The organism is Nocardioides aestuarii (assembly GCF_039527245.1).
GTDB classification, from domain to species: Bacteria; Actinomycetota; Actinomycetes; order Propionibacteriales; family Nocardioidaceae; genus Nocardioides; species Nocardioides aestuarii.
This window is the reverse complement of record NZ_BAAAJT010000002.1, coordinates 677,141-731,962: the sequence shown is the minus strand read 5'-3', so window position 1 is coordinate 731,962 and position 54,822 is coordinate 677,141. Positions and strand designations below refer to the sequence as shown.

Genomic DNA, 54,822 nt, shown 5'->3' with positions numbered 1-54,822 from the left:
GCACCTCGCCGGCCACCGTGATCGTGCTCGGCTGGGACCCCGACGGGCCGCAGGTGTCGTGGGCGATCGCGTGCGGCGCCCACGGCAGGCTGTCGAAGCGGCTGGCCGGTGCCGACCTCGTGCGCGGCCTCGAGCAGATCAACCACGACCGCGACGACCGGGAGCGGTCGCTGCCCCACGACGGCGAGTGCCACCCCGCCCTGCGCACCGTGGGCCTCACGCCCCGCGAGCTCGAGGTCCTGAGCCTGATCACCCAGGGGCTCACCAACCAGGAGATCGCGGACCAGTCCTACATCTCGATCAACTCGGTGAAGACCTACGTCCGGACCGCCTACCGCAAGATCGGCGTGACCCGTCGCTCCCAGGCCGTCAGCTGGGGGCTGCGGGCCGGGTTCGCTAGTGCCGCGCCCACCCGGGAACGCGAGCTCGTCTGACCCCGCCCTCGCGGGTGTGGCTGCTGGTTGGGTCGGCTGCCTAGCGTGGTCGGCATGAGCGACTACCGCTGGAGCCGACTGATGAGCGCCGGGACCGCGGCGTACGGCGCCTACGCGCTCGCGCGACCGGGTCACCTCGCCGACGCGCTCGAGGCGCCGTCGTCGGAGCGCGCCGGTCACGACCGGTTGGCCCGGACCTACGGCGTGCGCGACCTCGCGACGAGCGCTCTCGCGTTCAGCGGCCGCCCCACGCTGGTGCGCACGGCGATGGCACTCCGCATCGCCGGCGACCTGGGCGACTGCGCGGTGCTCACGTCGACCACCACCGACCCGGACGTCCGTCGCAAGGTGGCGGGCGTGACCCTGGGCTGGGCAGCGCTCAACGCGCTGGCCTGGCTCGCCGACGAGAGGAGCTGACGATGGACGAGAAGCAGCAGGGGGCCGAGGAGGCCCGCGAGGCCGCCCAGCACGTCGCCGACTCGGCGGAGTCGTGGGAGCACGGCGCCGAGGAGACCGAGGTCCGCGAGCACCTCGAGGAGGGCTTCGACGAGGCCGGCGTGGAGGTGCCGGACGACGAGACGGACAAGCTCGTCGACCAGGTCCGCGACACCGACGAGATGCCGATCGTCGACAAGGCCACGCCCGAGGACCGCTGAGGGCCTCGCCTACCCCTGGCCGAGGAGCACGGCCCGACCGACGGCGAGCAGCTCTCGCCGGAGGTCGGCGTCGGAGACGTCCGCGAGGTCGGGGTCCATCCCCGCGTGGGCGAGGCCGGACCCCACGACGGAGGCGGCCACGCGGCGCGAGAGGCCGCTACGGGGCCCGACCAGCAGCGCGTGGAGGCGGTCGGTGAGCGCCATCAGGTCCGGGTGCGACTCCAGGATCCGGCCCACCTCGGGATCGAGGATCAGCGCGGCGATCGCCTGCCGGTGGGCGATCATCAGGTCGACGAGGCCCACCAGTGCCCGCTCGGTGGCGGCCCGACCGGTCGGCTCGGCCTCCGCCTCCTCGACGAAGCCGCGGAGGTCCGCGAACGCGTCCTCGACGACGGCGAGGACGATCTCCTCCTTGGAGCGGAACTGGTAGTAGACCGCCGCCTTCGTGACGCCGAGGTGGTCGGCGATGTCCTGCAGCGACGTGCCGCTGACGCCGCGGCGCGCGAAGAGCTCGAGCGCGGCGACGGTGACCCGGGTGCGGCCCTGGCCACGCGGGGTGCTGGGTCGTGCCATGCGCCACAACTTAGCCGATCGGCTTGGCAATTGCCTAGCCGGTCGGCTAACTTCGAGGAGTCTCGTCCCTCGCTGACCTGGAGCTCCCCTCGTGGCCACAGTCCTCTACCGCCTCGGCCGCCTCGCCTTCCGGCGACGCGGCGTCGTCCTGCTCGTCTGGTTGCTGCTCCTCGGGGGCCTCGGGGCCGGGCTGGCCGCAGCCGGAACGGCACCGACCGCCGGCATCACCATCCCCGGCACCGAGTCGCAGCGGGCCCTCACGTCGCTCGCCGAGGAGTTCCCGGAGGCCAGTGGCGCCTCGGGCACGGTCGCGATCCGCGCCCCCGAGGGCGAGGTCCTCACCGATCCCGAGAACCAGCAGGTCGTGCTCGGGCTGGTCCAGGAGGCCAACCAGCTCCCCGGCGTGGTCGGCGCCCAGAGCCCCTACGACACCCAGGCGATCAGCCAGGACGGTCGCTACGCGCTGCTCACGGTGCAGTTCGAGCGGGCCTCTGACCTGCTGACCGAGGGGGAGCGGAGCGCCTACGAGGAGCTCGGCACCGACGCCCCCGCGGGCTGGACGGTCGCCGCCGGCGGTGAGCCGCTGATGACCGAGCCCGAAATCGGCTCGACCGAGGCGATCGGCGTCGCCGTCGCGCTCGTCGTCCTGCTCCTCACGTTCGGCTCGCTCGTCGCCGCGGGCATGACGATGGTCAACGCGCTGGTCGGCGTCGGCACCGGCATGCTCGGAGTGCTGCTGCTCGGCCACGTCTTCGACTTCACCAGCGTGACGCCGGTCCTCGCCCTGATGCTCGGCCTGGCGGTCGGCATCGACTACTCGCTCTTCATCACCTCCCGCTATCGCCACGACCTCGCGATCGGCATGGAGCGCGAGCAAGCCGCGGGCCACGCCGTCGGTACGGCGGGCTCGGCGGTCGTCTTCGCAGGCCTGACCGTGGTCATCGCGCTCGCCGGGCTCTCGGTCGTCGGGATCCCGTTCCTCACCGCGATGGGGCTCGCCGCGGCCGGTACCGTCGCGGTCGCCGTGCTGGTCGCGGTCACGCTGCTGCCGGCCTTCCTCGGGTTCGCGGGCGACCGGGTGCGCTCGCGTGCCCAGCGCGCCCGCACGGCAGCGGGGGAGACGGACGTCGAGGACGACACCTCCAACCGCGGCTTCGCCTGGGGCCGACTGATGGTCCGCGGCCGGGTGCCGGTCATCGCTGCCGCCGTGATCGGGCTCGGCGTCCTCGCCGTCCCGACCACGGACATGCACCTGGCCCTGCCCGACGACGGCACCGCCGCCACAGGGACGAGCAAGCGTGCGGCGTACGACCTCGTGGCGGAGGGGTTCGGCGAGGGCTTCAACGGCCGCCTCGTCCTGGTCGTGCACGGCGACGACCCGCAGGTCGTCCAGCAGGCCACCGAGCAGGTGGTCGGCGCGGCGTCCCAGGTCGACGGCGTGCTGGCGGCCCAGCCCGGCGGCGCGAGTGCGGACGGGCTGACCTCGCTGGTGGCGGTCGTGCCGACGAGCGGGCCCAGCGACGAGGCCACGGCCGACGTCGTGCGCGACGTCCGCGCAGCCGTCGCCGGCACGGCTGAGGCGACCGGCACCGACGTGTCGCTGACCGGGCAGACCGCCGTGGGAGCCGATGTGTCCGACAAGCTCGCCGACGCGCTCCCGGTCTACCTGCTGGTCGTCGTGGGCCTCAGCTTCCTGCTGCTGACGCTCGTCTTCCGCTCGCTGCTCGTGCCGCTGAAGGCCACCCTCGGGTTCCTGCTGACCGTCGGCGCCACGTTCGGGGCGACCGTCGCCGTCTTCCAGTGGGGCTGGCTCTCCGACCTGGTCGGGCTCGACACCGGCGGGCCGCTCGTGAGCTTCCTGCCGATCCTGCTCATCGGCATCCTCTTCGGTCTGGCCATGGACTACGAGGTCTTCCTCGTCTCGCGGATGCGCGAGGACTTCGTGCACGGCGCGTCGGCTCGCGAGGCCGTGGTGTCGGGTGTCGGTCACGGCTCACGGGTGGTCGTCGCCGCCGGACTCATCATGATCTCGGTGTTCGCGGGCTTCGTGCTGGTCGAGGACCCGATCATCAAGTCGATGGGCTTCGCCCTGGCCTTCGGCGTCCTCGTCGACGCCTTCATCGTCCGGCTGTCCCTGGTGCCCGCGGTCATGTCGTTCCTCGGGGACCGTGCCTGGTGGCTGCCGCGCTGGCTCGACCGGGCGCTCCCGAGCGTCGACATCGAGGGCTCGAGGCTCGAGCGCCACTGAGGCCTGGGAGCAGAGGACCCCGCCGGCTCTCGGGTACCGGCGGGGTCCTTGCTCCCGGCGCGTGGTGGACACCACCACCCCTTGCCGGGTCGACCCTGGTGACAGATCACCCGGGTCGGAAGCGTGACTGCTTCTGCCCCCACGGTAGGAGCCGGCGCGCGGGCGGGGCATGGGCCGAATGCACCAATCTGGTGCTGCCGACGATCGGTCGCCCGTGGAGAAAACGGTTACGTCCCGTGGCTGAACTGTCTCGCGGGCGGGACTAGCCTGCTCGACAGGTCGGCAGCTCGGGCGCAGCGGGGACTGGGATGCTGCGGCGTCCGGCCGAATCGGAACGACCGCGCCCGACAACCGGCGGGCGTCGGAGGCTCCGTCGGCGCGGCGCCCCGTGCGGGGCGCCGCGCGCGGACGCGATCCGCGCCCCCGGGAGGAGTCGAACCTCCGACCGTCGGATTAGAAGTTGCTCTTGGCGTGCTGGGCCAAGCTGCCGTCTGTCAGCCGCCAGATCGGCAGTCAGTCATCGCGATGGAAGATGTTGATAGAGGGCATCTGCTCGATGTCCCCGTACCTGCGTTGACCATATACGGCGGAGAGATGTGAGCGAGCCTCCAGTACTGAGACTCAAAGCCGTTCAGGGCCGCGATTCTCGAGGCTGGATCGTGCCCGACTTGCATGCCGACCCGTTCTACGATTTCGGCATCGTGAGCCTTGTAGGGCATGACCGGCTCTTGCTCGATCGTCTCTGACGCGAAGTAGGCGTCCTTGTCTTTAGGATGTACGCGATCCGCCGGGCTCGCGTGCGCGATCGCCGTTGGCCCCGGTAACTTCCAGAGCGTGCGACCGGCTGCCTATGTTGCGACTCTTGCTATGGGCGGGGTCTGCGCCCTGGCGGGCTGTTCCGGCCCAATCGAGGCCCCCACGGAGCAGGAGCGCATGGAGGCTGAGTACATGGAGATGCAGCGCGAGCAATCCGAGTACGAGAGCAAGGTCATGGAACTCTCGAACGAACTGGATAGCGCTGAACTTGCGGTCAGAGCTCCGGGAGCAAGACCTACGCGCGCGGACCGCCTCCGCTTGGACCTCGCGGTGGCGAAGCTCGACTTGTTCTACAAGTACGACTTCGAATCGAATGGATACGACTGCCCGCCAAATCGGCAGATCAAAGGGAACAAGCCGCAGTCTCTCGACGGCGACAAGATCTACCACCTACCGAACTGGCTCTACTACGGACCAACGATTCCGGAGGCGTGCTTCAAGACAGTCGCGCAGGCTCGCGGCGAGGGATACCGGCCATCTCAGGTGCGGGACTAGGCACGATCGTTGCCTTGGAGTGGTGGTGTCAATTGGCGCGACTCCACTCGCCGCATCCCTGTACCGAGATTGAGTAGTCCGACGGCTCGACCGTGAACTGGACCCGAGCGCCATTCGAGAAGTTGTTGTCGATGATCTGGCCGTTGCGATCGGTGCGCTCCCAGTAGCAGCCGCCCGTCGGTTGCGAGACGTACGTGCCGGGGTTGAGGTCCCGGCCGACGAGGTAGGTGCCGTCGTACTGGATGCGGTTCTTGTCGGCCTCAGCCTGATCCAGTGAACGCTTTACGTACGCCTTCACCTGATCCGCATGGGGATGATTCGGACACAGCAGGCTGGCGCCGATCACTTCCTGGGCCGCGGCCGCGCTGTCCGCGTCATTCTTCGAGAGACCGGGCCACCATTGATTGTTTGATCCGCAGACGCCATAGAGGATCTCCACCTCTGAAGCCGTGATCTTCGTGTTCTCGCCGTAGGCCAGCCTGACGGCGGCTGCCTCGCGCTTACTCGGCTCGCCAGTGGCCCTCGTATCGATGCAATTCGGGTGGTATCCCATCCAAGCCGCCTCCATCAGCGTGTAGCGAGCGCCCTCGCACCTGAACTGCACAGACACACCGCCGTTCGGCCTGTCGTCAATGGGCGTGGCCGACTCGGCGGGGCTGCTGGATGCGGAGGGACTTGGCGACTCGGAGGTTGGGGCTGCGCTCGGAGTCGGCTCAGGGCTGGCTTCCTCCCCTGGGTCACCACCACAACCGGTGAGGACAAGGACCGAGAAGGCGAGAGCCACGAGCAGACGCATGGACACGATGATGCAACGCAATACGTCCATCCGACAGGGGAACGCCTCGGAGCACTGAACTTCCTCGTTAGACCTCTGCAGCCTGCACGCACACCGAACCCGAATCGGGGTTCGCGAGCGGCAGGAGCAGCACCATGCAAGTCATCGGATACCTCCGAGTCAGCACCGACGAACAGGCGACGAGCGGACTCGGCTTACAAGCCCAGCGCGCCCGCATCCAAAGCGAGGCAGACCATCGGGGCTGGGACGTCGTCTGGCTCGTTGACGACGGCTACAGCGCTAAGAACCTCCATCGACCGGCGCTGACGGACGCCCTCGCGCTCCTTGCCGCACACGAGGCCGAGGCGCTGATCGTCGCCAAGTTGGACCGCCTCAGCCGGTCGGTCGTGGACTTCTCCAACACGCTCGCCCTCGCCAAGAAGCAGGGCTGGTCACTGGTACTGCTCGACCTTGGTGTGGACACGAGCACTCCGAACGGGAAGCTCGTCGCCGGCCTGATGGCTCAGATCGCCGAGTGGGAGCGCGACATCATCGCGCAACGCACCCGGGAGGCCCTCGCCGCTGCGAAGGCTCGCGGCCAGCGCCTCGGACGGCCCCGCGCTACACCCGACGAGGTCGTGGCCCAGGTCGTTGAGCTCCACCAGCGCGGCCTCAGCCTCCGGGCGATTGCCCAGACCCTCACCGACACCCGCGTCCCCACCACCCGAGGGGCCGCGCAGTGGCGCGCCTCAACTGTGCGGCGCGTCCTCAACTCCCACCGCCTCGACCTCGAATCGGTGGCTTCGCAGACAGGAGAACTCTGATGGCACGACCCGTCACGACCTACAACGCCGTGGAGCGCGGCATCCAGCGGATCACTCGGACTTACGACGATGGCCGCATCGTCACGAGCCATCGCATCCGGTACGCCAACGCGGACGGTCGGATCATCCAGCGCGCCGTCGCCGGCTCAGTCACGAAGGCTCGGGCGGCGCTGGCTACTGCTCGCGCCGATGTCCAGCGGGGCGACCACGTCGTCGTCACCAAGAGCGACAGCCGCACCACGTTCAAGGAGGTTGCCGACCACTGGCACCAGCACTCCACTCACATGAAGGCAAGCACTCGTGAGGGCCACTGGCGGTTGATCTACGGCTCGCGAATGGCTGGCCTGCACGACGTCACGATGCGGGGACTGAGTTACCAGCGGTTGCAGCAGTTCCAAGGCTCGCTGTCCGACCTCGCCCCGGCCACGCAGAAGCAGATCATGTGGGTCGTGAAGGCGATCTGCTCCGACGCGGTGAAGCGTGGGCTGCTGCGGTCGAATCCGGCAGTTGACCTGCCACGGATCAAGGCGCAGCGGGCGCGGGTCAACATGCCGAGCCAGGAACAGGTGGAGGCGTTGATCCGGCATCTCTCCCTCCCCACGCCTGCAAGACTCGACAGTCGCGGACGCCGACTTACAGCGCATGAGGCTGATCCGCGCTGGGCACTCCTTGTGGAGACGGCTGCCTACGCGGGTCTGAGGGCGGGGGAGTTGTGCGGACTCCAGGTCCGCGACCTCAACCGGTTCAACCGCTCCCTGACGGTGACCCGCTCCATCCCCACGAAGGGTCGGCAAGTCGGCGCACCCAAGAGCGGGGCTGGCACGCGAACGGTGGACGATCTCGACCCGGCGCTGAGCAAGCGACTAGCGACGCTCGCGAACGGTCTGCGGCCCACTGACTACCTGTTCGGCTACGTGGACTCTGACGGCGTCAGCCAGCCTTACAACCATCTCAACTTCTACCGACGCCACTTCCAGCCCGCGTGCCGTGAGTTGGGCATCGACTGCCGCTTCCACGACCTCCGACACTTTCACGCCAGCCTGCTGATCGATGCTGGGCTGGACCCGGTGAAGGTGGCCCATCGGCTTGGACACTCGTCGGCCTCCTTCACCCTGAACACCTACGCGCATCTGTTCAGCCAAGAGTCGACCGGGCTGGGGGAGCAGATTGCGGCCAAGCGTGCGGAGGCGCGTGGGGAGAGGCGGGCGAAGAACAAGAGGCCGTTCTGATCGGCGCGAAGGGTGCGATTCGTGAGGTCTGGTCAGCGCTGTGATCTATGGTCGCCGCCATGGACGCCGAGAAGCGGTATCAGGTCTTTGTGAGCTCGACCTATCTCGACCTCAAGGCGGCCCGTGCTGCCGTAGTGACTGCGCTGCTGAACCTCGACGCGATCCCGGCTGGCATGGAGTTGTTCCCAGCCGCGGATGATGACGCGTGGACGCTCATCGAGGACGTCATCGCAGACTCTGACTACTACTTGCTCATCATCGGCGGCAAGTACGGCTCTGTCGATCCCGATCTGGAGATCAGTTTCACGGAGCGTGAGTACGACACGGCCGTTCGACTGAAGAAGCCGGTCATGGCCTTCCTGCACGGCAAGCCCGGAAAGTTGCTAGCCGAGCAAGCCGAGGACTCCGACTCTCGGAGGGAGAAGCTCGCGGCATTCCGCGAGAAGGTCGAGAAGGCCAAGCACGTGAAGTACTGGACCAGTCCCGACGATCTGGCCGGGAACGTTGCGTTGACATGGAACAGTTTCCGCCGCCGCTACCCAGCGACGGGCTGGATCAAGGCTGATCAAGGCACCAGCAAGGAATCGCTCGCAGCGCTCGCGAAGGCTCAGAAGGAAATCGACGACCTCAGGGCGCAACTGGAGTCTGTTCGGACCGAAGCGCCTCCCGGCACCGACAGACTGGCGCAGGGTGAGGGTCGGTTCTCACTCGACGTCTATGCCAAGGGCGAGTGGTGGGATCGCTCCCGTACCTACAAGCGCTACTCAACAGGAAAGTGGACGGGCGTAGAGATGTCTTGGGACCGTGCTTTCGGATTCTTGGGACTTCGCATGATGCAGGAGGCCGACGAGCCGACTTTGGAATCCGATCTCTGTACAGTCCTCGAGCTTGACAACTATGGCGACCTGCGCGCCCTCTTCAAGGCGAAGGTGGAGGAGCGTGCAACGGCGGGCGAAGTAGAGCGGTGGTCTTCATACTTCGAGGGCATCGACGTTACCGACGAGGACTTTCAGACACTCCTGCTTCAGTTCAAGGCGCTCGGTCTCATCCAACACTCGCAACGTAATCGCTCGGTTAAGGACACTGCCAACTACTGGTCCTTGACCCCGTATGGCGAAACACGCCTAGTCCAATTGAGGGCATTGCAGGTGGGTGAAGAGTCGCTGGCGCGGCCAGACGACTTGCTCGCGCATGAGAGCGAGGAGCCCAGCGAGACGACAGTCGAGGCTGCGGACCCTCCGGGCCAAGACTGATCCTCTGCACACTGGTCAGCCCAGGAGCAAAGGAGCCAGCCATGCCAGCCAAGACCCCGATCGTTTCCTACGGCGACTCGTACACCATCGGCCGAGTGGCGGAGATGTGGGACAAGCCCGCGATGTTCGTCCGGCGCATGATCAGCGAGGTCAAGTTGATCGCGAACGAGCGTGGCCTGATCACCAACTCGTCACTGCGTGACTTCTACGCCGAGCACAGTCACGAACTGGACTGAGGCCGAAGCCAACCTTTCGCGTTCGCGCCGTATCGTCCGGGGAATGACCACGTGGGCGGATGTTGGACTTACTCTCGCCGGCGCTCCCATCGGTGCCTTGATCACCGTTGGCGGTGTCTGGCTGACCAATCGTCACAACACGGCCGTACAGCACAACATGCTGGACAGCCAGGAGAGGCAGCAGCGCGCCCAACTCGAGTCGGACCTTCGGATCGATGTACAAAGAACAGCCCTTAGCGAGCGGCTGACGTTGTACGTGCAGGTGCTCGCGGAGTGCGACCTCGTCGAGTCGCTCTCCGCGTGGGCAACGGGGAGCGAGCTACCGGAGCAAGGTCCCCTCACGAACGAGGAGGTCCACCCGCGGTGGCTGGCCGTTCGGAAACTGCGGAGACAAGTGGACGTTCATTGCTCATCCGAGGTGCGCTTCATGATGAGGAAGTTCGCCGATGCGGTCGAAGGCGTTGACGAGACAGCCGAACCTGAGAAGTGGGAGCTGCTCGCAGAGGTCTCGACGAACTTGCGCGCCTGCATCGTGGAGGCTGCGGTCATCGATCGGACCAGCGGTCTAGCGGCAGACGGGCTCGGCGGTGCCTAGCCGCTGACCCGACCAGACCGACGCAATCGGCCTCTAGACCCGCGAGCAGGGTTTGGGTGGCCGGTGGGGCCGACAGGCGATTCTTCGCATGGCAGTGCCGATACTGCACTAAGGAGAGAAGGTGCCTGCCTCTTCGAGGCTGTCGAGCGGCAGCGCCACGGAGGGGCACACGTGCCGATATGCGCCCACGATGAATACCTCGCGGTACTCCACTGCGATGTTGGCTCCATCGAGGACACCGTCCACGGTGTCGGGACCGGACTCGCTCGCGGCGCACACGACTTGCGCCACTCCCATGATCGTGGGAGCGTCGATATTGACTTGGTCGCCCAGTTCCTGCACGAGGTACTCCCGATAGGCGGCGTCGCTGATCTTGGGAGGCTCTTGGGCGATGGGGCTGCGGTCTTCAGCCTGCTCGTTGTTTCCGCATCCGGACAGCACAGCAACGGCTAGCGCCAACCCAAGCATCCCCCGCATGCCCCGAGGCTAATTGAGGAGAGGCCGTCCCGGACGAGGATTTAGCCCCTCGCCTCGCGCGGAACCCCGAAAGGGGCCAGCCCGTAGGCCAGCCCCTCTTGGAGTCGTTCGCGTGAAGTTGTTCAGTCGCCTGCGCCGGTGAGTCGTTCGCGGGCTGCGGCACGGGCCTCGGGTGAAGCCTGCAGTTCGAGCGTGTGCTGGAGGCCTCCCGCTTCGCGCTTGGTGAGGCCGCTTGCCCACATCTTCTCGTCCACCATCACGGCCCACGCGGTCTCGCCCTTGCCGCGCTGCTTGATCCAGATCCGCACGGTCGGGAACCTACGCCTGCGCTTCACGCCTTGGCCTGCTTCGCCACGACCGTGTGGACGATGACCTCCTTGGTGCCGGGCTTCCATTGCTTGTCGAACTTCCCGGCCTCGACGTCGTGGGCGAGGGAGAGCCCGGTCAGGAACCGGCGAGCGGTCGCGGTGGACACCTTCATCTCCTCGGCGATGGCGTCCACGGTCTTGCCGTTGGCCTTGAGCGTCGTCGCGGTCTGAGCCAGCGTCCGGTACCCGCTGCCCTCGGCGTAGTAAGGGAGCGAACGCTTCGTCCCGTTGGCCCGCACCTTCATGAGCACGGTCTGGCCGGTCGTGAGCGCCTCGATCAGCGTCTTCGGCTGCGGCTTGGCCGACTTCGGCTTGGGAGCGGGTTTGGTCTGCTCCTTCGGAGCAACGGTCTTCGGCGCACTATTCGCCTTCGCGGGCTGCGCCCTGGTCGCGGGCTTGCGGGTCGTGGCCTTCTTCGCGGGCTGGGTCTTAGTGGTGGTCATGGCCGCCTCCTGGCTGGGGTGGAGACCCGCTGGTCGGGCCTCGCTGCGAGCCAAGGTGCAGAAGATCGGCGAGGAAGTTCAGAGGCGATTCGGGCAAGGGGTCGGTCATTCCCTGATCTACCTGCGGAGAGGCAATTCAGAATCGGCGGCGATTCTCTGGTCGACCATTCCCGCCCTCTCCTTCCCCACGCAGATCGCTTGTCCCGCCGCGTCGGTAGCCCTGCCGGTGCCCGCCGCGTTCTGGGGCTCGCGCGCCCGCGAGGGTTCGGCCAGGAGGCCGTGGCTCATGCGTGGGGTGCTCACGAGCATGACGGCAGGTTTGGCGGGGCGGGCGGCGTCGAGCTCGCCCGAGCGAACGCCTGCGAACTGGCCCCGCAGTGGCCCCGACGCATCTCGACGTTCCGAGCTCTCGCCCAGCGCAGTTGTGTCTCTGCAGGCCAGAGGCCGAATCACCGTGGCGCCCCCGGGAGGAGTCGAACCTCCGACCGTCGGATTAGAAGGCCGCTGCTCTGTCCACTGAGCTACGGGGGCGGGCGGCCGTCGTCGCGGGCGACCCGGAGGGATTATGCCCTGCCGGCCCTCGCGGGCCCACGCCCCGTCGCGTGCGCGGCGTACGCCGGGCGCGACCGTGGTCAGGCGGCGAGGACGATGCCCTCGGCGGGTGTCGGCGGCTCGGGGTCGGGCAGCGCGACCACCGGGGCGACCCGGCTGCGACGCTCGCGCAGCGTCGCGAGCGCTGACTGGACGGCGATGGCCGTCCACACGACGTTGGCACCCACGCTCGGCCAGGCGCCGTACGCCACGGCGGCGCAGCCGCTGAGGATGCCGGCGACCCCGTTGAGCACGGAGTAGCGCAGGGAGGCGGCGTGCCAGCGGCCACGACTGAGGAACAGATAGGCGCCGAGGCCGCCGATCGTTCCCAGCCATCCCATCGCCAGCGCCAGCATTCCGCGCTCCTCGAGTCTTCCAGTGGGCCGCAGGTCGGCCGGACAGGATCCATGGTGGGCCTCGGATGGGGTTAGCACAATTGCACTTTCGCCGACCCTGGGTTTAGCGTTCGTGAAGTGCAGATCGATCCCGGCCGGCTGCGTTTCCTGCTCGCCGTCGCCCGCTACGGCGGCATCCTCGCCGCGGCCGACGAGCTGGGCGTGACGGCGTCGGCGGTCTCCCAGCAGGTCTCCAGGCTCGAGCGTGAGACAGGTCACGAGCTGTTGCGCCGGGTGCCGACCGGCAGCGTCCTCACACCCGCGGGAATGGCGCTCGCCGAGGCCGCCGAGGACGTCGAGCGTGCCCTGGCCGTCGCGGGTTCGCGGTTGCAGGAGGAGGCGGCCGAGGTCACCGGGTCGGTCCGGATCGGCGGCTTCCAGTCCTTCCTCGCCTCGGTCCTCGCGCCGGCCCTCCCGGACTGGCGGGAGCGCTACCCGGCCCTGGAGTTCGGGACGACCGAGGCCGACGAGCCGGTGCTGATGCGCGACCTGCGGTCCGGCGCGCTCGACGCGATCGCGATCGAGCTCGACGCGGGGGAGCGCTACGCGTCGCCACGCGGGACCACCGACGTGCCGTTGCTGGACGAGCCGTGGAAGCTGGTGGTGCCGTCGGGAGCGCTGCTGTCGGTCGACGTCGTCGACTTCGGGCGGATGGAGCTGCCGTGGATCGGCCTCGACCCGTCCGCCGCCAGTGCGAAGGCCATGCGCCGGGTCCGCCAGGAGCTCGGCGGCGAGGAGTCGCCCCACCACTCCTTCTTCAGCTTCCAGTTCGCGCTCGGCCTCGTCGCCGCGGGGGAGGGCGTGACGCTCGCCCCGGCGCTGGCGCTCGAGACGCTCCCGCTGACGGGGGTCGACGTCCTCGACGTGCCGGGTCTCGGCATGCGCCGGGTCGTGCTGCGTCACCTCAGCCGCAGCCGGACCGAGAGTCGCACCCTGTCCACGGCGATCGACCTCGTCCGCGAGGCCGCGGCCGCGTTCTCCTGGGAGTCGTCGGGCTCGTGAGGCCGTAGGGCAGGATCCTCGGTCATGACGACCTCCCGGGTGCTCGCCCTGCTGGCCGCCGTGCTCGTCCAGTGGCGGGTGGTGGTCTCCAGCATCCGGTCGCTCCTCGGGCCCACCGTGCCCGTGGTGGCCGTGCCCACCCTGGTGCTGCTCGTGGTCGCCGCCGGCTTCGTCGTCATCGCCGGGTGGTACGCCGTCGCGGGGTCCGGCCGGACGTGGCTGGCACGCGGGCTCGCGGCCTACCTCGTGGTGATGGCGGGCTACCTCGTGCTCGGGTTCGCCCTGGGGATGCGCGTCCCGTGGACGGCGTACGCCGTGCTGGTCGCCGTGGCGGCCCTCGGCGGCGGCGCGCTGGCCGCGGACCGACGCGCCGTCTGACGCCTCAGCGGCGCTGGGCCGCCATCCACGCCTCGACGTCGCCGGAGGTGCGGGGGAGCGAGTCGGAGAGGTTCCGGAAGCCGTCGGCGGTGACGAGGATGTCGTCCTCGATCCGGATGCCGATGCCGCGCAGCTCCTCCGGGACGAGCAGGTCGTCCTCCTGGAAGTAGAGGCCCGGCTCGACCGTGAGCACCATGCCCTCGGCCAGGTCGGCGTCGCGGTAGGCGGAGTCGGCGGCCTTGCCGCAGTCGTGGACGTCCATGCCGAGCATGTGGCTGGTGCCGTGGAGCGTCCAGCGGGCGTAGACCTTCGAGTCGGGGTCGAGCGCCTCCTCGGCGGAGACCGGCAGCAGCCCCATGTCGGCGAGACCGTGGGCCAGCACCGACATCGCGGCGTCGTGGGCGGCGAGGAACGCCGCGCCGGGACGGACGGCCTGGATGCCGGCCTCCTGGGCGGCGTAGACGAGGTCGTAGAGGTCGCGCTGGAGCGGCGTGAAGGTGCCGTCGACCGGCAGCGTGCGGGTCACGTCGGCGGTGTAGAGGTTGCGGTTCTCGACGCCCATGTCGAGCAGCACGAGGGAGCCGGGCTCGATCGGGCCGGTGTTGTCGATCCAGTGGAGCGTCGTCGCGTGGCTGCCGCCGCCGACGATCGAGTCGTAGCCGATGTCGTTGCCCATCGCGCGGGCCCGGCGGAAGAAGGTGCCCTCGATCCAGCGCTCGCCGAACTCGAGGACCCGGTCCCACTCCTGGACGGAGTCGGTGAAGCCCAGCGCCGTGATGTCACAGGCCTCCTGGAGCTCGCCGACCTCCCACTCGTCCTTCACCAGCCGCATCTCCGAGGCGACCCGCCCGAGGTCGTCGTCGGTGAACACGTCGCGGGTCTTGCGTTCGTCGTCGAAGGAGGGGAGGTCCTTGACGTGGCGCACCTCGATGCCGAGGGAGTCGCCGATCTCCTTCGCCGACGGCCGGCGACCGGCCCACAGCTCGCCGTACTGGCGATCGCGGAAGAACTCGTCGCTGTCGCGGTCGGAGCGGGGGCGTGCGTAGAGCACGTGCTCGTCGCCGTCGATGACGAGCACGGCGTCGCTGGTCTGGTTGCCCGTGAAGTAGGTGTGGGCGGTGTCGGGCCGGAACCGGTAGTCGGTGTCGTTGGACCGCACCTTGAAGGTGCCGGCGGGGAGCACCAGGCGGTCGCCCGGGAACGCCTCGGCCAGCGCCGTACGCCGCCGCGCGGCGTGGTCGGCGACCGGGTGGCGCGGCAGGTCGAGCTCGCGGTCTCCCCAGCCCTGGCGCATGAACTCGGCCCACGCGGCAGGCACCTTCGGGTCGTGGGACTCGGTCTTGGGTGCGCTGTTCTCGGTCTGGCTCACGGCCGCCACTGTACGCCGCGCGGAGGCGGCCCTGACGGGGAGGACAAGTAGGCTGCGACCGTGCCCGGGACCCTGCGCGAGAACGTCGCCTTCACCGTCGTCGTGACGGTGCTGGTGGCGCTCGGCGCGCTCCCGGTGCTGGTCGTGATCGCCCTGTCGGGCGCACCCTCCTCGATGGTCCTGGCCACCGTGCTGGCCGCCGTCCCGGTGGGTCCGCTGGTGGCCTGCTACCTCTGGCTCGACCGCTACGAGCCCGAGCCGAAGAGGCTGCTCGCGTTCGGCCTGCTGTGGGGCGGTTTCGTCGCCACGGCGGCCGCACTGCTGGTCCAGGGCATCGGTGGTTGGGTCGTCGGCTTCACCGACCGCCAGTCGCTGGCCGTGGTCGCGCCGGTGACGGAGGAGGCGGCCAAGGGCATGTTCCTGGTCTTGCTCCTGTGGTGGCGGCGCCACGAGCTCGACGGCATCCTCGACGGCATCGTCTATGCCGGCATGGTCGGCATCGGCTTCGCCTTCGTCGAGAACATCCTCTACCTCGCCGCCGCCTACAACGGCACCAGCGGCGTCGGGCCCGGCGGCGCCTCGGAGCTGACCGGCGTCTTCGTGCTGCGGTGCCTGGTCAGCCCCTTCGCCCACCCGCTGTTCACGACGTTCATCGGCATCGGGGTCGGCATCGCCGTCGGTTCCCGACGTACGTCGACGCGTGTGCTCGCGCCGCTGGGTGGCTACGTCCTCGCGGTGGTCAGCCATGGCCTGTGGAACGGCTCGACCCTCCACGGCCTCCAAGGGTTCGTCGGCGTCTACCTCGCCGTGATGGCGCCGGCCTTCCTCGGGATGGTGGCGCTCGCGGTCTGGGCGCGGCGCTCGGAGAAGCGGATGCTGACCGCGGCGCTGACCGACGCGGCCCACCGCGGCCTCGTGCCGGCGACCGACATCGGCTGGCTGGTCGACCTCGGCGCTCGGCGCACGAGCCGCCAGCACGCCCGGGTCCACGGCGGTGACCCGGCCCACCGTGCGATGCGCGACTACCAGCAGGCCGCGATCGAGCTCGGCTTCCTCCACCACCGCTACCTCCGCGGCACCCCGCCGCCCGACTTCGCCGCCCGCGGCCAGGCCTACGTCGCCCGGATCGCGGCCGCACGCCCTTACGTCTCCTTCCCCGGACAGGTGGTACCCACCCCATGAGCGACGGTCGCCCGACCGCCCAGCTGGCCAACCAGATGGCACTGGCCCTCACCCAGCTCCACGACTCCCTGCAGGACCTGCGGCTGCCGCTCGCCCTGCCCGGGGTCGAGGAGCACCGCCAGACCCGCGTCGAGATGGTCGACCAGCTCGAGGACTACGTCATCCCGCGGGTCCTCAGCGCCGACGCGCCGCTGCTCGCGGTGGTCGGTGGGTCGACCGGGGCCGGCAAGTCGACCCTGGTCAACTCGCTCGTCGGCACCCGGGTGACGCAGCCCGGGGTGCTCCGCCCCACCACGCGGTCGCCCGTCCTGGTCCACCACCCCGACGACGAGGGGTGGTTCCGTCGCCTCGAGCTGCTGCCCGAGCTCGAGCGCGTCGACCGTGCGACCAACGACCCCGCGGCCCTCCAGCTCGTCGCGAGCGAGGCGGTGCCGGCCGGGCTGGCGATCCTCGACGCCCCCGACATCGACTCCGTGGAGGAGCAGAACCGCACCCTGGCCGGCCAGCTGCTCGCCGCCGCCGACCTGTGGCTCTTCGTCACCTCGGCGGCGCGCTACGCCGACCAGGTCCCGTGGGACTTCCTGCGCAGAGCCGCCGAGCGCTCGGCCTCGGTCGCGATCGTGCTCGACCGCACGCCCGACGACGCGGTGGAGACCGTCGCCAGCCACCTCGCCCGGATGCTGGCCAGTCGCGGGCTCAAGGACTCGCCGCTGTTCACGGTGACGGAGGGTCCCGTCGACGACGAGGGGCTGCTGCCGGCCGAGCACGTCGCGGAGATCCGCTCGTGGCTCCACGCCCTCGCCGCCGACGCCGAGGCGCGCGGGGAGGTGGTGCACCAGACGCTGCAGGGTGCGGTGCGGACCCTGGCGCGGCGTACGCACGGCGTCGCCGACGCCGCGGAGGAGCAGGTCGCGGTCGCGGCCCGGCTGCGCGAGGACGTCGACGCCGCCTACGACGCCGCGGTCGCCGCGGTCCACGAGGCCAGCGCCGACGGCACCCTGCTGCGTGGCGAGGTGCTGGCGCGATGGCAGGAGTTCGTCGGGACGGGGGAGCTGCTCCGCTCGCTCGAGACGCGGGTCGGCTGGTTGCGCGACCGGATCGTCAACGCGGTCAAGGGCAAGCCCCAGCAGGCGGAGCGGGTCACCGTCGCCGTGGAGTCGGGGCTCGAGACGCTGCTGCTCGAGCACGCCGAGGCCGCCGCCGAGCGGGCGGAGGCGTCGTGGCAGACGCTCGCCCCCGGTCAGGAGCTGCTCGCCGACGCCGGAGAGGACCTCGGGCGCGCCTCGCGGCCGTTCCGCCGCCGGGCCGAGCGCACGGTGCGCGACTGGCAGCAGGGCGTGCTCGAGATGGTGCGCGAGGAGGGTGCCTCCAAGCGGGGCACCGCGCGTTTCCTGGCCTACGGAGTCAACGGACTCGGCGTCGCCCTGATGGTCGTGGTCTTCGCCCACACCGGCGGCGCGCTCGTCGGCGCCGAGGCCGGCGTCGCGGGCGGCACCGCGGTGCTGGGCCAGAAGCTGCTCGAGGCGGTCTTCGGCGACCAGGCCGTGCGATCGCTCGCCGAGCGTGCGCGGCGCGATCTCGCGCGCCGTACCGATGAGCTGCTCGCGCTCGAGCGTCGCCGCTACACCGACCTGCTCGACTCATTGCGCGTCGACCCCGGTGCCAGCGACCGGCTGCGCAAGGCTGCACGTCGCGTCGACGACCTCCGGTTCGCCGCCGATCAGGAGTCTTCGACCGCTGCGGAATAGGGTGTGACGGACACCCGCACCGCTGCTGAGGGAGACGATGACAAGCGTGTTGGAGGGGGCCAAGCGGCTCGTCTCGCGAAGCCCTGACGTCGGAGCACGGCTGCAGGGGCTCGACGAGGCGGCGACGGCCGCGCGTGGCCGCCTCGACGACGGGCTGGTCGACGAGGCCGCCGCGGTCGTCGAGCGCGCCGCGACCCGGCTACGGCTCTCGGCCGACCACACCGTCGTCGCGCTCGCGGGCGCGACCGGGTCCGGCAAGTCCACGACCTTCAACGCGCTGGTCGACCTCGACCTGGCGGCGACCGGCGTACGTCGCCCGACGACCTCGTGGGCCACAGCCTGCGTGTGGGGCGCCGACGGAGCCGACGAGCTGCTCGACTGGCTCGGCATCGCCCAGCGCCACCGCACGGTCCGCGACTCGATGCTCGACTCGGGCCGTGAGGACCGCCAGCTCGAGGGCGTCGTGCTCCTCGACCTCCCCGACCACGACTCGACCGAGGTGTCCCACCACCTCGAGGTCGACCGGTTGGTCCGCCTCGCCGATCTCCTGGTGTGGGTCCTCGACCCCCAGAAGTACGCCGACGCCGCCATCCACGAGCGCTACCTCGCGCCGCTCGCGACCCACCAGGAGGTCATGGTGGTGGTGCTCAACCACCTCGACCGGATCCCGGAGGCCGAGCGCGAGCCCATGCTGGCCGACGTCCGGCGGCTGCTCGACGCCGACGGGCTCACCGAGGTGCCGGTCTTCGGAGTCAGCGCGCGCGACCACATCGGCATCACCGAGCTGAAGGCCGAGGTCGCCGACCGCGTCTCGGCGAAGAAGACCACGCGCACCCGGATGGTGGCCGACCTCAAGGTCGCCGCCCAGCGGCTCGACGCGGCGACCGGCCGCGCGACCGTCCGCAGCCTTCCCGAGGAGCGGGTCGCCACCCTCGAGGACGCCGTCGCCGAGGCCGCGGGTGTGCCCACCGTCGTCCGGGCCGTGGAGGACTCGACCCGGGCCCGGGCCCGACGCGCCACCGGCTGGCCCGTGACGGCCTGGTTCAGCCGGCTGAAGCCCGACCCGCTCAAGCGGCTCCACCTCGACCTGGGAGCCGAGGGCAAGCAGCTCACCGGCACGGCGCGCACCTCGGTGCCGGCGGCCACCTCCGTCCAGCAGGCGCGGGTCGACACCGAGGTGCGGTCGTTGGTGGACGAGGTCACCGAGGGACTCGGGACGCCGTGGGCGGCCGCCGTGCGCCGCGCCTCGACGTCGCGGCTCGACGACCTCCACGACGGCCTCGACAAGGCGCTCGGCGCGACCGACCTCGGTGCCACCCGGATCCCGGTCTGGGCCGGTGCCGTGCGGGTGCTCCAGTGGGTGCTGCTGCTGGCAGCGCTCGCGGGCGCGGTGTGGCTCGGCTCGCTGGTCGTCATGGGCTGGGCAGGGTCCGACGCACCCGACACCCCGGCCGCCGTCGGCGTCCCGGTGCCGGTGCTCCTCCTGGTGGGCGGCGTGGGCCTGGGGATCCTCTTCGCGCTGTTCTGCCGGCTGCTCGTCGGGCTGACCGCACGCTCACGGGCCCGGCGCGCCGACCAGCGGCTGCGCGGCGCGATCAACGAGGTCGTCGCGGAGCTCGTGACCGGTCCCGTGCAGGGTGAGCTCGACGCGCACCGCACGGTGCGCGACGGTCTCGACAAGGCGCTGAAGTAGCCCTCGCGGGCCACGTCGCGTCCACAGCCGGACCTCCGGCCTGCGCCTCCACAGCCTGCGTGCCAGGTCGCGGATCCTGTCCTCGTCGACGGCGACCGTGGTCGGTGCGCGGCCGCCCGGGTCGCGCTCCGACAGGAGGCATCAGATGCACGACTCGACCGTGACCTTCCAGGGCTGGCTCGGCGGTGAGGTCCGGCTCCGCTCGGCCGCCGGCGTCCCGGCGGCGTCCTTCCGGGTGGCGAGCACGCCGCGCCGGTTCCACCGCGCCACCAACACGTGGTCCGACGGGCCGACCCAGTGGTTCACCGTCACCGCCTGGCGGGCGCTCGCCCAGCACTGCGCCGACTCGCTCACGACCGGCGACCCCGTGGTCGTCCACGGACGGCTGAGCCAGTCCACGTGGGTCGGCGGTGACAACGTCGAGCGCTCGACGCTGGAGGTCGAGGCGGCCCTGGTCGGTCACGACCTCAACCGGGGCCGGAGCCGCTTCGCCAAGACCGAGCGTGGGGCCGGTGAACCCCGGGACGACCAGCCGGAGCCGGGCGGCGCGGAGGCCGGGCCCGCGGGGGAGGATGCTGCCTGACGCCGTGGTTCGGCGGGTCCGGCCGGCGCCGGTAGGCTCACCGATCATGGCTGAATACGTCTTCACGCTGCGCAACGTGCGCAAGGCCCACGGCGACAAGGTCGTCCTCGACAACGTCACCCTCTCGTTCCTCCACGGCGCCAAGATCGGCGTCGTCGGACCCAACGGCACCGGCAAGTCGTCGCTGCTGAAGATCATGGCCGGGCTCGACAACCCCAACAACGGCGACGCGATCCTCGACCCCGAGGCCACGGTCGGCATGCTCCAGCAGGAGCCGCCGCTGACCGAGGGCAGGACGGTCCAGGAGAACGTCGAGGAGGCGGTCGCCGAGATCAAGGGCAAGATGGCCCGGCTCGACGAGCTCTACATGATGATGGGCGACCCCGACGCCGACCAGGACAAGGTCGCGACCGAGGCCGGCGACCTCCAGAGCGAGCTCGACGCCGCCAACGTCTGGGACCTCGACAGCCGGCTCGAGCAGGCGATGGACGCGCTGCGCTGCCCGCCGCCCGACGCGATCGTCGACAACCTCTCCGGTGGTGAGCGCCGCCGTGTCGCGCTGTGCAAGCTGCTGCTGCAGCAGCCCGATCTGCTGCTGCTCGACGAGCCCACCAACCACCTCGACGCCGAGTCGGTGCAGTGGCTGGAGGGCCACCTCGCCTCCTACCCCGGCGCCGTCCTGGCCATCACCCACGACCGCTACTTCCTCGACAACGTCGCCGAGTGGATCCTCGAGCTCGACCGGGGCCAGACCCACCCCTACGAGGGCAACTACTCCACCTACCTGGAGACGAAGAAGGAGCGCCTCAAGATCGAGGGGCAGAAGGACGCCAAGCGCGCCAAGATGCTGGAGAAGGAGCTGGAGTGGGTCCGCTCCAACGCCAAGGCCCGGCAGACCAAGAGCCGCTCCCGTCTCGCCCGCTACGAGGAGATGGCGGCCGAGGCCGACCGGATGCGCAAGATCGACACCTCCGAGATCAACATCCCGGCGGGTCCGCGCCTCGGTGACGTCGTCCTCGAGGCGACCGACCTGACCAAGGGCTTCGAGGGCCGCACCCTCATGCACGACCTGTCGTTCTCGCTTCCCCGCGCGGGCATCGTCGGCGTCATCGGTCCCAACGGCGTCGGCAAGACGACGCTGTTCCGGATGATCACCGGCGGTGAGCAGCCCGACAGCGGCACGCTCAACGTCGGCCAGACGGTCAAGATCTCCTACGTCGACCAGAGCCGTGGCGGCATCGACCCGAACAAGAACGTCTGGGAGGTCGTCTCCGACGGTCTCGACTTCATCAAGGTCGCCAACTTCGAGATGAACTCGCGCGCCTACGTCGCGTCGTTCGGCTTCAAGGGCCCCGACCAGCAGAAGAAGGCCGGCGTCCTCTCCGGTGGAGAGCGCAACCGCCTCAACCTGGCACTGACGCTGAAGATGGGCGGCAACCTGCTGCTGCTCGACGAGCCGACCAACGACCTCGACGTCGAGACCCTCTCCTCGCTGGAGGACGCGATCCTCGACTTCCCCGGGTGCGCCGTGGTCACCTCCCACGACCGGTGGTTCCTCGACCGTGTCGCCACCCACATCCTCGCCTGGGAGGGCGACGACGAGGACGGCGGCAAGTGGTTCTGGTTCGAGGGCAACTTCGCCTCCTACGAGGAGAACAAGATCGAGCGCCTCGGCCTCGAGGCCGCGCGGCCCCACCGGGTCACCCACCGGCGGCTCACCCGGGACTGATCGCATCCGCGTCAGCGGATGCGATCGCTGGTGGTCGAGCAGCGACCGTCGCCGAGCGTGCGAGGCGACGACGGAGCGCGTCGTGACCCGGTGAGGCGAGGCACCCGACGGTGATCTGCTCGGATCACCGCCCTGGCTTCGCTCACCGGGTCTCGACCCGCGAGCCGTCGCAGGCTCGGTCGCGCGCTTGCTCGACCCGCGAGCCGTCGCGACTTCGCAGGCTCAGTCGCGGGCTAGCGGATCTCCATCTCGGGGTGGGCGGCGACGAGGTGGTCGGCCACCGCGTTCATGACGCGACCCATGGCCTCGAGGTCCTCGGGCTCGACAAGGTCGACGAGGTTCTCGCGCACACCCATGACGTGGGTCGGGGCGACGTTCTGGAGCAGCAGCCAGCCGCGGTCGGTCATCGCGCAGACGATGCCGCGGCCGTCCTCGGGTGACTTGAACCGCTCGACCAGCCCGGACTTCTCCAGCCGGCCGACCGTGTGGGTGACCCGGCTGCGGCTGTGGGCGAGCGAGTCCGCGAGCTGCGCCATCCGCATCCGACGACCGTCGGTCTCCGAGAGCCGCACCAGGATCTCGTACTCGGTCAGCGAGACGCCGTGGCGTCGGCTGAGGTCCTCGTCGAGCCGGTCGAAGAGCAACGTCGTGCCCATGATCAGTGCGCGCCAGTCGCGCTGCTGGTCCGGGTCGAGCCAACGGACCGCTCCGTCGTTCGGCCAGCGAGCCCCCGCGTCGTTCATGGCCGAATGCTAGCGATTCACCACCGCTCGAGGATCAACGCCATGCCCTGACCGCCGCCGACGCACATCGTGATCAGGCCGGTGGTCTTGTCGTGCCAGTCGAGGCTGTTGAGCATCGTGTTCTGCAGCCGGGCCCCCGTCATGCCGAACGGGTGGCCGACGGCGATCGAGCCACCGTTGACGTTGAGCCGGTCGAGGTCGATGCCGAGGTCCTGGTAGGACGGCACGACCTGGGCCGCGAAGGCCTCGTTGATCTCGACGAGGTCGATGTCGCCGATGCTCATGCCCGCGTGGGCGAGGGCGCGCTTCGTGGCCTCGACCGGGCCGAGCCCCATGATCTCGGGGGAGAGGCCGCTGACGCCGGTGGACACGATGCGGGCCAGGGGGGTGAGCCCGAGCTCGGCCGCCTTGGTGTCCGACATGATCACGACGGCAGCGGCGCCGTCGTTGAGCGGGCAGCAGTTGGCCGCCGTCACGACGCCGTCGGGACGGAACACCGGCTTCAGGTCGGCGGCCGCCTCCATCGTCACACCGGCGCGGGGGCCGTCGTCGGCGGTGACCTCGGTGCCGTCGGGCGTGGTGACCGGCGTGATCTCGCGCACCCAGAAGCCGTCGGCGATGGCCTTCTCCGCGAGGTTCTGGGAGCGGACGCCGAACTCGTCGAGCTCTTCGCGGGAGAGACCGCGCTGCTTGGCGAGGTTCTCGGCGGTCTGGCCCATGGCGATGTAGATGTCGGGGATGGCGCCGTCCTCGCGCGGGTCGTGCCAACCCTCGCCACCCTGCGCCTGCCGGTCGGTCCGCGCCACCGCGTCGGCGAACCGCGGGTTCTGGGTGTCGGGCCAGTGGTCGGAGGTGCCCTTCGCGAAGCGGGAGACCGTCTCGACGCCGGCGGAGATGAAGACGTCGCCCTCGCCGGCCTTGATGGCGTGGAACGCCATCCGGGTGGTCTGCACCGAGGAGGCGCAGTAGCGCGTGATCGTCGCGCCGGGCACGTCGTCCATGCCGTTGATGACGTTGACGACGCGACCCATGTTGAACCCGGACTCCCCGCCGGGGAGCCCGCATCCGAGGTAGAGGTCGTCGACCGTGTGGGGGTCGAGCGCCGGCACCTTGTCGAGCGCCGTCCGCACGATGGTCGCCGCCAGCTCGTCGGGTCGCAGGTCCTTCAGCGAGCCCTTGTTGGCCCGGCCGATGGGGGAGCGGGCGGCGGACACGATCACGGCTTCGGGCATGACGACTCCTCGCGAACGGGGTGGTGGGTTACTGCCCGGTCACCCTAGCCCCGCGGGGCAGGCGGCTGAGTACGGCGGCGGGTGATCCGGGCCACCTCGCGGGAGGATGGTGATGACATGGACTCCCGCTTCGAGGCCTTCGGCACCAGTCACGTCGTGATGCTGGTGCTGTTCGTCGTCGCGATCCCGGTGGTCGTGTGGTGGGGTCGGCGGGTGCGGGGCACCGGTGGCGAGGAGCGCTCGCGCCGGATCGTCGCCGTCGGCATCGTCGCCACCGCCCTGCCCCTGCAGGTCCTCCAGCTCCTCCCGTCCGACTGGGACTTCGCGACCTCGCTCCCGCTCCAGCTCTGCGACCTCGCCTGGATGGTGGCCGTCGTCGGGCTCTGGACGCGGGCACCGTGGGCTGCAGCGCTGACCTACTACTGGGGCCTCACCCTCACCACCCAGGCGATGCTCACCCCGGCGTTGGTCCAGGACTTCCCGCACCCGCGCTACATCGGCTTCTGGGTGATGCACCTGCTCGTCGTCTGGGCCGCGATCTACCTGACAGTCGGCCTCGGGATCCGCCCGACCTGGCGCCTGTACGCCCTGACCGTGGGCCTCACGTCGGTGTGGGTCACGGTCGTGATGACGTTCAACACCGTCGTCGACACCAACTACGGCTACCTCAACGCCAAGCCAGGCACCGGCTCCGCCCTGGACCTGCTCGGCCCCTGGCCGTGGTACGTCGTCATCGAGGTCGTCGTCGTCGCCGCGGTCTGGGCCCTCATCACCCTCCCGTGGACACGCACCGGCGTCGGCCATCTCGATCTGCCACGGGGCGCCGAGGATCCGTCTAGCCTTCGCCGGTGACCTCTCCACCGGCCGGCTGGTACCCGGACCCCCAGGGACTCGGACAGCGCTTCTGGGACGGCACCGGCTGGACCGACCAGGTGCGTCCCGGCGGGTCGCGGCCCCCGGAGGAGCCCGTGCTCCGCGAACCGGTGGTGGCGTGGTCGCTCACCGCTGGTGCGATCACCTACGTGGCGCTGCTGGTCCTGCTCGGTCCGCTCCTCGAGGGCGGTGGCGCCTACCTGGCCGGCCGGCTCTCCGTCCCCGCTGCGGTGGGCGTGGGCGTGATGGTCCTGGTCGGTAGGACGAGCAGTCGCCCCCTGGGCTGGTGGGTCTACGCGCTCGGGGTCCCTGCCAGCGCGTTCGCGCTGGCGGTGGCGATCTCGTCGTCGGAGCTCGTCGAGGCGGCGCGGGTCTCGGCCGGCACCGACGGGAGCTCGTCCTCGTCGCTGCCCGAGCTGACCCTCCCCACGGACGGTGGTGGGTGGACGGTCCTGGACTCACGGCGCGCGCGCACGCAGGCACGCCGGATCACCGACGCGATGGAGGCGGAGTTCGCCGGCCGTGGCGTCGGCCCCATCGTCGGGTCGTTCTACGCCCACGCGGACGCCGCGACCACCTCGGTGCTCTTCGTGGGGGTCAACGGAGACATCGACCCGGGCATCTCGCCGGAGCAGAACCTCACCAACTTCCTGGCCGGCGCCAAGGTCGAGGAGCCCGAGCGCTTCGACCCCGGTGACGTGGGTGGGGTCCTGGGGTGCGGTGAGGGGTCCGGGCAGGGTCTGGAGTGGGTCAGCTGTGCCTGGGCCACCGACTCCCGGATCGTCGCGCTCCGCTGGGACGACCGGTCCGTCACCGTCGACGCGGCGGCCGAGCTCACCCGCGACCTGCGGGACCGCGCCCTGGCGGGCCGCACGTCCGGGTAAAGGACTGCCGGTTCGACGTCCACGGCGCGTCCGAGGCGGCACCATGGCGGGGTGTCGAGGCTCGCCGTGATCGGATCTGCCGCCGCCGTGGGTGGGATCGTGGTGGCAGCCGCCCTCGTGGTGGCCGGGTCCGGTGGCGATGCCGACGAGGCGCAGGCTGCCGCGGTCGCGGCAGCGCAGCCGGTGCCCTTCGTGCTCGATGCCTCCGTCGACGGCATGTGGGTCGGTGTCCGGCAGCGCTACGAGGAGGACCGGGTGCTGACAGGAGGACACGCCGTCATCGGGGGCCGGACCGATGCGGGCCTGATCTTCTGGTCCCGCCGATTCGAGGGCCGCGACCCGGATCCCTTCCCGGTCGCCGCGGGGTCCGAGGCCCTCATCCTCAAGGACGTCCGGCCCGACTGCAGCGCTCCGCAGGACGTCCCGGTGCTCGTCGTCACGTCCCGCGCTGCCGACGGTGAGGAGCACCGTGACTCCTACCGGCCGGCCGACGCGGACGCCTGGGAGGAGACGCTCGGTGCCTACTGCAGGCTCGAGCCCCAGGTGAGGGTGACCGGGTCGAGCCAACGGGCGGACGGATCCTTCAGCGTGACGCTCGAGATCCGCAATCCGACCGAGGAGGCGGTCGACGTGGTCTCGGAGGGGTTCACGGAGGGGTCGACCACGTGGGAGCCGGCGTCGACCACCGTGCCTCCCCGGGGCAAGGGGGAGCTCGTGGTGTCCGGCGAGGGGCAGGGGTGTTCCGCCACCAACCCCTGGACCACGGGGCGGCTGACGCTCGACGGGGTCGCGCCGGACATGGACGAGGCCTCCTCGGAGCAGTGCTGAGGAGCGACAGCCCGACTCAGCCGTGATCGCGGTGGTGCACGGCGAGCCCGGCGGCGATCCGCTCGACCAGGTCGTAGGGCACGCCGTCGCGGTAGAAGAAGCGCACCGTGTCCTTGGCCGCGCGGTGGGGAGCGACCTCGGTCTCGAGCCCCGGGTCGAGCGTGGCCACGGGGTAGAGCCCGACGTGCTTCTTCCACCCGGCGAAGTGGAGGCCGTAGCTCCTTCCGGGGAACATGAAGGCCGGCATGCCGTAGCGGATCCGCTCCTCAGCCCCGGGCAGCGCACGGCGGATCGCCGCGGCCACCTCGGCGAGCACGGGGCGGATGTCGTCCGGGAAGCCTGCGAGGTAGTCGTCCACCGTCTCGGGCGTCGGGCTCATGGGGACGAGTCTCTGGCAGAGTCGGCGCCGTGCGCCACGTCTACGAGTGCCCGATGCGCTGGGCCGACCTCGACCTGCTCGGCCACGTCAACAACGTGACCTACGTCGACTACCTCCAGGAGGCGCGCGTCGACCTGCTGCGCCACCACGGACCGGCGGCCACGGCACAGACCGGGCTGGTCGAGGGCGTGGTCGTCGTCCGCCACGAGGTGCGCTACGTCGCCCCGCTGCTCTTCGAGGCCGAGACGGTGTCGATCGAGGTCTGGGTGACCGAGGTCCGCGCCGCGAGCTTCACCCTCGCCTACGAGGTCTTCCACGAGGGTGACGACGGCGAGCGTCGGGTCTACCTGCGTGCGAGCACGCTGCTGACGCCGTACGTGTTCGCGACCGAGCGGCCCCGACGGCTGGCCCCCGAGGAGCGGGCGGCGCTCGAGCCCTACCTCGAGCCGGCCGAGGCCGTGCGCACGCGCCGGGTCGAGCCGGTGCGCGACGAGCTCGGCCACTACCCGGTCCACGTACGGTTCTCCGACGTCGACGTCTACGGCCACACCAACAACGTGAAGTACTTCGAATACTTCCAGGAGGCCCGGATCCGGCTCTTCGAGCGGCTCTGGAGCGATCTCGGGAGCTTTGGCGAGCGTCCCCCGGTGGTGGTCGCCCAGACCGACGTCGACTACGCCGTCCCGATCCTGTTGCGCCCCGAGCCCTACGACGCGTGGTCGTGGATCTCCCACGTCGGTACGACGTCGATGACGATCGAGGGCGAGATCTGCGACGGCGACACCGTGCTCTCCAGAGCGCGGGTGGTGGTCGTCTTCCTCGACCCCGCCACCGGCCGGCCCGCCGCACCCCCGGAGGACTACGCCGAGCGGCTCAGGGCTGCGGCGGAGCAGGCGACTCGAACGAGTTGACCATGAACTGCGCGGCGTGGGTGACGTAGTCCCAGAACCGCGCGTCCTGCTCCGCGGTCAGCTCGACGGCGTCGAGCCCCTCCCGGAAGTGCACGAGCCAGCGGTCCTTGGCCTCGGGCGTCACCGCGAACGGCGCGTGGCGCATCCGCAGCCGGGGGTGGCCGCGGGTGTCCGAGTAGGTCGTCGGCCCGCCCCAGTACTGGACCAGGAACAGCAGGAACCGCTCCTCGGCCGGTCCGAGGTCCTCCTCGGGATAGAGCGGCCGCAGCACGTCGTCGGTCGCCACGCCCTCGTAGAAGCGGTGGACGATGCGCCGGAAGGTCTCGAACCCGCCGATCTCGTCGTAGAACGTCGTCGTCACGCGCGGGTGTCCTCGGTCTCGTCGGAGCGGTCGGGCGCGGGCTCGGTCGCCGTGACGTTGTCGGGGGCGTCACGGTGCCAGACCACGCGCTGCTGGTAGGGGATCTCGATGCCCTCGTGGTCGAAGCGGGCCTTGATGCGGGCGCGCATCTCCCGGGCGATCGCCCACTGCTCCAGGGGCGCCGTCTTGAGCGCGACGCGCACCACCACCCCGTCCATGCCGAGGTCCTGCACACCCCAGACCGAGGGCTCCTCGATCACGCGGCCCTTGAAGTCCTCGTCCTCCCAGACGTCGTGGGCGACGTCCTCGAGCACGCGACGGACGTGGTTGAGGTCCTCGTGGTAGGCCACCGAGATGTCGAGGACCGTGCGCGCCCAGTTCTGGCTCATGTTGCCGACGCGCATGATGTTGCCGTTGCGGACGTACCAGACGGTGCCGTTGATGTCGCGCACGCGCGTCACCCGCAGGCTCACGGCCTCCACGGTCCCGATCGCGTCGCCGAGGTCGACCTCGTCGCCCACGCCGTACTGGTCCTCCACGATCATGAAGACACCGGACAGGAAGTCGCTCACCAGGCTCTGGGCACCGAAGCCGAGGGCGAGGCCGAGGATGCCGGCGGAGGCGATGATCGGACCGATGTTGACCCCGATCTCGCTGAGCATCATGGTCGCGACGATCGCCGCGACGATGCCGGTGACGATGCTCTTGAGCAGCGAGCCCATCGTCTTGGCGCGCTGGACGCGGCGGGTCGCCGTGGCCATCTCCTGCGGCGAGCGCATCTTCCCGGGTCCGAGCGAGCCGAGGGAGAGCCGCTGCACCCGGGACGGCAGCATCCCCGTCTCGGCGCGCTTCACGATCCGGTCGACGAGCCGGTGGAGGACCCACCGGATCACCAGGCCGAGGATGAGCAGGCCGAGGAGGGTCAGGGGGAGCCCGATGAAGAAGTTCGCGATCCCCGCGGTCGTGGTGCTCTGGGTCTGGTCGAAGACCCACTCGCAGACCGCTTCGCCCTCGGCACAGGTCGACTCAGCGAAATGGAACATGGCCCCCAGTATGTCGGTCGCCCAAGCCCGCCACGGACGGGGTTCGGCGACCGGCGCCGGGCTTCGATACGCTGCTCCCGTGACCTCGCCGCTGATCCGCCGTACCGCACTGCTGCTCGTCGCCGCCACCGTCCCGGTGCTGGTCGCGAGCCCCGCCGGCGCCGAGGTCCCGGAGGGGTGGAGCAACCCCGACGACGTCAGCTTCCTCCACCTGCTCCTGACGGTCGCCGGCATCCCGCTGGTGCTCGCGGTGCTGATCGCGCTCGCGGTCTACCTGCCGGCGCTGGCCCGCGGCGAGAAGGTCGCCCCCGGCGCCACGACCCAGGACGAGTGGTTCGGCGGCCCGAACCGTCAGCCGGCCGAGATCGAGGCCGGAGAGGCCCGGACGACCGGTGGCGGCAGTGGCAGCTGGTGAGCTGAGCCACGGCGACCGGATCGAGGTCGACCGCGCGATCCGCGCGGCCGAGCAGTCCTGCCGCTTCGAGTTCTCCGTCTTCGTGGGCCGCTCCCAGGGCGACTCGCGAGCCTTCGCCGAGCGGCTCCACGGGGCGACCGTCGCACCCGACCGGTCGGTCCTGCTGCTCGTCGACCCCGCGGCGCGCCGGCTCGAGGTCGTCACCGGTGAGGTCGTCCGCCGCCGGCTGACCGACAACGAGGTCGACCTCGCCGTGCTCCAGATGCAGTCGGCCTTCGCCGAGGGCAGCCTCGTCGACGGGCTGACCCGCGGCATCGCCCAGCTCGCCGAGCACGCGCGGGACTGACGCCGGCTCACGACGCACTCCACCACGCACGAGGGGCCGGCACCGCAGCTGCGGTGCCGGCCCCTCGGCCGTGCGGAGCGGCCTCAGCCGCGGGCGTCGTGGTCCTGCGCCGCCAGCGCGCGGGCGACGTCGGCGCGTCCCTCGACCACGTAGCGGCGGGCGCCCGGGTGGGCGCTGCTCGTGGCCAGCCACTCGTCGACCCGCTCGAGCAGGGCGGGGGAGCCGAGGGGCTTGGGGAAGATGTACTCGAGGACGACCGCGGCCTTGTGGGTGCCGATCTCGTCGTAGAGCGTCTCGGCGGCGGTGAGGTAGCGCTCGAGGTAGGGCTCGAGCACGTCCTCCTGGAACGGCCGCATGAAGGAGAGCACGACCGAGCGCGAGGTCTCGTTCGGGGTCTTCGGGTCGAGCACCAGCGCCCACGCGGCCGCCTTGGCCTCGGCGGTCGGCTGGGCGGCGCGGGCCGCGGCGGCGTCCTCCTGGCCGGAGATGGTGCCGTCACGCTCCTCCTCGGCGGCGATCTCGGCCTCGCCGGCACGTCCGGCCCGGGCGAGCCCGGTCAGCAGCACCCAGCGCAGGTCCTGGTCGACCGCGAGGCCCGCCGGCACCGCGGTGCCGTCGAGCATCGCCTGGACCTCGTCGAGCGCCTCGGGGGAGTGGGCCGCAGCGGCGAGCTGGCGCACGAACGTCAGCTGGTGGTCGCTGCCCGGGGCCGCGTCGTGGGCCAGGGCGCGCAGGCCCTGCTCCCACGTGGCGCGCAGCTCGTCGCGCGTCGCCGGGGCGGCGTACGACGCCACGGCGAGCGCCGCGAAGCGGGGGAGCGCGGTGATGCCCCACGGGTCGGTCTCGGTCGCGATGTTGTCGAGGACCAGCCGCACGAAGTCGGTCGCGCGCATCTCGGCATCACGGGTCATGTCCCACGCCGCTCCCCAGCACAGGGCGCGCGCCAGGGAGTCGTCGAGCCGGCCGAGGCCGCCGACGACGGTCGCGAGCGAGCGCTCGTCGAGCCGGATCTTGGCGTAGGTGAGGTCGTCGTCGTTGAGCAGCAGCAGGTCGGGCTGGGCCTTGCCGACGAGCTCGGGGATCTCCGAGAGCTGGTCGCGCACGTCGACCTCGACCCGCTCGCGACGCACCAGCGCCCCGTCGACCTCGTCGTAGAGGCCGATCGCGATCCGGTGGCGACGCAGGGTCGGCCAGTCGGGGTGGGCGGTCTGCCGCACGCCGAAGGAGGCGTAGGTGCCGTCCTCGGCGAGCTCGAACTCCGGCGCGAGGGTGTTGACCCCGGCGGTCTGCAGCCACTCCTGGGCCCAGGAGTCGAGCTCACGACCCGAGGCCTTCTCGAGCGCGGTCAGCAGGTCGGCGAACTCGCTGTTGGAGAAGGCGAAGTCGTGGAAGTAGTTGCGCAGGCCGGCGAGGAACGGGTCGAGCCCGACCCAGGCCACCAGCTGCTTGAGCACCGCCGCACCCTTGGCGTAGGTGATCATGTCGAAGTTGACCTCGACCGCGTGGAGGTCGGGGTTGTCTGCCGCGATCGGGTGGGTGCTCGGCAGCTGGTCCTGGCGGTAGCCGGTCTGCTTGCGCGCGTTGGTGAAGCCGGTCCAGGCCTCGGTGAACTCGGTCGCCTCGACCTCGGCGTGGTAGCAGGCCCACTCGGCGAAGGACTCGTTGAGCCAGAGGTCGTCCCACCACTTCATGGTGACGAGGTCGCCGAACCACATGTGGGCCATCTCGTGGAGGATCACCGAGCCGCGGAACTCGTAGAACGAGGCGTCCTGGCGGCTGCGGGGGAGGTACTCGTCGCGCAGCGTCACGCAGCCGGCGTTCTCCATCGCGCCCATGTTGTACTCCGGCACGTAGAGCTGGTCGTACTTCTCGAACGGGTAGGGGTAGCCGAAGATCCGCTCGAAGAACTCGAAGCCCTGGCGCGTGATCTTCACCAGCTCGTCGACGTCGAGGTGCTCGACGAGCGACTGGCGGCAGTAGTGGCCCAGCGGGATGGTGCCGTGCTCGCCCTCGTAGGTGTCGAACACGCCGTGGTACTCACCAGCCACGATGGCGGTGATGTAGGTCGACATCGGCTTGGTCGGCGGGAAGTGCCAGACCGCGACGCCGTCACCGGCGGCGACCGGCTCGGGGGTGGGCGCGTTGGAGACGACCACCCAGTGCGACGGCGCGGTCACGTTGAAGGTGAACCGGCTCTTGAGGTCGGGCTGCTCGAAGGTGGCGTAGACGCGGCGCGCGTCGGGCACCTCGAACTGGCTGTAGAGGTAGACCCGGTCGTCGACGGGGTCGACGAAGCGGTGGAGGCCCTCGCCGCTGCGGCTGTAGGTGCAGTCGGCGACCACGACGAGCTCGTTGTCCTCGGCGAGGTCGGTCAGCGCGATCCGGCTGTCGGCGTACGCCGCGGCAGGGTCGATCGAGCGCCCGTTGAGCGTGATCGAGTGGACCGTCGCGTCGACGAGGTCGAGGAAGGTGTCGCTGCCCGGCTGCCGGCAGGTGAAGCGCAGCGTGGTGGTCGAGCCGAAGGTCGTCTCTCCGGTGGTCAGGTCGAGGTCGACCGTGTAGGAGGTGACGTCGAGCAGTGCGGCGCGGCGGGCGGCCTCGTCGCGCGTGAGGTTGGTTCCGGGCATGACCGGCATCATCACAGAGCGCCTCACAGCGGCCCAATCGTTGGTGCGGACGCGCTACGGGGCCCGCGGGGCTGGTGAACGCCGGTGGGGCGGATGAGAAAAATGTGACGAAAGTAGTGCGCGCCTCCTTGACATGAGGTTGACTTCACTCCCGTGACCCCCGCCCCCCGGACGTCCCGTCGTCGCGCCGTGCTCTCCGCCGCCGCGCTCGTGCTCGCGTTCGTGGGGCTGCTCGGAGCCAGCGTCCTGACGCCCCTCCCCCCGGCCCAGGCGAAGCCCACCGAACGCACCGAGAGCGCACGCACCAGCTCCTACCTCTGCACCGGTTACACCGGCTGCGCCCAGGCGGGCTACTCCCACTTCGGCTACAAGCAGGCGAGCGGGGAGATGTACTGGCGGATGTACTCGGGTCACAACTGCACCAACTACGTCGCCTACCGGATGATCAAGAACGGCATGTCGACCGAACGTCCCTGGGACGGCACCGGCATGGCCTACAACTGGGGCAAGGCCAACCGCTCCATCACCGACGACACCCCGATGGTCGGGGCCGTCGCCTGGTGGGACGCCTACGACGGCGTCGGGTCCAGCGGCCACGTCGCCTACGTCCAGGAGGTCGTGAGCAACCGGAAGATCATCATCTCCGAGGACAGCTGGAGCGGAGACTTCCACTGGCGCACCATCACCAAGGACGGTGGCGGGTGGCCCACGGGCTTCGTCCACTTCGCCGACCGGAGCGTGGCGATGACCGAGGCGCCCTCGGTGACGGGGACGCCGCGCATCGGCCAGACCCTGACCGCCGACACGGGCACCTGGCGCTCCGCCACGACCTACGCCGTGCAGTGGCTCTCGGCCGGCACGCCGATCACCGGGGCGACCGGCACCACGCTCGAGGTGACCAAGGCGCTGCACGGGACCCGGATCTCGGTCCGGGTCACGGCGACCGCGTCGGGCTACGCCGACGGCACCGCCACCAGCGCGCGCACCCCGCAGGTGCGCCGCGGGCTGATGGAGACCGCCTCCGCGCCGACGATCACCGGCACGCCCCGGGTCGACGAGCAGCTCGTGCTCGACCGCGGCAGCGCCGCGCCGACGGCCGACAGCTCCACCGTCGAGTGGTACGCCGACGGCGTGCTGCTCGAGGGCGCCACCCGCAACCGGCTGGTCCTGGGCCAGGAGCAGATCGGTGCGCAGATCACGGCGCGCGTCGTCCACCGCAAGGACGGCTACCGGGCCCTCGCGTCCGTCTCCGAGCCGACGCCGGTCGTCGAGGCCGGCCTGTTCGAGGTCACCGAGGACTTCCGCCTGACCGGCAAGCTCCGGGTCGGCCACACCCTCACGGTCACGCCGGGCACCTTCGCGCCGGCCGGGGCCACGGTGAGCTACACGTGGCTGCGCGGTGACGAGGTGATCGCGGGCGAGGACGGACCGGAGCACGTCCTGACCGGGGACGACCTCGGCCAGCAGCTCTCGGTGCGGGTCGGGCTGACGCACCCCGGCTACCAGGACCACACGGCCGTGCTCCCCGCGCGCCGCGTCGTCACGACGCGGCCCACGCTCGAGGTCGACGCGCTCGGCATGGTCCGCAAGGCCGTCGTCAAGCTGCGGCTCGCCGCGCCCGGCGTCGAGCACCTGTCCGGCCCCGCGAGCGTCCGGATCGACGGCCGGACCGTCACCGGCGTCGTCGAGGACGGTCGGCTCCGCCTCGTCGTACGCCGCCTCGAGCCCGGTCGCCACGCGGTGCGTGTGCGCTACGACGGGACCGACGTCGTCGAGGGGGTCCGTGCCCGCGACGCGGTGCGCGTCACCCGCGGCTGACCGTGTGACGGAATGTTGCCGCCGTGCTCGCGGTTGTGACAGGCATGACACAGGTCCAGACCACCACCAACGCCGACTTCTGGTTCGACCCCGCCTGCCCGTTCGCCTGGATCACCTCGCGGTGGATCCTCGAGGTGGAGCAGGTGCGTGACATCTCCGTCACCTGGCACATCATGAGCCTCGCCTTCCTCAACGAGGACAAGGACATCCCCGACTCCTACCGCGAGATGCTGTCGACCGCGTGGCAGCCCGTGCGGGTGTGCATGGCGGCGAAGAACGCCCACGGCCAGGAGGCGCTGCTGCCGCTCTACACGGCGCTCGGCACGCGCCGGCACAACGAGGGCAAGGAGCTCACGCGCGAGGTCATCGAGGAGGCGCTCGCCGAGGCCGGTCTGCCGACCGAGCTCGCCGACGCGATGGACGACGACTCCTACGACGAGGACATCCGCAAGTCCCACCGCCGCGGCATGGAGCAGGTCGGCGACGAGGTCGGCACGCCGACGATCGCCTTCGAGGGCGCGGCCTTCTTCGGCCCGGTGCTCAGCAAGATCCCGCGGGGTGAGGAGGCCGGGCTCCTGTGGGACGGCTGCGTCGCCGTCGCCCAGGTGCCCTACTTCTACGAGCTCAAGCGCAGCCGGACCGGCGAGCTCGACTTCAGCTGACGTCCCGCGACCCGACGGGCGGTTCGACGCCCGTCGGGTCCTCGCGCATGATGGAGGGGTCATGCGCCTGTTCCCCCCGACCGTCCTGACAGCCCTCCTCGTCGTCCCGCTGCTCGCCGCGCCGGCGGCCGCCGCTCCGCCCGACCCGCGGGTCCGGCTCGCCGACGTCGGTGCCGTGCGCGAGGCCGACGTCGCGCTGGCACCCGGCACCACCAGCCTCGAGACCGACCCCTACGCAATGGTCGCGGCCACCTGGGCCGACGGCGACCCGGTCGTCGAGGTCCGGACGTCGCCCGGCGGTGACTGGGAGGTCCTGCCCGGTCTGGCCGACGGTCCCACCCCCGGCGAGGGGGAGGGGCGAGCGGGCCTCACGGCCACCGAGCTGGTCTGGGTCGGCCGCACGCAGGACCTCGACGTGCGGGTGACCGGGGAGGCGCAGGACCTCGAGCTGGTCCTGATCGACCCCGGGTCCGACGGGCCTGCTGCGGCCGCGCCGGCGTCGCGGCGTACGGCCCGGACGGCGGAGGCGGAGGCGGACGCGGCTCCCCGGCCGACGCTGAGGACGCGCAAGGACTGGGGCGCCGACCCCCGCTGGCGCAACGGTCGCCCGCACTACAACAAGCGGCTCAAGCAGGTCCACGTCCACCACACGGCGACCGGCAACGGCTATCGGCGCAGCGACGTCCCGGGGATCATCCGCGGGATGTACCGCTACCACACCCACGACCTCGGCTGGTTCGACATCGGCTACAACTTCCTCGTCGACCGCTTCGGGCGTGCGTGGGTCGGCCGCTCGGGTGGACCGAGCCGCCTGGTGCGCGGCGCCCACACCCTGGGCTTCAACAAGACCTCCGTGGGCATCGCCGTCATCGGCACCTTCGAGGAGCGGACGCCACGCAAGGACGCGCGCCGCACGGTGGCGCGGCTGGCGGCGTGGAAGCTCGACAAGCACGGGCGCGACGCGACCGGCAGGGTGTGGGTGCGCTCGACCGGCAGCGACAAGTATGCCGACGGCGAGCGCGTCCGGTTGCCGGTCGTCGACGGGCACCGCGACACCAACGACACCGCCTGCCCGGGCCAGAAGCTCTACGACCGGCTGCCCGGCATCCGTCGTGTCGCCCAGGCCCGGATCGACCGCTTCGGGGCCTAGCCGGAGGTCCGCGCCTACGACCCCGAGGACGCGGTGGCGGCCGTGGTGGCCGCGGCGACGGCTGCGGTCATGGCGGCCTGCGAGGCCTGGACCGCGTCGCGGACGGCGTCGGCTGCCCAGGCACCCTCCGAGATCGCCTTCGCCCGACGGCGTACGTCGCCGGCCGGGACGCCCGGTGCGCCGACCTGCTTGTGGACCTGCCCGACGGCATGGAGGAGGGCGACGAGCGATGCCGACCGGGGGTCGGGCTCGAGCCCGGTGACGAGGATGTCGTGGAGCCGCTGGCGCACCTGCCGCTCGTGGGCGACGTCGGCCGCGGGCCAGGTGGTGTGGGGGAAGAGTCCGAGGAACCGGCCCTCGCGCTGCTCGAGGATGCCGCGGGCGACGAGCCGGCCGAGCAGCCGCTCCCGTGCGCCCTTGCCGATCCGGTTGACCAGGTCCTGGGCGTTGCGCTGCTTCGCTGCGACGACCCGTACCGCGGCCCGCAGCTCGGGGTCGCTCGGCTCGACTCCCGCGGTGGCGTGCACGGGGGTGGTCCGCCACAGCCGGTGCTTCTCGCCGACCTCGACCAGTCCGTCCAGCGCGAGCTCGATCAGGAGGGCACCGCCGAGCAGGGGCTGGTGCTGGGTGGCGGCGGGCATGGTGCCCTTCTCGTCGTCGAGCAGGAGGAGGAGCAGGTCCTCCGCGATCAGCAGGTCGGTTCCGGATCCGTCCACGGCTCCACGCTACGTCCGACGCCGCAAACCCGGTACGGACGCCGATGGCCGCGCACCTAGGATTGCGCGCATGAGCCATGTCCTGTCCGCCGTCGCCTGGCCCTACGCCAACGGCCCGCGCCACATCGGCCACGTCGCCGGTTTCGGCGTGCCCTCCGACGTCTTCAGCCGCTACATGCGGATGGCGGGTCACGACGTGCTGATGGTGTCCGGCACCGACGAGCACGGCACCCCGATCCTGGTCACCGCCGACAAGGAGGGGAAGACGGCACGGGAGCTCGCCGACGAGAGCAACCGGGTCATCGTCGAGGACCTCCAGGGCCTCGGGCTCTCCTACGACCTGTTCACCCGCACGACCACCGGCAACCACTACGCGGTGGTGCAGGAGATGTTCCGCACCTGCCAGGCCAACGGCTACATGGTGGAGCAGACGACGCAGTCGGCCATCAGCCCGAGCACCGGCCGCACCCTCCCCGACCGCTACATCGAGGGCACCTGCCCGATCTGCGGGTACGCCGAGGCGCGCGGCGACCAGTGCGACAACTGCGGCAACCAGCTCGACCCCACCGACCTGATCGACCCGCGCTCGAAGATCAACGGCGAGACCCCGCAGTTCATCGAGACCCAGCACTGGTTCCTCGACCTGCCCGCCGTGGCGGACGCCCTGGGCGAGTGGCTCGACGGCCGCGAGGCGTCAGGCACCTGGCGCCCCAACGTCATCAAGTTCTCCCAGAACATCCTCGAGGAGATCCGTCCCCGCGCCATGACGCGCGACATCGACTGGGGCATCCCCGTCCCGGGCTGGGAGGACCAGCCCACCAAGCGGCTCTACGTCTGGTTCGACGCCGTCATCGGCTACCTGTCCGCCTCGATCGAGTGGGCCCGCCGCCTGGGCGACCCGGAGCGCTGGCGCGAGTGGTGGAACGATCCCGAGGCACTGTCCTACTACTTCATGGGCAAGGACAACATCGTCTTCCACTCCCAGATCTGGCCGGCCGAGCTGCTCGCCCACAACGGCGCCGGCTCCCGCGGCGGGGAGCCCGGTTCCTACGGCGTGCTCAACCTGCCCACCGAGGTCGTCTCCTCGGAGTTCCTCACCTTCGGCGACGCCCAGTTCTCCACCAGCCGCGGCCACGTGATCTACGTGCGCGACATGCTCGAGCGCTACGGACCCGACCCGCTGCGCTACTTCATCTGCGCCGCCGGCCCCGAGACCTCCGACGCGGCCTTCACCTGGGCCGAGTTCGTCACCCGCAACAACTCCGAGCTGGTCGCCGGCTGGGGCAACCTGGTCAACCGCACCGCGACGATGATCGCCAAGAACTTCGGCGAGATCCCGCCCTGCGGCGACCTCGAGCCGGTCGACGAGGCTGTGCTCGCCACGGTCCGGGAGGGGTTCGAGAAGGTCGGTGGTTTGGTGGGCCACCACCGCCTGCGCGCCGGCATCGCCGAGGCGATGCGCGTGGTCGGCGAGGTGAACAAGTACCTCACCGTCACCGAGCCCTACAAGATGAAGGACGAGTCGCAGCGCGACCGCCTCGCGACGGTGCTCCACGTCGCCGCCCAGTGCGTGAGCGACTGCAACACGCTGCTCGCGCCCTTCCTGCCCCATGCGGCCAACCAGGTGCACCGGGTGCTGGGCGGCGAGGGCGAGTTCATGCCGATGCCCGTCATCGAGCAGGTCGAGGAGCTCGAGCCCGACAACGGAGCCGGCCTCGACACCTACCCCGTGATCACCGGTGACTACGCCGCCACCCCGGCGTGGGAGTCGCGCCCGGTCAAGGTCGGGGCCGCGGTCGGCAAGCCGACCCCGGTCTTCACCAAGCTCGACCCGAGCGTCGTCGAGGAGGAGCTGGCCCGGCTGGGCTGACCCGCCATGGCCGACTTCACCGACGACGAGCTGGCCGGCATCCTGGCCGACCGCGCAAGCGGTCGCGCCGAGGGCGCGGCGGAGGCCACGGTCGACGTGGCGCGCGTCGAGGACGTGGCGGCCGGCGGCGTCCCGTCCCGGCTCTACGTGCCCGAGGGCGCGCGTGACGCGATCCTCTACCTCCACGGTGGCGGCTTCGTGCTCGGCGACCTCGTCAGCCACGACGGGTTCGCCCGGCGGCTCGCGGCGGCCACCGGCTGGGCGGTGCTGATGCCGGCCTACCGGTTGGCGCCCGAGCACCCCTGGCCGGCCGCGGCCCACGACGCCCGGTCCGCGTCCGACTGGCTGGAGCAGCAGTCGTTCGACCGGCTCGTCGTCGCCGGCGACTCCGCAGGCTCCGCGCTCGCGATCGGTGAGGCGCTCCGGGTGCCGGAGCGCTGGGTCGGCCAGGTGCAGGTCTATCCGTTCGTTGATCCCGGGGGCGCGACGTACGACCGTGAGCTCACCGGCATCGACCTGACCGTCGAGCGCTGCGACCTGTTCTGGCGGATGTACCTCCAGGGCGGGGACGGCGACGAGGCGCTCCACGTGCTCGCGGGCAGTGACCTGGCCGGCCAGCCGCCGGCCCTGGTCCACCTGGCCGAGATCGACGTGCTGACCCCCACCGGCCACGCCTACGCCGCGCGGCTGCGGGAGGCCGGTGTGCCGGTCGACGTCTCGGTCTTCCCGGGGGTGCTCCACGGCTTCTGGCGCAAGACCGACAACGACCAGGCCGCCCCCGCCCTCGACGACCTCAGCGCGTGGCTCGACCGCCGCTAGCGCCTCAGAGGTCGCCGAAGGCCGCTCGGGGGCCGAGGTCGAGCCGTACGCCGGCCAGCACCGGCAGCAGCTCGCGCTCCTCGTAGCGGAAGTGCGACTCCACGATCGCCCCGATCCCGTCGAGGTGACCGAGCAGGCGGTCCGGCGGGAGCCGGCGGTCGAGGGCGTCGCGCAGGTCGTGCAGGAGGCGGCTGATCGCCTCGTGGTCCTGCGTCAGCCGTTCGATGACCGGCGCCAGCTCCGGCTGCTGCTGCCGCAGGGCCGGGAGGAGCATGCCGTCCTCTGCCTCGTGGTGGCCGCCGAGGGCGGCGCAGAAGCCGTGGCAGAAGAGGAGCAGCTCGCGCTCGGGGGCGGGCACGTCCTCGCCCGCCTCGGCGGCGGTCCGCACGACCGACAGGGCGTCTCGCAACCGGGAGTGCGCGCGCCGCATCTCGTCGGCCCACGCCACCAGCCGTGTCCCGTCGCCCGTCATCGCGCACCTACCCTAGTCGCGTGCGTGTCACCCTCCAGCTGCAGCCGAACTGGCCGCACCTCGGCGGGACGGTGATCGAGGCCCTCGCCCGCGACGGCCGCTACCGCTCGCAGTTCGAGACCGGCACCTCCAACGGCGGGCTCACGGCCCACCCCGGCGGGAGCCGCTGGCGCTGGGAGTCGCGCCTCTTCGACGGGAGGTACGACGCCGCCGACCCTGCGACCCGGCCGGTCTACGGCGCACTCGACCGGCACGAGGACCCCTACGGCGGGTCGATCCGGTTCGGCTCGGCCTACCTGGTGATGGCCGAGCACACCCTCGAGCGCACCACGTTCTGCTATCCCGACTCGGTCTTCGAGCCGCAGCACGTCGGGGGTCCCGAACGCAGGGTCGAGCTCGCCGGGCTGGCCGACGCGGACGTCGCGTCCGGAGCGCGGGACGACCACCTCGACGACTACGTCGAGGCCCACGTCCACGGTGGCGTCGACCTCGCCGTCGACGTCGAGGAGCTGGTCATCGACCCGTGCTTCCGCGGCACGCCGGTGGGCGCTGCTGCCCTCACCCTGCCCTGCGAGGTGCGCTTCCATCCCGGCTTCTCGGTGGCCACCGCCGACCTGACCGCGGACTACCGGGGCGACGCGCCGCTGGCCCTCGCCCGCTCCCTGGGAGAGGTGCTCACCCCCGACGTCGTCGGCGACGCCGCCCGGTCGGGCGCGCACGACCGCCAGACGGTCAAGCAGGTGTGGCACCTGCTCGCCCGGTTCGGCCGGCGCTGAGTCAGAAGCCGATCGCGGTCGCCGGCGGCAGGTCGGTGCGAAACGCCCGCCACAGCTCGCCGACGGCAGGGGCGTCGGGCAGCAGCCCTGCCCGCTGGTGGGCCAGCAGGTTGCCGCCGCCGAGGTAGGCGGCGCCGAGCGCCCACACGGGCAGCTCGACGTCGGCCGCAGCGTCGGTCCGCTCGGCGCGTCCCTCGCCCGCGTCGACGACGACCCGCCACCGTCCGGCGTGCCACGGCGCGTAGGGATCGACCAGGTCGACCACCACGTCACAGTCGGCGGCGTAGGACCGCAGGGGCAGCGCGGCCGGGAGGTCGACCAGCCGCACCCACAGGTTGTCGGCCGGCAGGACGTCGCTGGCGGCCCGCGGTCCCAGCCACGACCACAGCGGGTCGTCGAGGGCGGTCTCCGGGAGCTTCACCGTCGCCATCAGGTCGAAGTCGACCAGACGGCGCAGCAGGGCCAGGCGGGTGGCAGGGTCGCCGAAGAGCGCGTGCACCTCGAGCGTCCCCTGGGGCCGGTGCTGCTCCCACTTGTGGGTGCGGCGGAACGCGGCCAGCCCCACGTCGACGCCGTCGCGGACAGCGAACAGCATCCGGCGTGGCTCCTTGTCGCGCAGCCGCTCGGGCGACTCGCGCAGCACCGCGCGGTAGTAGCCCTCGTCGCCGACCACCGAGCCGGGCTGGTGCTCGCCGACGCGCTGCTCGCACTCGATGGTGCGGCGCACGAGGTCGTCGCCGGTCTCGGTGGCCAGCCGGGTGGTGGTCGCCGCGGCGGTCTCGTCGAGGCCCGGGGCCGTGAAGGTCGTGCCACGGCCGAGGGACAGCGTCGTCGACTGCGAGGCCAGGCCCCAGCCGTGCCGGCCGTAGATCGCGGCCTCGCTGGCGTGGAGCCCGGAGACGGCGACGCCCTCCCGGTGGGTCTGCTCCACGTGGTGGCGCAGCATCTCGGTCAGGACGCCGCGTCGCCGGTGGTCGGGGTGGACGCCGACCCAGGTGAGCCCGGCCATCGGCACCCACCGTCCGCCGCCGGCGTACGGCACGGAGAGCTGCATCGGCCGCACGCCGTAGATGCCGGGGTAGGTCGCGGGGTCGTGGGCACCGTCCTCGACGCGGGCGGCGAACCGCTGGTCGGGCGGCACGCCTTCGAGTTGGGTGGCGGTGGGTGCGGACTCGGGCTCGTCGAACCAGACGAGGAGGTCGGTGGCGAGGAAGCGTTCGTCGTCGTCCGCCCGGTCGACGACCACGGTCTGGGATGCCATGCCGACAGCCTGTCGCTGGTGGGACCCGGCCCGCCACCCGTTTACGCTCCGCCCATGACCGCCGAGATGTACCTGCCGCGCTTCTACGTCCAGCAGAAGTTCGCGATGACCACCAACCGCTACGCGCTCTACGCCGTGAACCCGGACGGCAGCTCCGGACAGCTGATGGGTCTGGCCCAGCAGAAGCGGATGGCGTTCAAGGAGGAGGTCACCTTCTACACCGACGAGTCGAAGACCCGGGCCGTGTTCTCGTTCAAGGCCCGCAAGAAGCTCGACCTCAGCTCCGGCTACGACATCCGTGACGAGGCCGGCCAGCAGATCGGTTTCTTCCGCAAGGACTTCGGTGCCAGCCTGCTGCGCTCCACCTTCCACGTCGAGGGCCCGGGCTACCACGGCGTGGGCCAGGAGCGCAGCCAGGCGGTCGCCATCGTGCGGCGGTTCGTCGACATCCCGTTCCTGCCGATCCACTTCGACTACGTCGAGGCGTCCGGGACGCCGCTGCTCAGCGTCGAGCGACAGGCCAGCGTGCGCGACAAGTACACCGTCACCGTCCCCGACGAGCGGGTCGACTTCCGGGTCGCGGCCGCGGTGGCGGTGGCGATGGACGCGCTCATGGCCCGCTGAGGCGCGCCGGCGCCCGGACTGGGACACTTCCGCCATGCGCGTGCACCTCGGCTCCGACCATGCCGGCCTCGACCTGAAGGCCCACCTGGTGGCCGCCCTGACCGACGGGGGCCACGAGATCGTCGACCACGGCCCGTTCGTCCACGACCCCCTCGACGACTACCCCGTCTTCTGCCTGCGTGCGGCCGAGGGCGTCGCCGCCGAGCGTGCCGAGGGGCGTGACGACGTGTTCGGCGTCGTCATCGGAGGCTCCGGCAACGGCGAGCAGATGGCGGCCAACAAGGTCATCGGCGTCCGCTGCGCCCTGGTGTGGTCGGAGGAGACCGCAGTCCTCGGTCGTGAGCACAACGACGCCAACGTCGTCTCCGTCGGCGGTCGGCTCCACTCCCTGGAGGACATGACCCGCTTCGTCGAGGTCTTCCTCGCGACCCCGTTCAGCGGCGACGAGCGCCACGTCCGGCGCATCGGCCAGCTGTCGTCCTACGAGACGACGCGCGAGCTGCCGCCGCTGCCGGAGTCGGCGCTCGGCCACGGTTCCTGACCCGTGCCCGAGGGCCACACCCTCTTCCGGCTGGCGCGCGACCTCACCGGGGCGTTCGCCGGCCACCGGGTCCGGGTGTCGAGCCCGCAGGGTCGCTTCGCCGCCGACGCGGCCCTGGTCGACGGATCGCTGCTGCTCGGCGCCGAGTCCGCGGGCAAGCACCTGTTCGTCGAGCTCGAGCACGAGCGGCTCATCCACGTCCACCTCGGGCTGATCGGCCACTTCGACGTCACCACCGGGGCCGAGTCGGTGCCGGAGCCGGTCGGGCAGGTGCGGCTGCGGCTGGTCGCGGCCACGCCGTCGGGTGCGGCGTACGCCGACCTGCGGGGCGCGACCCGCTGCGACCTGGTCGGGCCGGCCCGGCGCGACGAGGTCCTGGCCCAGCTCGGGCCCGACCCGCTGCGGGCGGACGCCGAGCCCGACCGCGCGTGGCAGCGGGTCCGGCGCAGCCCACGCCCCCTCGGCGACCTGCTGCTCGACCAGGCGGTCGTGGCGGGGGTCGGCAACGTCTACCGCGCCGAGGTGCTCTTCCGGCAGCGCCTCCACCCCCTGCGCCCCGGCAACACGCTGCGCGTCGGCCAGTGGCGGGCGATCTGGGACGACCTGGTCCCGCTGATGCAGGAGGGCGTGCGCCTCGGCCGGATCGACACGGTCCGGCCCGAGCACACCCCCGAGGCGATGGGCCGTGAGGCCCGCGAGGACGACCACGGCGGCGAGGTCTACGTCTACCGCCGGACGGGGCAGCCGTGCCTCGTGTGCGGCCGTCCCGTACGGACCGAGGTGCTGGCGGGACGCAACCTCTTCTGGTGTGCGCGATGTCAGCCACGCTTCCGCTCGCGGGCCGTACAGTGACCGCGATGGCGCAGCAGAGACGACCCGGCAGGGCCGCCACCTCCCTCCGCCGCAGCACGACGCCGGAGGAGCGGATGCTGTGGCTGCTGACCGCTGCCTCGGTCGTGATCGTGGTCGGCATCGGGGCCTTCCCGCAGAACGTGCCGCTGGTGACGCTGCTGCTGCCGATGCTTCTCGGGAGCCTCAACCTGAGCCCGCGCCACCTGCCCTGGTTCGTCGTGTCGCTGCTGGTCGCGCTGGTCGGCCTGCTCGCCCAGCAGAGCGCCGAGGAGCGGCTCACCGAGCGCGTGGTCGGCGGTGTTGCCGTCATCTTCGTGGCCGCGTTCATCATCCTCGTCACCTCCTTCCGCCGCACCCGCCTCGGCGTCGCCGGGATGCAGGGGGAGTCGATGCTGATCGACCTCCGCGACCGCATCCAGCGCCAGAGCGTCCTGCCCGCGCTGCCGGCGACCTACGGCGCCGAGACGGCGCTGCGCTCGGCGGGCGGCACCCCCTTTGCGGGCGACTTCATCCTCGGAGCCCGCCCGGCCGGCACCGACCGGTTCGAGGTCGTCGTGGTCGACGTCTCCGGCAAGGGCGAGGGAGCCGGCACCCGCGCGCTGCTGCTCGCCGGTGCGCTCGGCGGCCTGCTGGGCGCCGTACCCCCGGAGCAGCTGCTGCCGGCCGCCAACACCTTCCTCGTCCGCCAGGACTGGGAGGAGGGGTTCGCGACCGCCATCCACCTCTCCCTCGACCTCGGGTCGGGCCGCTACGCGGTGCGCAACGCCGGCCACCCGCCGGCCGCCCACCGGGCGGCGGGCAGCGGGAAGTGGGACCTCAGGTCCGAGCCCGGCCCGGCCCTCGGGCTCCTCGACGGCGTCGACTTCCCCTCGGTGGAGGGCGAGCTGCGCCCGGGTGACGCGCTGCTGCTCTACACCGACGGCATGGTCGAGAGCCGCGACCGCGAGATCGGTCTCGGCATCGACCGGCTGGTCGGGAAGACCGACCAGCTCCTGCGCGGCGACTTCGAGGGCGGCGCGGAGCGGCTCGTCGACTCGCTCGGGTCGCGCAACGACGACCGCGCGCTGGTCCTGCTCCACCGCCGCTGACGCGGCCGCTCGGGTGGCCGCTCCGACGGCCCTGGTTTCACGCGCCGCGTGACCGCTGTGGCACCATGACCCCTGCTCGACCGGCCGCCGCAGGCGGTGTCCGGGAGCGTCGCGGATGTAGCTCAATGGTAGAGCCCCAGTCTTCCAAACTGGCTACGCGGGTTCGATTCCCGTCATCCGCTCCGAGGGGGTCTCCCCGGTGCCCGTGAGGGCGTCGGCGGCCCGTTCGGCGGGGCGTAGCGTAGTGGCTAGCGCGCCTGCTTTGGGAGCAGGAGACCGCAGGTTCGAGTCCTGTCGCCCCGACCCACCACCCCGGCGCGGCAACCCCCCGGCCCGGGACGATTTCGGCGCTACGCCGCCGGGTCGGTAGTCTGGCAGGCGGCCTGGGTCGCGGCCTCCCCCGTGCGTCCCGCACGTGTCCTGCCGCAGCCGGCCCGCCCGTCGCCCGACGGGCCCCTGACATCGAAACACCTGAGGAGACAAGCCTGTGAAGAGCGCCGTCGAGACCTTGAGCCCGACCCGGGCCAAGCTGACCGTCGAGGTGCCCTTCGAGGAGCTCAAGCCGAGCCTCGACGCGGCCTACCAGCAGATCGCGAAGCAGATCAACGTCCCCGGCTTCCGCCGCGGCAAGGTCCCGCCGCAGGTCATCGACCGCCAGGTCGGCCGCGGCGCGGTCCTCGACCAGGCGATCAACGACGCGCTGCCGAAGATGTACGTCGAGGCGCTGCAGGAGAACTCGCTCGAGCCGATCGCCCAGCCCGAGATCGAGGTGACCAAGCTCGAGGACAACGACACTCTCGAGTTCACCGCCGAGGTCGACGTCAAGCCGGAGATCACCGTCCCCGACTACGACGGTGTGGAGGCGCAGGTCGACGACGTCGAGCTGACCGACGCCGACGTCGAGGAGCAGGTCCAGGCGCTGCGTGAGCGGTTCGCCACCCTGCTCGACGTCGACCGCCCGGCCGCCGACGGCGACATGGTCGTCATCGACCTCAAGGCCACCCAGGACGGCGAGGTCGTCGAGGGTGCCGAGGTCGCCGGCATGTCCTACCAGGTCGGGCGCGGCGGCATGCTCGACGGCCTCGACGAGGCCCTCACCGGCATGAGCAAGGGCGAGGAGAAGACCTTCTCCAGCCAGCTCGTCGGCGGCGACCTGGTCGGCCAGGACGTCGAGGTCGCGGTCGCGGTCCAGCAGGTGCAGCAGCAGGAGCTGCCCGAGCTCGACGACGAGTTCGCCCAGCTCGCCTCGGAGTTCGACACCGCCGAGGAGCTCCAGGCCGACGTGCGCGAGCGCCTCGGTCGTGGCAAGCGCCTCGAGCAGGCCGCCGCCGCGCGCGACGCCGTCCTCGAGGCCCTGCTCGAGAAGATGGAGGTGCCGCTCCCCGAGGCCATGCTGGCCGAGGAGCTCACCGCCCGCCGTCAGAACATCGAGCAGCAGCTCGCCATGGCCGGCATCACCATGGACTCCTACCTCGAGGACGAGAAGCAGACCCTCGAGGAGTTCGAGGCCGACCTCGACCGCCGGACCCGTGACGCCATCACCGCCCAGTTCCTCCTCGACGAGATCGCGAAGAAGGAGGAGTTCGGCGTCGACCAGCAGGAGCTCTCCTCCCACCTCGTGCGGCGTGCCCAGCAGTCCGGCCAGGACCCGCAGGAGTTCGCCAACCACATGTTCGAGCACAACCACATCCCCGAGCTGGTGCAGGAGATCCTGCGGGGCAAGGCGCTGGCGACGATCGTGGAGGCCGCGACCGTCACCGACGCCTCCGGCAACCCCGTGGAGCTGAAGAACCTGCAGCCCGACGGCACCATCGGCGAGCCCGAGGCGGCTGCCGACGAGGCTGAGGAGACCACCGAGGACAACGCCGAGGACAACGCCGAGGACAACGAGGCCCCGGCCCAGGCCTGATCCCCGCACTCCTGACGAGGGCCCCGCACCGACCGGTGCGGGGCCCTCGTGCATGGTCTCGTGCGTGGACTCCCGCGTCGGTGAACGCCTGTTCACCGAACTGCTAGCCTCGGGCCATGGCACGCACCGGCCCGGGCGTCCTCGACGCGCTCTCGCTGCTCGCGCAGGTCTCCGACGAGCTCGTCGTCGGCACGGTCCGCGACACCCACACCGCCTGGCTCGACCGGTTCCGGGGAGGTCCCCTCCACCGGGGCGTCGCCGGTGGCGTCTACGCCGGCCTCGGGGCCGGGCTGCGGGCGACCTCGCGCGGGTTCGAGGCGCTCGCCGAGCGACACCCCGGTCCCGCGCTCGACGCGGACCCCCGCGGCCGCTTCCTGACGGCGGCGGTCAACGGGCTGATCGGCGACCGGCTGGCGCGGGAGCGGCCCCGGATGGCGCTCTCCCTGTCGGTGCGCGTGGACGGTCGCGACGTCGAGCCCGACGAGGCCGGGCTCGCCGCCGGCTTCCCTGACGCCACGGGCCGGGTCGTCGTCTTCCTCCACGGCCTCTGCGAGAGCGAGACGGCGTGGGACCTGCGGCGCGAGCGCCGTGGCACGACGTACGCCGCCTCGCTGGCGGCCGGGGGCTGGAGCCCGGTGATGTTGCGGGCCAACAGCGGGCTGCCGCTGCGCGAGAACGGCGTGGCGCTGGCCTCGCTGCTGGAGCGGGTGGTCGCGTCCTGGCCGGTGCCGGTCACGCGGCTGGCGCTCGTCGGCCACTCGATGGGCGGACTCGTCATGCGCGCCGCGGCCGCGGTGGTGGGGGAGCAGCAGGAGCCGCCGGCGTGGACGCGGCTCGTGTCCGACGTGGTCACCCTCGGCACGCCCCACCTCGGCGCACCGCTCGCCGCGCAGGTCGCGACCGGGAGCGTGGCGCTCGGACGCCTGCCGGAGTCGGCGGCGTTCGGGCGCATCCTCGACTGGAGGTCCGAGGGGGTGCGCGACCTCGTCCTCGGCCTGGCCGAGGACGTCCCGGCCCTGCCGCACGCGCGCTACCGGCTCGTGTCCGCCACCCTGACCCGGTCGCCGCGCCATCCTGTCGGCGCCGCAGTCGGTGACCTGCTGGTGCGACCGCCGTCGGCCCACGGCCGGGCGCGCGGCGGGCGCACGCTCTTCCCCGACGCGGAGGTCCTCCACGTCGGGCGGGCCGACCACTTCGCACTCCTCAACCATCCCCGCGTCGACCGGGCGTTGCAGGACTGGCTGTCGTGACTGCCTAGGCTCACGCAGGTGGGTGACTCCTTCCGACGCGGGCTGCGCCTCGGCGTCCCCTATGCCGCGGTGGCCACGGTCCTGTCGATGTCCTTCGGCGTGCTGGCCGTCCAGGTCGGCTTCACCCCGCTCCAGGCGATCGCCACCTCGGCCCTGGTCTTCGGCGGCTCCGCGCAGTTCGCCTCGCTCGCGATCGTCGGCGCCGGCGGTGGCATCCCGGCCGCCCTCGGCGCCGCGACGTTGATGCACTCGCGCTTCCTCGCGATGGGCATCGCCATGGCGTCCTCGCTCAAGGGCGGCCCGCTCCGCCGCGCCCTCGAGGGCCAGGCGACGGTCGACTCCTCGTGGGCCACGGGCAGCCGCGGCGACGGGACGTTCGACCGCGGGCTCGTCTTCGGCATGACCGCGCCCCAGTACGTCGGCTGGGTGCTCGGCACGGCCGCCGGTGCCTACGGCGGCGGACTCGTCGGCGACCCCGAGGCGCTCGGCCTCGACGCCCTCTTCCCGACGTTCTTCATCGGCATCCTCATCGCCGACCTGCGGCGCCCCCGTGCCCGGGTCGCGGCCGTGCTGGGCGGTGCGGTGGCGCTGGCGCTGGTCCCGTTCACCCCTCCCGGGGTCCCGGTGCTCGCCGCCAGCCTCGGCGCGCTCGTCGGGCTCGCGCGGCCCGGCGCCCGGCCGGCGGGGGAGGAGGCGGCATGACGCTCTCGGAGACCCAGGTCTGGGTGCTGATCGGCGCCCTGACCCTCATGGGCCTGCTCGTCAAGGGCATCGGCCCGGCCCTGGTCGGGGGCCGTGCGCTGCCCCGGTGGGCCAGCGGGGTGATCGCAGTGATGGCACCCGCGCTCCTGACCGCCCTCGTCCTCACCGCCGTGCTGACCGACGGCCGGCGGCTGGCCGCGGGCGCCGACACCGTCGGGGTCGCCGTGGCCGCCCTGCTCCTGCTCCGACGCGCACCGTTGCTCGTGGCCTGCCTGGCCGCCGTGGTCGTGACCGCGGGCCTGCGGCTGCTGGCCGGCTGAGGGTCAGGCCAAATCCGCTGTCGGCGAACAGCCCCCCTGCGCCCGTGGATCCGTCCGACCGAGCGGCTAGGGTCGGCGACGTGAACCTGAACTCCAGCCCCTCGATCTCCCCGGAGGCCAACGGCGGCGGCTCCTACGGGCTCGACGACCACATCTACCAGCGCCTGCTGCGCGAGCGGATCGTCTTCCTCGGGTCCGAGGTCCGCGACCAGAACGCCAACGCGATCTGCGCCCAGCTGTTGCTGCTGTCCGCGGAGGACCCCGAGGCCGACATCTTCCTCCACATCAACAGCCCCGGCGGCTCCGTCGACGCCGGCATGGCGATCTACGACACCATGAACTACATTCCCAACGACGTGGCGACGGTCGGCATGGGCCTGGCCGCGTCGATGGGTCAGTTCCTCCTCTGCGCCGGGACGAAGGGCAAGCGCTACGCCCTGCCCCACGCGCGGATCATGATGCACCAGCCCTCCTCGGGCATGGGCGGCTCCGCCTCCGACATCAAGATCCAGGCCCAGCAGTCGCTCCACATCAAGCAGGTCCTCCTCGAGCTGATCGCCCAGCACACTGGCCAGGACCTCGAGCAGGTCGTGACCGACGCCGATCGCGACCGCTGGTTCACCGCCGACCAGGCGCGCGAGTACGGCCTGGTCGACCAGGTCATCAAGAGCGCCCGCGAGGCCGCCGACCAGGGCCGTCCGGCCCGCACTGACAACTAACGCGAGGACGCGACATGAACTACTACATCCCCCAGTGGGAGGAGCGGACCTCCTACGGCTTCCGCCGCATCGACCCCTACGCCAAGCTGTTCGAGGACCGCATCATCTACCTCGGCACGCCGATCTCCGACGACGTCGCCAATGCGGTCATCGCCCAGCTGATGTGCCTGGAGTCGATGAACCCCGACCAGGACGTCCAGATCTACATCAACAGCCCCGGTGGCTCGTTCACCGCGCTGACGGCGATCTACGACACGATGCGGTTCATCAAGCCCGACGTGCAGACCGTCTGCATCGGCCAGGCGGCCTCCGCCGCCGCGATCCTGCTCGCCGCCGGCTCGCCCGGCAAGCGCACGGCGCTCCCCAACAGCCGGATCCTGATCCACCAGCCCTACACCGAGGGCACCTTCGGCCAGACCTCCGACATCGAGATCCAGGCCAACGAGATCCTGCGCATGCGCGAGCTGCTCGAGACGATGATCGCCGAGCACAGCGGCCGCGACCGCGACCAGGTCAGCCAGGACATCGAGCGCGACAAGATCCTCACCGCGGACCAGGCGGTCGACTACGGCCTCATCGACGCCGTGATCCAGCCGCGCAAGGGCAGCCCGGCCCTCGCATGACCCGAATCGGCGAGTTCCTCGTGTCACCGGCGCGTCAGCCGGTGGCACGGGGTACCGTCGTCTGGCTGTCCCCGGGGGACGGCATGCTTGACGCACCATCCGGAGCCGACCGTGGCGCCGGACCGACCGGAGGTTGATGGCGAGTGGCACGCATCGGTGACGGTGGCGACCTGCTGAAGTGTTCCTTCTGCGGGAAGAGCCAGAAGCAGGTCAAGAAGCTCATCGCCGGACCCGGCGTCTACATCTGTGACGAGTGCATCGACCTGTGCAACGAGATCATCGAGGAGGAGCTCAACGAGGGCGCCGAGGTCGGTCTCGAGGAGCTGCCGAAGCCGAAGGAGATCTTCGACTTCCTCAACTCCTACGTCATCGGCCAGGAGCAGGCGAAGAAGTCGCTCGCCGTCGCGGTCTACAACCACTACAAGCGGGTCCAGGCCGGCCTCCAGCCGACCGTCGGCAAGCACTCCAAGGAGGAGTCGGTCGAGGTCGCGAAGTCCAACATCCTCGTCATCGGTCCGACCGGCTGTGGCAAGACCTACCTCGCCCAGACGCTCGCGCGCATGCTCAACGTGCCGTTCGCGATCGCCGACGCCACGGCCCTCACCGAGGCCGGCTACGTCGGTGAGGACGTCGAGAACATCCTGCTCAAGCTGATCCAGGCCGCCGACTACGACGTCAAGAAGGCCGAGACCGGCATCATCTACATCGACGAGATCGACAAGGTGGCCCGCAAGGCGGAGAACCCCTCGATCACGCGCGACGTCTCCGGTGAGGGCGTCCAGCAGGCCCTGCTGAAGATCATCGAGGGCACCACCGCCTCGGTGCCGCCGCAGGGTGGACGCAAGCACCCCCACCAGGAGTTCATCCAGATCGACACCACGAACATCCTGTTCGTGGTGGGCGGCGCCTTTGCCGGCCTCGAGCAGATCATCGAGAGCCGCGTCGGCAAGAAGACGCTCGGCTTCACCGCGGAGGTCCGCGGCAAGGAGGAGCGCGACGCCGACGACCTGCTCGCCCAGGTGCGCCCCGAGGACCTCACGAAGTTCGGCCTGATCCCCGAGTTCATCGGTCGCCTGCCGCTGATCGCAAGCGTGAACAAGCTCGACCAGGAGGCGCTGGTCCAGATCCTCACCGAGCCGCGCAACGCGCTGGTCAAGCAGTACCAGAAGCTCTTCGAGATCGACGGCGTCGAGCTCGAGTTCACCGACGACGCCGTGAAGGCCATCGCCGACCAGGCGATGGAGCGAGGCACCGGCGCCCGCGGCCTGCGCGCCATCATCGAGGAGGTCCTCCTCCACGTGATGTACGACGTGCCCTCCCGCGGCGACATCGGCAAGGTCGTCGTCACCGGCGAGGTCGTGACCGACGAGGTCGCGCCGACCCTGGTGCCCCGGGCCGACACCAAGAAGCGCAAGAGCGCCTGAGGCGCGTCCGACGGGACCACCCGGTCGGACTAGCGGGCATAGTCACTTCGGGCCATTTGGGCTACGTCTCCTTGGTGGAGGCGCGGCGCCCCGTCACACTGGGGTGACATCTCGGAAGGACCCCCCAGCCTGATGAACGACTCCCACCGGCGCCCCCTGTTCGCCTACGTCCTGGTCACCGTGGCCGGGGCGGTCATCGTCGCGCAGGGAATGGCCGTCACTGGCTTCCTTCCCTACTTCCCGGGTGTGCCGCTCGAGCGGGCTGGCCAGGATGTCGTCAGCCGGGGTCAGCTTCTCGACGAGTCCGCCGTGGAGCCACGCGAGGGATCCGGCGTTGCAGGAGAGGCCGGATCCGGTCTCCGCCTGGTGATCGACAGCAACACCTTCGCCGCCCCGGCGGCCCCGGCCGCGCCGGAGGCTCCGGCGTCCGCGGCCCCCGTGCCGGAGCCCTCCGGCGCGATCCGCTCCGACCTCGTGGGCTCGACCGCGGCCGGTCCGGCGGGCGGCGGCGACCAGACCGGCGGCAAGCAGGGCGGAGCAGGAGGGATCGCGGGTGACGGCCCGGCCTTCGGCGGTCCGCCGCAGGCGGCACCCGGCGCCGACGACGACGGGACGACCGGCGCTGGCGACGGCCCCCAGTCGTCGGACGGGCCCGAGCCCCACGACGTCGACCACGGTGCCGGCGGCCAGGGGAACCACCACGGCGCGGCCCAGCCGCCGCGGGGTCCGGGGAACAACAACGGTCATGGCCACGGCGCCGACCAGGACGACCCGGGCCGGGCCACGGGTCACGACAAGCCCGCCAAGGACAAGCCGGGCAAGGACAAGCCGGGCAAGGACAAGCCGGGCAAGGACAAGCCGGGCAAGGACAAGCCGGGCAAGGACAAGAAGAACGGCTGAATCACGACATCCTCCGAACGGACCACGGCGCGTAGTCATTTCGGGTCATTTGTCCTCGTTCGTCGGGAGTAGTGCCGATGGGTGTTCACACTGGTGACACATCTCGGAAGGGCAAGCACGATGAACGCTTCACAACGCGGGCCACTGGCCGCCTACGTCCTGGTCACGGTGGCCGGGTCGGTCGTCGTTGCCCAAGGCCTCTTCAACGGGGCGGTGTTCGGGCCTGACACCCTGCTCGGCCGCCTCTTCGGCGCGCCCGAGAGCCAGACCATGGTCCTGTCCGAGCGGTTCGACCCGGTGCCGGTGCCGGCGCCCGCGGCCCCGACACCTGCCCCAGGGTCCGCTTCCTCCACGCCCGCGGGGTCTGACGCCCTCGCGCCGCAGCTCGCCTTCCTCGACTCCATCGGCGTCACCCCGGCGTCGGAGACAGAGCCTGACGTCGGCGCCGCGTCGCCGACCGCTCCGGCTCCGGCCCCGGTGCCGAACCCGCAGGGCGTCAGCTCGACCATCGTGGTCGACGGTGCTCCGTCGGGGCCCGGTGGCGGGAACCCGAACCCCGGTCCCGGCGACGACTCCGGCACGGACGTCGAACCCGGCCCAGGCGGTCTTCCCGTCCTGGCCCCCGTCGACGACGAGCCGACCGAGCCACCCGTGCCGACCGAGCCGGTCGAGCCGCTGCCGAACCCCGTCGACCCGCCTCCGACCACCGAGGAGCCTCCGACCGAGGAACCGCCGGGTGAGGAGCCTGTCGACGACCCCGGCATCCCGCCGGTCGTGCCCGACGAGCCCACCGAGGAGCCCGAGGAGCCGGCGGAGCCGCCCGTGGAGGAGCCGGTCGAGCCGCAGGAGCCGCCCGCGGAGGAGCCGGTCGAGCCGCCGGCCGAGGAGCCGGCGGCCGAGGAGCCGGTCGCGCCGCCTGCGCCCGAGGAGACCGTCGAGCCCGAGTGCGAGGCTCCTGCGGAGGAGCAGCCGCCCGCGACCGACGAGCAGGAACCGCAGCAGGACGACGAGCCCGCACCTGCCGAGGACAAGGCCGGCGACGTCGCCGCCCGTCGCGACTGATCCGGCTCAGCCCTCGGCGAGCTCGGCGCTGACCGTGATCTCGGTCGTCGCGTCGTCGACGGTGAACACCAGGTCCCCGGTGATCCTGCCCGACGCCTTGAGGTCCTCGGCCGCCAGCTCGACCCGGGAGACGAGCTCGGCCGGACCGGTCACCTCGACCCGCGAGAGCGGGGCCTTCATCGAGACCTTGGCCTGCGACTTCGCACCGCGGATGCCGATCAGCGCGGTCGCGACCGCGTCGATGAGGGCGGGCGAGGCCGCGGCCGCGGAGCCCAGGTCGGCGCTCTCGGGCCAGCGGGCGTGGTGGATGGAGCCTTCCCGCCACCACGACCAGACCTCCTCGGTCACGTAGGGCAGGAACGGCGCCAGGAGCCGCAGCTGGACCTCCAGCGCGATCGCCAGCGTCGCGCGGGCCGAGGCGGTCCCGGGCGAGACCGACGCGGTGTCGCCGTCCTCGGTCGGGGTGTTGCCGTAGGCACGCTCCTTGACCAGCTCGAGGTAGTCGTCGCAGAACTCCCAGAAGAACTTCT

At 71.2% G+C, this 54,822-nt stretch carries 59 protein-coding genes and 3 tRNA genes (2 of these 62 only partly in view); 44 read left to right on the top strand and 18 right to left on the bottom strand.

The window, feature by feature from the left end; genetic code table 11:
• The 3 genes in view from ABD091_RS03665 to ABD091_RS03655 are tightly spaced (at most 54 nt apart) and all read left to right on the top strand, a layout consistent with a single transcriptional unit that may run on beyond the window.
• A protein-coding gene (locus tag ABD091_RS03665) for a response regulator transcription factor (RefSeq protein WP_343915789.1) crosses the window boundary here: on the top strand, window positions 1-434 show its 3' portion. Its footprint begins 187 nt before the window's first position; only the last 434 of its 621 coding nucleotides appear in the window; the start codon falls outside the window, past its left edge; it ends in the stop codon at window positions 432-434.
• A gap of 54 nt (window positions 435-488) precedes the next feature.
• On the top strand, window positions 489-851 hold the full coding sequence (locus ABD091_RS03660) for a hypothetical protein (protein WP_343915788.1): 363 nt from the start codon (window positions 489-491) through the stop codon (window positions 849-851).
• A 2-nt stretch (window positions 852-853) separates the two neighbouring features.
• The gene (locus tag ABD091_RS03655; RefSeq protein ID WP_343915787.1) at window positions 854-1,090 is read left to right on the top strand and encodes a hypothetical protein; all 237 of its coding nucleotides are present in this window, start codon (window positions 854-856) and stop codon (window positions 1,088-1,090) included.
• Window positions 1,091-1,099: 9 nt separating this feature from the next.
• On the opposite strand, the gene ABD091_RS03650 is transcribed toward ABD091_RS03655, so the two are convergent.
• On the bottom strand, window positions 1,100-1,663 hold the full coding sequence (locus ABD091_RS03650; RefSeq protein WP_343915786.1) for a TetR/AcrR family transcriptional regulator: 564 nt from the start codon (window positions 1,661-1,663) through the stop codon (window positions 1,100-1,102).
• Window positions 1,664-1,754: 91 nt separating this feature from the next.
• Between ABD091_RS03650 and ABD091_RS03645 the strand changes: the two genes are divergently transcribed.
• Window positions 1,755-3,911 (top strand): MMPL family transporter, encoded by a 2,157-nt coding sequence (locus tag ABD091_RS03645; protein WP_343915785.1) that lies wholly within the window; start codon window positions 1,755-1,757, stop codon window positions 3,909-3,911.
• A 933-nt stretch (window positions 3,912-4,844) separates the two neighbouring features.
• The gene (locus tag ABD091_RS03640; RefSeq protein ID WP_343915784.1) at window positions 4,845-5,222 is read left to right on the top strand and encodes a sunset domain-containing protein; all 378 of its coding nucleotides are present in this window, start codon (window positions 4,845-4,847) and stop codon (window positions 5,220-5,222) included.
• A 28-nt stretch (window positions 5,223-5,250) separates the two neighbouring features.
• Here the strand turns inward: ABD091_RS03640 and ABD091_RS03635 are convergent, their stop codons facing one another.
• Entirely contained in the window at window positions 5,251-5,775 is a 525-nt protein-coding gene (locus ABD091_RS03635) for an Rv1352/Rv1906c domain-containing protein (RefSeq protein WP_343915783.1), read from the bottom strand.
• Between the two features lie 377 nt (window positions 5,776-6,152).
• On the opposite strand from ABD091_RS03635, the gene ABD091_RS03630 reads away from it, so the two are divergent.
• From ABD091_RS03630 to ABD091_RS03610, 5 genes are read left to right on the top strand one after another with little or no spacing between them, the layout of a single operon-like run.
• Window positions 6,153-6,821, top strand: coding sequence for a recombinase family protein (locus ABD091_RS03630; protein ID WP_343915782.1), 669 nt, complete (start codon window positions 6,153-6,155; stop codon window positions 6,819-6,821).
• Window positions 6,821-8,050 (top strand): tyrosine-type recombinase/integrase, encoded by a 1,230-nt coding sequence (locus ABD091_RS03625; RefSeq protein WP_343915781.1) that lies wholly within the window; start codon window positions 6,821-6,823, stop codon window positions 8,048-8,050. Before ABD091_RS03630 ends, ABD091_RS03625 begins: the two co-directional genes overlap by 1 nt.
• A gap of 59 nt (window positions 8,051-8,109) precedes the next feature.
• The gene (locus ABD091_RS03620; RefSeq protein ID WP_343915780.1) at window positions 8,110-9,303 is read left to right on the top strand and encodes a DUF4062 domain-containing protein; all 1,194 of its coding nucleotides are present in this window, start codon (window positions 8,110-8,112) and stop codon (window positions 9,301-9,303) included.
• 41 nt (window positions 9,304-9,344) lie between these two features.
• A complete protein-coding gene (locus ABD091_RS03615; protein ID WP_343915779.1) occupies window positions 9,345-9,539 on the top strand; it encodes a hypothetical protein in 195 nt (64 codons plus the stop codon).
• Window positions 9,540-9,582: 43 nt separating this feature from the next.
• The gene (locus ABD091_RS03610) at window positions 9,583-10,134 is read left to right on the top strand and encodes a hypothetical protein (protein ID WP_343915778.1); all 552 of its coding nucleotides are present in this window, start codon (window positions 9,583-9,585) and stop codon (window positions 10,132-10,134) included.
• Window positions 10,135-10,242: 108 nt separating this feature from the next.
• On the opposite strand, the gene ABD091_RS03605 is transcribed toward ABD091_RS03610, so the two are convergent.
• The 5 genes from ABD091_RS03605 to ABD091_RS03585 all read right to left on the bottom strand — a co-directional run bounded on the left by ABD091_RS03605 (window position 10,243) and on the right by ABD091_RS03585 (window position 12,369).
• On the bottom strand, window positions 10,243-10,611 hold the full coding sequence (locus ABD091_RS03605) for a hypothetical protein (protein ID WP_343915777.1): 369 nt from the start codon (window positions 10,609-10,611) through the stop codon (window positions 10,243-10,245).
• Window positions 10,612-10,733: 122 nt separating this feature from the next.
• Window positions 10,734-10,919: a hypothetical protein gene (locus tag ABD091_RS03600; protein ID WP_343915776.1), complete on the bottom strand. Its 186-nt coding sequence runs from the start codon at window positions 10,917-10,919 to the stop codon at window positions 10,734-10,736.
• 23 nt (window positions 10,920-10,942) lie between these two features.
• On the bottom strand, window positions 10,943-11,422 hold the full coding sequence (locus tag ABD091_RS03595) for a hypothetical protein (RefSeq protein ID WP_343915775.1): 480 nt from the start codon (window positions 11,420-11,422) through the stop codon (window positions 10,943-10,945).
• A gap of 455 nt (window positions 11,423-11,877) precedes the next feature.
• Window positions 11,878-11,953 (bottom strand) — tRNA-Arg (locus ABD091_RS03590).
• Between the two features lie 101 nt (window positions 11,954-12,054).
• Window positions 12,055-12,369, bottom strand: coding sequence for a CBU_0592 family membrane protein (locus ABD091_RS03585; RefSeq protein WP_343915774.1), 315 nt, complete (start codon window positions 12,367-12,369; stop codon window positions 12,055-12,057).
• 117 nt (window positions 12,370-12,486) lie between these two features.
• On the opposite strand from ABD091_RS03585, the gene ABD091_RS03580 reads away from it, so the two are divergent.
• Window positions 12,487-13,410, top strand: coding sequence for a LysR family transcriptional regulator (locus ABD091_RS03580; protein WP_343915773.1), 924 nt, complete (start codon window positions 12,487-12,489; stop codon window positions 13,408-13,410).
• Between the two features lie 24 nt (window positions 13,411-13,434).
• Window positions 13,435-13,788 (top strand): hypothetical protein, encoded by a 354-nt coding sequence (locus tag ABD091_RS03575; RefSeq protein WP_343915772.1) that lies wholly within the window; start codon window positions 13,435-13,437, stop codon window positions 13,786-13,788.
• Window positions 13,789-13,792: 4 nt separating this feature from the next.
• Here the strand turns inward: ABD091_RS03575 and ABD091_RS03570 are convergent, their stop codons facing one another.
• On the bottom strand, window positions 13,793-15,157 hold the full coding sequence (locus ABD091_RS03570) for an aminopeptidase P family protein (protein ID WP_343915771.1): 1,365 nt from the start codon (window positions 15,155-15,157) through the stop codon (window positions 13,793-13,795).
• A gap of 60 nt (window positions 15,158-15,217) precedes the next feature.
• Here ABD091_RS03570 and ABD091_RS03565 point away from each other — a divergent pair, with 60 nt between their 5' ends.
• The 5 genes from ABD091_RS03565 to ettA all read left to right on the top strand — a co-directional run bounded on the left by ABD091_RS03565 (window position 15,218) and on the right by ettA (window position 22,092).
• Window positions 15,218-16,339 (top strand): PrsW family intramembrane metalloprotease, encoded by a 1,122-nt coding sequence (locus tag ABD091_RS03565; protein WP_343915770.1) that lies wholly within the window; start codon window positions 15,218-15,220, stop codon window positions 16,337-16,339.
• Window positions 16,336-18,087: a dynamin family protein gene (locus ABD091_RS03560; RefSeq protein ID WP_343915769.1), complete on the top strand. Its 1,752-nt coding sequence runs from the start codon at window positions 16,336-16,338 to the stop codon at window positions 18,085-18,087. Before ABD091_RS03565 ends, ABD091_RS03560 begins: the two co-directional genes overlap by 4 nt.
• 37 nt (window positions 18,088-18,124) lie before the next feature.
• Complete coding sequence (locus ABD091_RS03555) at window positions 18,125-19,780, top strand: GTPase (protein WP_343915768.1); 1,656 nt, start codon at window positions 18,125-18,127, stop codon at window positions 19,778-19,780.
• Window positions 19,781-19,925: 145 nt separating this feature from the next.
• Window positions 19,926-20,363, top strand: coding sequence for a single-stranded DNA-binding protein (locus tag ABD091_RS03550; RefSeq protein WP_343915767.1), 438 nt, complete (start codon window positions 19,926-19,928; stop codon window positions 20,361-20,363).
• 46 nt (window positions 20,364-20,409) lie between these two features.
• Window positions 20,410-22,092 carry an energy-dependent translational throttle protein EttA gene (gene ettA / locus ABD091_RS03545; RefSeq protein WP_343915766.1) on the top strand — a complete coding sequence of 561 codons (1,683 nt, stop codon included), beginning with the start codon at window positions 20,410-20,412 and terminating at the stop codon, window positions 22,090-22,092.
• Between the two features lie 233 nt (window positions 22,093-22,325).
• Here the strand turns inward: ettA and ABD091_RS03540 are convergent, their stop codons facing one another.
• Entirely contained in the window at window positions 22,326-22,835 is a 510-nt protein-coding gene (locus tag ABD091_RS03540; RefSeq protein ID WP_343915765.1) for a MarR family winged helix-turn-helix transcriptional regulator, read from the bottom strand.
• 17 nt (window positions 22,836-22,852) lie between these two features.
• Entirely contained in the window at window positions 22,853-24,067 is a 1,215-nt protein-coding gene (locus ABD091_RS03535) for an acetyl-CoA C-acetyltransferase (protein ID WP_343915764.1), read from the bottom strand.
• 117 nt (window positions 24,068-24,184) lie between these two features.
• Here ABD091_RS03535 and ABD091_RS03530 point away from each other — a divergent pair, with 117 nt between their 5' ends.
• The 3 genes from ABD091_RS03530 to ABD091_RS03520 all read left to right on the top strand — a co-directional run bounded on the left by ABD091_RS03530 (window position 24,185) and on the right by ABD091_RS03520 (window position 26,652).
• Window positions 24,185-24,919, top strand: a complete 735-nt coding sequence (locus tag ABD091_RS03530) for a YwaF family protein (RefSeq protein WP_343915763.1) — start codon at window positions 24,185-24,187, stop codon at window positions 24,917-24,919.
• The gene (locus tag ABD091_RS03525; RefSeq protein ID WP_343915762.1) at window positions 24,916-25,824 is read left to right on the top strand and encodes a DUF2510 domain-containing protein; all 909 of its coding nucleotides are present in this window, start codon (window positions 24,916-24,918) and stop codon (window positions 25,822-25,824) included. The genes ABD091_RS03530 and ABD091_RS03525 overlap by 4 nt, the downstream gene beginning before the upstream one ends.
• A gap of 66 nt (window positions 25,825-25,890) precedes the next feature.
• Window positions 25,891-26,652: a hypothetical protein gene (locus ABD091_RS03520; RefSeq protein ID WP_343915761.1), complete on the top strand. Its 762-nt coding sequence runs from the start codon at window positions 25,891-25,893 to the stop codon at window positions 26,650-26,652.
• A gap of 16 nt (window positions 26,653-26,668) precedes the next feature.
• Here the strand turns inward: ABD091_RS03520 and ABD091_RS03515 are convergent, their stop codons facing one another.
• Window positions 26,669-27,031 (bottom strand): iron chaperone, encoded by a 363-nt coding sequence (locus ABD091_RS03515; protein WP_343915760.1) that lies wholly within the window; start codon window positions 27,029-27,031, stop codon window positions 26,669-26,671.
• 29 nt (window positions 27,032-27,060) lie between these two features.
• Between ABD091_RS03515 and ABD091_RS03510 the strand changes: the two genes are divergently transcribed.
• On the top strand, window positions 27,061-27,942 hold the full coding sequence (locus ABD091_RS03510; RefSeq protein WP_343915759.1) for an acyl-CoA thioesterase: 882 nt from the start codon (window positions 27,061-27,063) through the stop codon (window positions 27,940-27,942).
• On the opposite strand, the gene ABD091_RS03505 is transcribed toward ABD091_RS03510, so the two are convergent.
• Both ABD091_RS03505 and ABD091_RS03500 read right to left on the bottom strand, forming a co-directional pair.
• Window positions 27,905-28,303, bottom strand: coding sequence for a globin (locus ABD091_RS03505; protein ID WP_343915758.1), 399 nt, complete (start codon window positions 28,301-28,303; stop codon window positions 27,905-27,907). The genes ABD091_RS03510 and ABD091_RS03505 overlap by 38 nt on opposite strands.
• Window positions 28,300-29,346, bottom strand: coding sequence for a mechanosensitive ion channel family protein (locus ABD091_RS03500; protein WP_343915757.1), 1,047 nt, complete (start codon window positions 29,344-29,346; stop codon window positions 28,300-28,302). The genes ABD091_RS03505 and ABD091_RS03500 overlap by 4 nt, the downstream gene beginning before the upstream one ends.
• 79 nt (window positions 29,347-29,425) lie before the next feature.
• Between ABD091_RS03500 and ABD091_RS03495 the strand changes: the two genes are divergently transcribed.
• Both ABD091_RS03495 and ABD091_RS03490 read left to right on the top strand, forming a co-directional pair.
• A complete protein-coding gene (locus ABD091_RS03495) occupies window positions 29,426-29,761 on the top strand; it encodes a hypothetical protein (protein WP_343915756.1) in 336 nt (111 codons plus the stop codon).
• Window positions 29,748-30,107, top strand: a complete 360-nt coding sequence (locus ABD091_RS03490; RefSeq protein WP_343915755.1) for a DUF5130 family protein — start codon at window positions 29,748-29,750, stop codon at window positions 30,105-30,107. Before ABD091_RS03495 ends, ABD091_RS03490 begins: the two co-directional genes overlap by 14 nt.
• 83 nt (window positions 30,108-30,190) lie before the next feature.
• Here the strand turns inward: ABD091_RS03490 and pepN are convergent, their stop codons facing one another.
• Window positions 30,191-32,734, bottom strand: coding sequence for an aminopeptidase N (gene pepN / locus ABD091_RS03485; RefSeq protein ID WP_343915754.1), 2,544 nt, complete (start codon window positions 32,732-32,734; stop codon window positions 30,191-30,193).
• Between the two features lie 153 nt (window positions 32,735-32,887).
• Here pepN and ABD091_RS03480 point away from each other — a divergent pair, with 153 nt between their 5' ends.
• The 3 genes from ABD091_RS03480 (at window position 32,888) to ABD091_RS03470 (ending at window position 36,364) form a co-directional block, all read left to right on the top strand.
• Complete coding sequence (locus ABD091_RS03480; protein WP_343915753.1) at window positions 32,888-34,552, top strand: CHAP domain-containing protein; 1,665 nt, start codon at window positions 32,888-32,890, stop codon at window positions 34,550-34,552.
• Window positions 34,553-34,596: 44 nt separating this feature from the next.
• Complete coding sequence (locus tag ABD091_RS03475; RefSeq protein WP_343915752.1) at window positions 34,597-35,214, top strand: mycothiol-dependent nitroreductase Rv2466c family protein; 618 nt, start codon at window positions 34,597-34,599, stop codon at window positions 35,212-35,214.
• A gap of 61 nt (window positions 35,215-35,275) precedes the next feature.
• Window positions 35,276-36,364, top strand: coding sequence for a peptidoglycan recognition protein family protein (locus ABD091_RS03470; protein WP_343915751.1), 1,089 nt, complete (start codon window positions 35,276-35,278; stop codon window positions 36,362-36,364).
• 14 nt (window positions 36,365-36,378) lie between these two features.
• Here the strand turns inward: ABD091_RS03470 and ABD091_RS03465 are convergent, their stop codons facing one another.
• Window positions 36,379-37,080 (bottom strand): GOLPH3/VPS74 family protein, encoded by a 702-nt coding sequence (locus ABD091_RS03465; RefSeq protein WP_343915750.1) that lies wholly within the window; start codon window positions 37,078-37,080, stop codon window positions 36,379-36,381.
• 70 nt (window positions 37,081-37,150) lie between these two features.
• On the opposite strand from ABD091_RS03465, the gene metG reads away from it, so the two are divergent.
• Together metG and ABD091_RS03455 are read left to right on the top strand one after the other, a co-directional pair.
• Window positions 37,151-38,950, top strand: coding sequence for a methionine--tRNA ligase (gene metG / locus ABD091_RS03460; RefSeq protein WP_343915749.1), 1,800 nt, complete (start codon window positions 37,151-37,153; stop codon window positions 38,948-38,950).
• A 6-nt stretch (window positions 38,951-38,956) separates the two neighbouring features.
• Window positions 38,957-39,769: an alpha/beta hydrolase gene (locus ABD091_RS03455; protein ID WP_343915748.1), complete on the top strand. Its 813-nt coding sequence runs from the start codon at window positions 38,957-38,959 to the stop codon at window positions 39,767-39,769.
• Between the two features lie 4 nt (window positions 39,770-39,773).
• Here the strand turns inward: ABD091_RS03455 and ABD091_RS03450 are convergent, their stop codons facing one another.
• Window positions 39,774-40,241: a hemerythrin domain-containing protein gene (locus tag ABD091_RS03450; RefSeq protein ID WP_343915747.1), complete on the bottom strand. Its 468-nt coding sequence runs from the start codon at window positions 40,239-40,241 to the stop codon at window positions 39,774-39,776.
• Between the two features lie 20 nt (window positions 40,242-40,261).
• Between ABD091_RS03450 and ABD091_RS03445 the strand changes: the two genes are divergently transcribed.
• Window positions 40,262-41,017, top strand: a complete 756-nt coding sequence (locus ABD091_RS03445) for a DUF3626 domain-containing protein (RefSeq protein WP_343915746.1) — start codon at window positions 40,262-40,264, stop codon at window positions 41,015-41,017.
• A 1-nt stretch (window position 41,018) separates the two neighbouring features.
• Here ABD091_RS03445 and ABD091_RS03440 read toward each other — a convergent pair whose 3' ends face one another.
• Window positions 41,019-42,278 (bottom strand): GNAT family N-acetyltransferase, encoded by a 1,260-nt coding sequence (locus ABD091_RS03440; RefSeq protein ID WP_343915745.1) that lies wholly within the window; start codon window positions 42,276-42,278, stop codon window positions 41,019-41,021.
• Window positions 42,279-42,332: 54 nt separating this feature from the next.
• Here ABD091_RS03440 and ABD091_RS03435 point away from each other — a divergent pair, with 54 nt between their 5' ends.
• From ABD091_RS03435 to ABD091_RS03365, 15 genes are all read left to right on the top strand, one after another.
• Window positions 42,333-42,902, top strand: coding sequence for an LURP-one-related family protein (locus ABD091_RS03435; RefSeq protein WP_343915744.1), 570 nt, complete (start codon window positions 42,333-42,335; stop codon window positions 42,900-42,902).
• A gap of 34 nt (window positions 42,903-42,936) precedes the next feature.
• Complete coding sequence (locus ABD091_RS03430) at window positions 42,937-43,443, top strand: ribose-5-phosphate isomerase (RefSeq protein WP_343915743.1); 507 nt, start codon at window positions 42,937-42,939, stop codon at window positions 43,441-43,443.
• A gap of 3 nt (window positions 43,444-43,446) precedes the next feature.
• Window positions 43,447-44,295, top strand: coding sequence for an Fpg/Nei family DNA glycosylase (locus ABD091_RS03425; protein WP_343915742.1), 849 nt, complete (start codon window positions 43,447-43,449; stop codon window positions 44,293-44,295).
• A gap of 5 nt (window positions 44,296-44,300) precedes the next feature.
• Window positions 44,301-45,383: a PP2C family protein-serine/threonine phosphatase gene (locus ABD091_RS03420; RefSeq protein ID WP_343915741.1), complete on the top strand. Its 1,083-nt coding sequence runs from the start codon at window positions 44,301-44,303 to the stop codon at window positions 45,381-45,383.
• A 111-nt stretch (window positions 45,384-45,494) separates the two neighbouring features.
• Window positions 45,495-45,565, top strand: a tRNA-Gly gene (locus ABD091_RS03415).
• A gap of 48 nt (window positions 45,566-45,613) precedes the next feature.
• Window positions 45,614-45,686, top strand: a tRNA-Pro gene (locus ABD091_RS03410).
• A gap of 184 nt (window positions 45,687-45,870) precedes the next feature.
• On the top strand, window positions 45,871-47,292 hold the full coding sequence (tig, locus tag ABD091_RS03405) for a trigger factor (RefSeq protein WP_343915740.1): 1,422 nt from the start codon (window positions 45,871-45,873) through the stop codon (window positions 47,290-47,292).
• Window positions 47,293-47,408: 116 nt separating this feature from the next.
• Window positions 47,409-48,542, top strand: coding sequence for an alpha/beta hydrolase (locus tag ABD091_RS03400; RefSeq protein ID WP_343915739.1), 1,134 nt, complete (start codon window positions 47,409-47,411; stop codon window positions 48,540-48,542).
• An 18-nt stretch (window positions 48,543-48,560) separates the two neighbouring features.
• Window positions 48,561-49,244: an AzlC family ABC transporter permease gene (locus tag ABD091_RS03395; RefSeq protein WP_343915738.1), complete on the top strand. Its 684-nt coding sequence runs from the start codon at window positions 48,561-48,563 to the stop codon at window positions 49,242-49,244.
• Window positions 49,241-49,564: an AzlD domain-containing protein gene (locus ABD091_RS03390; RefSeq protein ID WP_343915737.1), complete on the top strand. Its 324-nt coding sequence runs from the start codon at window positions 49,241-49,243 to the stop codon at window positions 49,562-49,564. The genes ABD091_RS03395 and ABD091_RS03390 overlap by 4 nt, the downstream gene beginning before the upstream one ends.
• Window positions 49,565-49,644: 80 nt before the next feature.
• Window positions 49,645-50,283, top strand: coding sequence for an ATP-dependent Clp protease proteolytic subunit (locus ABD091_RS03385; protein ID WP_379189003.1), 639 nt, complete (start codon window positions 49,645-49,647; stop codon window positions 50,281-50,283).
• Window positions 50,284-50,297: 14 nt separating this feature from the next.
• Window positions 50,298-50,906 (top strand): ATP-dependent Clp protease proteolytic subunit, encoded by a 609-nt coding sequence (locus tag ABD091_RS03380; RefSeq protein WP_343915736.1) that lies wholly within the window; start codon window positions 50,298-50,300, stop codon window positions 50,904-50,906.
• 143 nt (window positions 50,907-51,049) lie between these two features.
• Window positions 51,050-52,330, top strand: a complete 1,281-nt coding sequence (clpX, locus tag ABD091_RS03375; protein ID WP_343915735.1) for an ATP-dependent Clp protease ATP-binding subunit ClpX — start codon at window positions 51,050-51,052, stop codon at window positions 52,328-52,330.
• 132 nt (window positions 52,331-52,462) lie between these two features.
• On the top strand, window positions 52,463-53,230 hold the full coding sequence (locus ABD091_RS03370; protein WP_343915734.1) for a hypothetical protein: 768 nt from the start codon (window positions 52,463-52,465) through the stop codon (window positions 53,228-53,230).
• 120 nt (window positions 53,231-53,350) lie between these two features.
• A complete protein-coding gene (locus ABD091_RS03365) occupies window positions 53,351-54,292 on the top strand; it encodes a hypothetical protein (RefSeq protein ID WP_343915733.1) in 942 nt (313 codons plus the stop codon).
• Between the two features lie 6 nt (window positions 54,293-54,298).
• Here the strand turns inward: ABD091_RS03365 and valS are convergent, their stop codons facing one another.
• Window positions 54,299-54,822 carry the final stretch of a valine--tRNA ligase gene (valS, locus tag ABD091_RS03360; RefSeq protein WP_343915732.1) on the bottom strand. It continues 2,110 nt past the right edge of the window, so only the last 524 of its 2,634 coding nucleotides appear in the window; its start codon lies beyond the right edge, outside the window; the stop codon is at window positions 54,299-54,301.

Excerpts from the sequence above, each read along its gene's own strand:
- ABD091_RS03575 (WP_343915772.1), top strand. The coding sequence starts at position 13,435 with ATGACGACCTCCCGGGTGCTCGCCCTGCTGGCCGCCGTGCTCGTCCAG.
- ABD091_RS03605 (WP_343915777.1), bottom strand. The coding sequence starts at position 10,611 with ATGCGGGGGATGCTTGGGTTGGCGCTAGCCGTTGCTGTGCTGTCCGGA.
- ABD091_RS03650 (WP_343915786.1), bottom strand. The coding sequence starts at position 1,663 with ATGGCACGACCCAGCACCCCGCGTGGCCAGGGCCGCACCCGGGTCACC.
- ABD091_RS03610 (WP_343915778.1), top strand. The coding sequence starts at position 9,583 with ATGACCACGTGGGCGGATGTTGGACTTACTCTCGCCGGCGCTCCCATC.
- ABD091_RS03435 (WP_343915744.1), top strand. The coding sequence starts at position 42,333 with ATGACCGCCGAGATGTACCTGCCGCGCTTCTACGTCCAGCAGAAGTTC.
- ABD091_RS03615 (WP_343915779.1), top strand. The coding sequence starts at position 9,345 with ATGCCAGCCAAGACCCCGATCGTTTCCTACGGCGACTCGTACACCATC.
- ABD091_RS03390 (WP_343915737.1), top strand. The coding sequence starts at position 49,241 with ATGACGCTCTCGGAGACCCAGGTCTGGGTGCTGATCGGCGCCCTGACC.
- ABD091_RS03380 (WP_343915736.1), top strand. The coding sequence starts at position 50,298 with ATGAACTACTACATCCCCCAGTGGGAGGAGCGGACCTCCTACGGCTTC.
- ABD091_RS03540 (WP_343915765.1), bottom strand. The coding sequence starts at position 22,835 with ATGAACGACGCGGGGGCTCGCTGGCCGAACGACGGAGCGGTCCGTTGG.
- ABD091_RS03475 (WP_343915752.1), top strand. The coding sequence starts at position 34,597 with ATGACACAGGTCCAGACCACCACCAACGCCGACTTCTGGTTCGACCCC.
- ABD091_RS03660 (WP_343915788.1), top strand. The coding sequence starts at position 489 with ATGAGCGACTACCGCTGGAGCCGACTGATGAGCGCCGGGACCGCGGCG.
- pepN (WP_343915754.1), bottom strand. The coding sequence starts at position 32,734 with ATGCCCGGAACCAACCTCACGCGCGACGAGGCCGCCCGCCGCGCCGCA.
- ABD091_RS03365 (WP_343915733.1), top strand. The coding sequence starts at position 53,351 with ATGAACGCTTCACAACGCGGGCCACTGGCCGCCTACGTCCTGGTCACG.
- ABD091_RS03370 (WP_343915734.1), top strand. The coding sequence starts at position 52,463 with ATGAACGACTCCCACCGGCGCCCCCTGTTCGCCTACGTCCTGGTCACC.
- ABD091_RS03400 (WP_343915739.1), top strand. The coding sequence starts at position 47,409 with ATGGCACGCACCGGCCCGGGCGTCCTCGACGCGCTCTCGCTGCTCGCG.
- ABD091_RS03500 (WP_343915757.1), bottom strand. The coding sequence starts at position 29,346 with ATGTTCCATTTCGCTGAGTCGACCTGTGCCGAGGGCGAAGCGGTCTGC.
- ABD091_RS03585 (WP_343915774.1), bottom strand. The coding sequence starts at position 12,369 with ATGCTGGCGCTGGCGATGGGATGGCTGGGAACGATCGGCGGCCTCGGC.
- ABD091_RS03535 (WP_343915764.1), bottom strand. The coding sequence starts at position 24,067 with ATGCCCGAAGCCGTGATCGTGTCCGCCGCCCGCTCCCCCATCGGCCGG.
- ABD091_RS03640 (WP_343915784.1), top strand. The coding sequence starts at position 4,845 with ATGGAGGCTGAGTACATGGAGATGCAGCGCGAGCAATCCGAGTACGAG.
- ABD091_RS03550 (WP_343915767.1), top strand. The coding sequence starts at position 19,926 with ATGCACGACTCGACCGTGACCTTCCAGGGCTGGCTCGGCGGTGAGGTC.
- ABD091_RS03515 (WP_343915760.1), bottom strand. The coding sequence starts at position 27,031 with ATGAGCCCGACGCCCGAGACGGTGGACGACTACCTCGCAGGCTTCCCG.
- ABD091_RS03530 (WP_343915763.1), top strand. The coding sequence starts at position 24,185 with ATGGACTCCCGCTTCGAGGCCTTCGGCACCAGTCACGTCGTGATGCTG.
- ettA (WP_343915766.1), top strand. The coding sequence starts at position 20,410 with ATGGCTGAATACGTCTTCACGCTGCGCAACGTGCGCAAGGCCCACGGC.
- ABD091_RS03455 (WP_343915748.1), top strand. The coding sequence starts at position 38,957 with ATGGCCGACTTCACCGACGACGAGCTGGCCGGCATCCTGGCCGACCGC.
- ABD091_RS03555 (WP_343915768.1), top strand. The coding sequence starts at position 18,125 with ATGACAAGCGTGTTGGAGGGGGCCAAGCGGCTCGTCTCGCGAAGCCCT.
- ABD091_RS03635 (WP_343915783.1), bottom strand. The coding sequence starts at position 5,775 with ATGGGATACCACCCGAATTGCATCGATACGAGGGCCACTGGCGAGCCG.
- ABD091_RS03655 (WP_343915787.1), top strand. The coding sequence starts at position 854 with ATGGACGAGAAGCAGCAGGGGGCCGAGGAGGCCCGCGAGGCCGCCCAG.
- ABD091_RS03450 (WP_343915747.1), bottom strand. The coding sequence starts at position 40,241 with ATGACGGGCGACGGGACACGGCTGGTGGCGTGGGCCGACGAGATGCGG.
- ABD091_RS03470 (WP_343915751.1), top strand. The coding sequence starts at position 35,276 with ATGCGCCTGTTCCCCCCGACCGTCCTGACAGCCCTCCTCGTCGTCCCG.
- ABD091_RS03420 (WP_343915741.1), top strand. The coding sequence starts at position 44,301 with ATGGCGCAGCAGAGACGACCCGGCAGGGCCGCCACCTCCCTCCGCCGC.
- ABD091_RS03440 (WP_343915745.1), bottom strand. The coding sequence starts at position 42,278 with ATGGCATCCCAGACCGTGGTCGTCGACCGGGCGGACGACGACGAACGC.
- ABD091_RS03595 (WP_343915775.1), bottom strand. The coding sequence starts at position 11,422 with ATGACCACCACTAAGACCCAGCCCGCGAAGAAGGCCACGACCCGCAAG.
- ABD091_RS03625 (WP_343915781.1), top strand. The coding sequence starts at position 6,821 with ATGGCACGACCCGTCACGACCTACAACGCCGTGGAGCGCGGCATCCAG.
- ABD091_RS03620 (WP_343915780.1), top strand. The coding sequence starts at position 8,110 with ATGGACGCCGAGAAGCGGTATCAGGTCTTTGTGAGCTCGACCTATCTC.
- metG (WP_343915749.1), top strand. The coding sequence starts at position 37,151 with ATGAGCCATGTCCTGTCCGCCGTCGCCTGGCCCTACGCCAACGGCCCG.
- ABD091_RS03430 (WP_343915743.1), top strand. The coding sequence starts at position 42,937 with ATGCGCGTGCACCTCGGCTCCGACCATGCCGGCCTCGACCTGAAGGCC.
- ABD091_RS03560 (WP_343915769.1), top strand. The coding sequence starts at position 16,336 with ATGAGCGACGGTCGCCCGACCGCCCAGCTGGCCAACCAGATGGCACTG.
- ABD091_RS03630 (WP_343915782.1), top strand. The coding sequence starts at position 6,153 with ATGCAAGTCATCGGATACCTCCGAGTCAGCACCGACGAACAGGCGACG.